Here is a 54487-nt window from a genome sequence, read left to right as displayed (position 1 = left end):
GCCGTTGGTGACGACGCGGCCCTCCTCGGAGGTCGCCGCCACCACCCGGCCGCCGGGGCACATGCAGAAGCTATAGACGGTGCGCCCGTTCGCGCAGTGGTGCGACAGGCTGTAGGCCGCAGCACCCAGGTCGGGGTGACCCGCGCAGGCGCCAAAGCGCGCACGGTCGATCCAGCTTTGCGGATGCTCGATCCGCACGCCGATCGAGAACGGCTTGGCCTCGATATGCACGCCGCGCGCATGGAGCATCTCGAACGTCGGCCGCGCGCTGTGGCCGACCGCGAGCACGACATGCTCCGCCTCAAGGAAGCCGCCGTCGTGCAGGTGCAGCCCGCGCAGCCGCTGCTGGCCGTCGCCGGTGCGCTCCAGTTCGAGATCGTCGACGCGGGTCTGCCAGCGATACTCTCCGCCGAGCGACTCGATCTGCGCGCGCATCGCCTCGACCATCGAGACCAGCCGGAACGTGCCGATATGCGGATGCGCTTCCCACAGGATATCGTCGGGGGCGCCAGCGGCGACGAACTCCTCGAGCACCTTGCGCCCGAGGAAGCGTGGATCCTTCACGCGGCAATAGAGCTTGCCGTCGGAGAAGGTGCCGGCGCCGCCCTCGCCGAACTGGACGTTCGAATCGGGGTCGAGCACGCCGCGCCGCCACAGCCCCCAGGTGTCCTTGGTCCGCTCGCGCACCGCCTTGCCGCGATCGACGATGATCGGGCGGAACCCCATCTGCGCGAGGATCAGCCCCGCGAACAACCCGCACGGCCCCGCGCCGATCACCACCGGCCGCGTGCCGGACCAGCCGGCGGGCGCGGTGACGGGCGGGCGGTAGGTCATGTCGGGGGTAGGGCGGACGTCCTTGTCGCCGGCGAAGCGTGCCAAAACGTCGGCTTCGTTGGCGAGATCGACATCGAACGTATAGACGAGCTGCACCGCGTTCCGCCGCCGCGCATCGTTGCCGCGCCGGTAGAGCGTGTAGCCGCGCAGATCGGCAGGCGCGACGCCGAGCCGCGCGCAGATCGCGGGCGCGATCGCCTCGGGGGGATGATCGAGCGGAAGGTATAGGCCGGAGAGACGGAGCATCGCGGGGCTGTACAGGTTCGCACCGCTCGCGCCAAATCGCGACGATACAAGCGAGCCGAGAAATATGCACAAATCTACTGGTGGAGATTCATAACGTGATATATAACGCGTTATTAAGATCGAGAGGAATGGCTCATGACGGACGTACTGGCACACGAAGGCGCTGTGATGCTCGGCAGCCGCTTGAAGCGGCTGGCCGAACGCCTCCAGGCGGGCGCCGAGCGGATCGCCGCGGATTGCGGCCTGCCGACCCAGCCGAGCCAGATGCCGCTCCTCACCGCTTTATACCGCCGGGGGCCGATGACGGTGGGCGATGCCGTGCAGGTGCTGGGGATCAGCCAGCCCGCCGTCACGCGGATCCTGTCCCGCTTGGTCGAGATGGCGTTGGTCGAAACCAGCCGGGACGTGCGCGATCAGCGCAGCAAGACGATTTCGCTCACCCCCGCTGGTGTCGAGGCGATGGAACTGGCCACGACGATATTGTGGCCGCGTCTGCGCGCCGCGGTGGGGGAGGTTTGCGACGCGCCGGCGCTGCTCGCCATGATCGAGGCGACCGAGCGCGCCCTTGCCGAACAGCCGCTGGACCAGCGGCCCGCCGGTGGTCTCGCGATCCGGCGTTTCACCGACGATCTGGCGGACGCGTTCTATCGCATCAATGCCGAATGGATCGGGGATATGTATCGGCTGGAGCAGACCGATATCGATGTTCTCAAGAACCCGCGCGAACGGATCATCGCGCCGGGCGGCGACATATTGTTCGTCGAAGACCCGAGCCTTGGCATCGTCGGCACCTGCGCGTTGCAGAAGACGGGCGCGCGCCAGTTCGAGCTGACGAAGATGGGCGTGCTGGACAAGGCGCGGGGCAAGAAGGTCGGCGCGTTCCTGCTCGATGCGATCGTCGCGCGCGCGCACGCGCTCGGTTGTGACCGGCTCTATCTGCTCAGCAACACCAAGAGCGCGGCGGCGATCCATCTCTACGAGAAGATCGGCTTCGTCCATGATGCCGGGATCATGGACGCGTTCGGCAGGCGGTACGAGCGATGTAACGTGGCGATGCTCTACCATCCGCCGGGCGCGCGTCAGGACGTTGCGGCCGAGTGACGGGCAGGAGCCTCGGCATCACCGCTCCCCGAACAACTCCCGCTGCGCCTTCTCCAACTCCTCCGCATAGCGCCGCCGCACATAGGTCTCGGAAAGCACGCCGAGCACGGTCCGGTCCGCCGCCAGCACCGCGAGTTCGTCGGCGCCGGTCGCGTCGAAGGCGGTCATCACCTGCTTGATGTCCATGTCGGGCTTGATTGCCGCCTCGGTGTTGACCGCGACGCTCGCCACCCGCGCCGCCGGGTCGAGCGTCTCGGCATAGGCGTCGCTGGTCCGCACGATGCCGGCGTAATGCGCGTCGGTGTCGATCAGCACGACGCGGCTCGCCGAGCCGAGCGGGTAGCGGCGGCGGAATTCGGCGATCGTCGTCTCGGCCGGGGTTTCGCGGGTCTCGCGCCGCATCATCCGCCCGGCGGTGAGCATCTTGACCCAACCGACGTCGCGCGCGCTCTTGATCGTCTCGCCGCGCAAATGCAGCCGCCACGTCGAGAACGAATAGCCGAACAGTTCGCGCACGATCGTCGAGGAGACGAGGCTCGCCGCGATCGCCGCGCCGGTCAATCCAAAATCATGCGTCGCCTCGAGCACCAGCATCGCCATCGTCATCGGGCCGCCGATCACCGCGACGCCGAGCGCCGCCATGCCGACGATCGCGGCATTGTGCGGGTCGATGATCTGGAACCCCGCCACTGCCGTCAATCCGGCGGCGAACAGCGTGCCGGCGAGCGTGCCGAGGAACAGCGAGGCGAAGAACAGCCCGCCGCGAAACCCGAAGCCGAGCGAGACGATCGACGCCAGCGACTTCGCGACCAGGATCAGCGCGATGAAGCCGAGCGGAACGTCCGCCATCAGATCGTTGTGGAGCGCGCCGTGCCCCGCCGACAGCACCTGCGGCGAGATCAGCGCGATCGGCACCAGCAGCGCGCCGCCGATCGCGGGCCGTGCCCAATCGGGGATGCGCAGCCGCCGCACGCCGCGTTCGAGCAAGGCGACCGCGTTCATCAGCACGATGCCGAACCCCGCGCACGCCGCACCGAGCCCGGCATAAGCGATGTAATGATGCGTCTCGGTGACGGCGCCCGAGGCGGTTTCGAGCACATAGGGATGCGCGCCTAGCGTCTGCGATACCAGCACCGCCGACAGCGTCGCGGCGGCGACCGGGGCGATCGCCGACGGTGTGTACGCGCCGATCACGATCTCGAACGCGTAGAAAGCGCCCGCCAGCGGCGCGCCGAATGCCGCCCCGATCGCCGCGCCCGCACCCGCACCGACGAGGTTGCGCAGATCGGGCCGCCGCAGGTTGAGCAGCCCGCCGGTCCACGAGGCGACCGCGCCGCCAAGCTGCGCATAGGCCGCCTCGAGCCCGACCGACGCGCCGAAGCCGTTCGACAGGATCGTCTGCCCCGAGATCACCAGACTGTCGCCGATCGCCATCCGCCCGCCGTGCAGCGCGTTCGCCTCGACGGTATCGACCAGCCGCCGCTTGCGCGCGCGCGTGGCCAGCGTGAACAGCCCGAGCACCACGCCGCCGATCGGCAGCACCAGCAGCGCGCCCAGCGACAGATCCGGCTGTGCGCTCAGCCGCGAGGTGCCGGGCAGCGCGAAGAACCAATGTTGCAGCGTCCGCGCCAGCGCACCCTGCGCGACGCTGAGCGCGCCGGCCGCGCCGCCGATGCCGATCGCGAGCAGGATGAACACCGCCTCGCTCGCGCGCAGGCGGCGCCGCAGCCAGTTCACCGGCCGGACGAGTCGAAGCCGCGCCGACATCGCTCAGCGGTCGCGGTCAGGGTGGGGCGGAACGGTCATTTCGCCCCGTAGCGCCGATTGCATGAAGGGGGAATGCCGCTAGGGTTTCGCGTGCGGTCTAAGGGAGCGGGTAGGCGTGGACGACACCAGTATCGACATGCGGGAAGAGGAGGCGCGTTTCGCGCCCCCCACGGTCGGGCCGTTCCCGCGCTTGCCCGCCGCCGCCGATCCCGACGAGATGATGATGGTGCTGGCGATGCGGCGCGACCGCATCCTCGCCACGCTCACGCTGTTCGCCGGCATCGGCCTCGCGCTGGCGACCCCGTTCGCGCTCAAGGCCGGGGCGGAATTCTTCCTGCCGACCACTGCCGCGCTGGTGATCGCGATCGCGCTGGTGCCGATTCTCGAATGGTTCGAACGGCATCGTGTCCCCTCGGCGCTGGCGGCGCTGGTGTGCATCCTGCTGTTCCTGCTCGCGGCCAATATCGCGCTCGCCGCGATCGTCGTGCCGGCGGTGGAGTTCTTCCGCAAGCTGCCCGAGCGGATCGACCGCATCCAGATGAACATCGCGCCGCTGATCGACCTGTATTCGAGCCTGGAGCGCTATCTCAACCGCGCGGTGCGGCATCTCGCCTCGCCGGGGCCGGTGCGGACGGCACAGACCACCGCGGTCGCGCCCCCCAGTTCGATCCTCGAACTCGCCGCGACGTCCGCGCCGACCGCGATCGTGCAGGTGTTCTTCGGCATTCTCGTCATCTATTTCTTCCTCGCCGGCTGGACGCGGCTGCGGCGGCGCACGATCACCAGCCGCTCCAGCTTCGGCGGCGCGATGGCGACCGCGCGGGTGATCCAGCATGTCGTCGATGATACCGCCGCCTATCTCGGCACGATCACGGTCATCAACCTCGCGCTCGGGCTGCTCGTCTCGGGCGTGCTGTGGACGATGGGCATGCCCTATCCGCTGATGTGGGGCGGCATCGTCGCGCTGCTCAACTACGTCCCCTATTTCGGACCGATCGCGGCGGCGCTGCTGCTCGGGCTGGGCGGCTTGATGACCTTCCGCGATATCTGGGCGGCGCTGTTCCCGGCGTTCCTGATGATCGGCTGCCATCTCGTTGAGGCCAACGCCATCACCCCGCTGATCGTCGGACGGCGGCTGACGATCAACCCGATCCTGATTCTCATCTCGATCAGTTTCTGGAGCTGGGTGTGGGGCACGCCCGGTGCGCTGCTCGCGGTGCCGCTGCTCATCATCCTGCAGACCGTGCTGGGCGCGGTCGGCAAGCCCGACATCGCCGGTTTTCTGTTCGAACATGGCGCGATGGCCAAGGGCGCGCCGCCAAAAAGTGGCGAGGTTGAAGAAAGTCTGGCGAAGTCTGTTGACAGCCATGAACCCCTGACCTAGTTGGCGCGCCTCACGCTTTCCAAGCGGGTGTAGCTCAGTTGGTTAGAGCGCCGGCCTGTCACGCCGGAGGTCGCGGGTTCGAGCCCCGTCACTCGCGCCACCCTTCAAAAAGGGTTGGCGGATCAAGCGGTTACCGAGCATCGATAGTCACCGTTCGCCCTGAGCTTGTCGAAGGGCGTGCCGCAAACGTCGCATTTTTGGCACGTACTTCGACAAGCTCAGCACGAACGGTTTGGGATTGGCCCGGTGCGGCTACCGCCAGCGCCCGGTCTCCATCCACGCCAGCAGCGGCTTGAGCGGCGCGATCCACACCAGCCCCGTCACCACGTAGAACAGCGCCTGGACCAGCGCGGGCCAGCGCCCGACCCAGCCCGAGAAGCTCGCGACGATCGCCACCCACACCAGGATCAGCGCGAGGATGGCGAACATGCCGAAGGGTTTGCGCCAGCTTGGGGTCATCGCGTGATCCATCCTGTCTCGGTCGCGATCGCGTGGAGCGGCATGTCCCACGGGTCGGCGGGCAGGGTATCGACCTGCTGCACGCTCCACGCCACCCCGATTCGCACCGCGTTCGGAAACGCGGCGAACGCGCGGTCGTAATGCCCCGCGCCCTGGCCGAGCCGGTTGAGCGCCGAATCGAACGCGACCAGTGGCGTCAGCACGATATCGGGCGCGAGCGCGGGCGAGGCGTGGTGCGGCTGTTGCAGGCCATAGGGGCCGGGGGCGAGATCGTCCTCGGCATCCCAGGCGAGGAAACGAATCGGGTCCGCGCGGCTGATGACATGCGGGAGCGCGATCGCGCACCCATGGTCGACGGCGGCGCGCGCGAGCCACATCGGGTCCGCCTCGCTGCCGATCGGCACGTAGGACGCGACGGTCGCGGCGTGGGGGAGGAGCGCGGCGAACTCCGCACTCGCGCGGATCGGCGGCGGCGAGGTCGCGAAGAACGCGTCGCGTACGGCGCGCATCCGCGCACGCAAGGCGCGTTTGTCGAGCGTCATGCCGCGCGGCCGCGGAAGCGGGTGGCGGGACCGCCGTGGCCGTTTGCCTGAATATCCTCTGACGCCGTAAGCATCAGGTGGGGATCATGTACGACAGGCCAGGGCCAGCGCAGGGACAACCCCCTAGGAAGTTTAATCGCCTCAGGGATGTTCGGTAAGGCTCGTACCGGGCAGTGCCCGCCACCGGCCAATCTAGGCGTTGATGCTGCGATTCTCAAGGGCATCGGCAAGATCCTCCAGCCACTCGGCGACACGGTCCAGCGCATGCGATTCGGCCAGTTCGGCAGGGCGGCGCTCCGACTCGTCGAGCGAATCGGCGAGCAGCAGCGCGATGAACAGCATCGTGCGCTCCGCACTCATCCCGCCCGACGCGCGCGCCGCATCCGCCCAGCGCGAATCGAGCAGCGCGCCGAGCTTCATCAGCCGCTCTTCCTCACCGTCGCGGCAGGCGACGACGTGGCGCCGATCGCCAATGGTGAGCGTCACGTCGGCCATCAGTCGATCTCCTCCGCCGCCGTCACCGCGTCGAGCGCGATGATCGCCGCCTCGATTCGCGCGCGCAGCGCCTCATGCCTTTTCGCAAGCGCGGCATGGGCATGTTCGCGATCCGAGACCGCTGCTTCGATACGGGCGATGGCGCGTTCGATCCGGTCGATCGCGGCAGGGGACGGTACTTCTGCCATCGCGCAGGCCTAGCATGACAGGGTTGTCTGACAATATTCGAATTGTTTCGCACTGGTTGACGCCAGCCTCCGCCCACCGCAAAGACGCCGCGAACACGAGGGAATCGGCGGGGAAGCCTGCTGCGCTTGCAGCCCGTCTCCGCCATTGGCGACAGGAGCGCATGCGATGACGGTTAAGGTAGCGATCAACGGGTTCGGGCGGATCGGGCGTCTCGTGGCGCGGGCGCTGATGGAACGTGCCGACACCGGCCTCGAACTGGTCGCGATCAACGATCTCGCCGATGCGAAATCGAACGCCTGGCTGTTCAGCCGCGACAGCGTCCACGGCAAATATCCCGGCACCGTCGTCGCCGAGGGCAATGATATCGTCATCGACGGCAAGCATATCCGCGTCACCGCCGAGCGTGATCCCGCCAACCTGCCGCACGCTGAACTCGGCGTCGATATCGTGCTCGAATGCACCGGCTTCTTCACCGACAAGGCGAGCTGCCAGAAGCATCTCGACGCCGGCGCCAAGAAGGTGCTGATCTCGGCGCCGGGCAAGAACGTCGATCTGACCGTCGTGTACGGCGTCAACCACGACAAGATCGAAGCCGGGCACACGATCGTCTCGAACGCGTCGTGCACCACCAATTGCCTCGCGCCGATCGCCAAGGTGCTCAACGATTCGGTCGGCATCGAGCGCGGGCTCATGACGACGATCCACGCTTATACCAACGACCAGAAGATCCTCGACCAGATCCACCCCGATCTGCGCCGTGCGCGCGCCGCCGCGATGAACATCATCCCCACCACCACCGGCGCCGCGCGCGCGGTGGGCGAGGTGCTGCCCGAGCTCAAGGGCCGGCTCGACGGTTCGGCGGTGCGCGTGCCGGTCGCGGACGGCAGCCTCGTCGATCTGACCTTCACCCCCAAGCGCGACACCACCAAGGACGAGATCAACGGCATCCTCAAGGCGGCGTCGGAAAGCGGCCCGCTCGCCGGCATCCTCGCTTTCTCGGACGAACCGCTGGTGTCGATCGACATCGTTCACACGCCCTATTCGTCGACCGTCGACAGCCTCGAGACCGCGGTCATCGACGGCAAGCTGGTCCGCGTGGTGAGCTGGTACGACAACGAATGGGGTTTCTCGAACCGCATGATCGACACCGCCGGTGCGATGGCGAAGTTCCTGTAATCGATAGAGCAAATCGCCCTCACCCTTCCGTCGCTACGCTCCTCCCTCCCTCTCCCGCCGGGAGAGGGAAGGGGCCCGCGAGCCGAAGGCGAGTGGGAAGGGTGAGGGTGATGATAGACGACGGGAGGTGACGATGGCGCGCAACTTCAAGACGCTCGACGACATGGGCGACATCCACGGCAAGCGCGTGCTGGTCCGCGAGGATCTCAACGTGCCGATGGCTGACGGCGCCGTCACCGACGACACCCGGCTGCGTGCCACCGTCGCGACGGTGGGCGAGCTCGCGGACAAGGGCGCGATCGTCCTGGTTCTCGCGCATTTCGGCCGCCCCAAGGGGCAGCGCAACCCCGAGATGTCGCTGGCGATGGTGGTGAAGCCCTATTCGACGGTACTCGGCCGGCCGGTGCGCTTCATCGATTGGGATGGCGCGGCGGAGGCGGTCCCGACGCTCCAGCCCGGCGACATCGCCGTGCTGGAGAACACCCGCTTCTTCGCGGGCGAAGAGAAGAACGATCCCGCGCTGGTCGCGGACATTGCCAAGCTCAGTGATCTCTACGTCAACGACGCTTTCTCTGCCGCGCATCGCGCGCACGCCTCGACCGAGGGACTTGCGCATGTGCTGCCCGCGTTCGCCGGCCGCGCGATGGAAGCGGAACTCGACGCGCTCGACAAGGCGCTCGGCAATCCCGAGCATCCGGTCGCGGCGGTGGTCGGCGGGGCCAAGGTCTCGTCCAAGCTCGATGTGCTCAAGCATCTCGTCACCAAGGTCGATCACCTCATCATCGGCGGCGGCATGGCCAACACCTTCCTCGCCGCGCGCGGGGTCGATGTCGGCAAGTCGCTGTGCGAGCATGATCTGGTCGGCACCGCCGAGGAAATCTTCGCCACGGCCGAGGGCGCGAACTGCACGATTCATTTGCCGTACGATGTGGTCGTGTCGAAGGAATTCGCACCCAACCCGCCGAGCCTGCGGACCTGCAACGTCCACGAGGTCGCCGCCGACGAGATGATCCTCGACATCGGCCCGGCGGCGGTCGAAGCGCTCGCCGACGTGCTCAAGACCTGCAAGACGCTCGTGTGGAACGGCCCGCTCGGTGCGTTCGAGACGCCGCCGTTCGACGCGGCGACCGTCGCGCTCGCCAAGACGGCGGCGGCGCTCACGGTCGGCGGATCGCTCGTTTCGGTGGCGGGCGGCGGCGATACCGTCGCCGCGCTCAATCAGGCGGGGGCGGGTGACGACTTCACCTTCGTCTCGACCGCCGGCGGCGCGTTCCTCGAATGGATGGAAGGCAAGGAACTGCCCGGCGTCGCGGCGCTGGCGCGCTGAGTGATCAGGTCGTCGGGGCGGCTGCTGGCGGCGCCGGCTCCTTGAGCAGCGGGATCAGCAGCGCGTTGAGCGCGTCGAGATCGAACGCGCCGGCGCGCGCATAGCGTAGCCGGCCCGTGCGATCGATCACATAGTTGGTCGGCACGCCGCTCATCGTGGCATATGGCCCCCGAACCTTTCGAACGGGGGCGATGTGCATCGCGGCGAACAGCCGCTTCAACTGGGAGAGCGGCACCGAATCCTCGGTCGTCACCGCGAAGACGCGCAGGCCGTACTTGCTGGTCACCGCATAATAGGCGTCGAGCGTCGGCAGTTCCTGCTTGCACGGAACGCACCACGTCGCCCAGAAATTGAGCACCACCACCTGACCGCGCAGGTCCGCCGAGGACACTTTGGTGCCATCGACCAAAGTCAATTCGAACGGCGGCGCCTGGCCGCCCACCTCGGGCGCTTTCGCGCCAATTGATGCTAGCGCTACCAAGACGAGCGCAAGATGTCGAAAGACCTGCGATGTTCCGGTCATGATGTTATTCCCCCCGAGACGACGTCACGCTGAAACTTTGCGAAGCTTCGGTCAAGCGGCGCGCTTGGCCGTTGCTCGACCCCGACTGTCTCGCTAACACGTCATGACGCAGCGCAGCACGCAAGGAGTGGCACGCCATGAACACCGCCGAGATGACCGCTAAGATCGCCGCCGGAAAAGGCTTCATCGCCGCGCTCGACCAGAGCGGCGGCTCCACGCCCAAGGCGCTCACCGGCTATGGCGTCGCCGAGGGCTCCTGGTCGAACGACGAGGAGATGTACGCGCTCATCCACGAGATGCGCAGCCGTATCATCACCGCGCCGAGCTTCACCGGCGACAAGGTGATCGGCGCGATCCTGTTCGAACGCACGATGGACGGCACGGTCGCCGGCACGAGCGCGCCCGCCGCGCTGATCGACCGCGGCATCGTGCCGTTCATCAAGGTCGATAAGGGGCTTGAGGCCGAAGCGAACGGCGTGCAACTGCTGAAGCCGATCCCCGGGCTCGATGCGCTGCTCGCGCGATCGAAAGCGCTCGAAGTGTTCGGCACCAAGGCGCGATCGTTCATCAACCGCGCCAACCACGAGGGCATCGCCGCTGTCGTGGCGCAGCAGTTCGAAATCGGCGCGCAGGTGATCGCCGGCGGGCTGATGCCGATCCTCGAACCCGAACTCAACATCAAGAGCCCCGAGCGCGCCGAGGCCGAGGTGATCCTGCGCGACGAATTGCTCAAGGCGCTCGACGCGCTGACCGGCGACGACACGGTGATGCTCAAGCTTTCGCTTCCCGAGCAGCCTGGGCTGTACGATCCGCTCGTCGATCATCCGCGCGTGCTGCGCGTCGTCGCGCTGTCGGGCGGCTATTCGCGCAGCGAAGCGTGCGCCGAGCTCGCCAAGAATCGCGGCGTCATCGCCAGCTTCAGCCGCGCATTGCTCTCCGATCTGCGCCACCAGATGAGCGATGCCGAGTTCGACGCGGCTCTGTCGGCGGCGATCGACGAGATCTATGCGGCCTCGGTGGACAAGGTCGCCCAGCCGGTCGCGGCGTGAACCCAGTCATCGTCGCCCCGGCGAAGGCCGGGGCCGCCCAGGAATAAAGCGCGCCGCCCGCCCGACATCGATCCCCGCGCGGCCGGGATGTCGGATGAGTGTTATGGATACGTCCCGGAGAACACTGATGACGACCTTGCTCGAAGCCCCGGTCAAGACCATCGACGGTCAGCACACCAGCCTCGCCCAATATGCGGGCGACGTGTTGCTCGTGGTCAATGTCGCATCCAAATGCGGGCTGACCCCACAATATGAGGGGCTGGAGGCCTTGTACCGCCAGTATCGCGAGCGCGGCTTCAAGGTGCTGGGCTTTCCCGCCAATGACTTCGCCGGGCAGGAGCCGGGTGGCGACGCCGAAATCGCCGATTTCTGCAAGGCGACCTACGATGTCGATTTCCCGATGTTCTCGAAGATCGCCGTCACGGGTCCGGGCAAGCACCCGCTATACGCCGCGCTGATCGCGGCCGCGCCGGATGCGGCGGGGGATGCCGAGGCGTTTCGCGCCCGGCTGCGCGGCTATGGCATGACCCCGAACGACGCGCCTGAACTGCTGTGGAACTTCGAGAAGTTCCTGATCGCCCGCGACGGCACCGTCACGGCGCGCTTCGCGCCATCGACCGCGCCCGACGATCCCGCGCTGGTCGCCGCGATCGAGGCGGAACTGGCGAAGTAAGCGCGCCGCCGCTTTCGTTGCGGCGATCCGCGCGCTAGGGCGGCGGCATGACAGAAGAAGATCCGCTCGGCCCGCTCGATCCCGATTTCGCCGACCAGTTCCGGCGCGACGACCGCCGGCCCCCGTGTCAGCTCTACCTCATCTCGCCGCTCGACGTGACCGGCGGCTTCGCCGACCGGCTGGCGCGCGCGCTTGACGCGGGGCCGGTCGCGGCGTTCCAGTTCCGCGTCAAGGATGTCGATCAGCACGAAGCGGCGCGGCTCGCCGAGCCGCTTCAGCGCATCTGCGCGGAACGCGACGTCGCGTTCCTCGTCAACGACAGCATCGCGCTCGCCAAGCGACTCGGTGCGGACGGCGTCCATCTCGGGCAGGGCGACGGCGATCCCCGCGAGGCGCGCAGCGTGCTCGGCCCCAATGCGCAGATCGGCGTGACCTGCCACGACAGCCGCCACCTCGCGATGGAAGCGGGCGAGGCGGGCGCGGATTACGTCGCGTTCGGTTCTTTCTATCCGACCACCACCAAGGCGGTCGAGCATCGGCCCGAACCGGTGATCCTGAGCTGGTGGGCGACGATGTTCGAACTGCCCTGTGTCGCGATCGGCGGCATCACCCCCGCCAACGCCGCGCCGCTGGTGCGCGCCGGCGCGGATTTCCTCGCGGTGTCGGGCGCGGTCTGGGGCGGCGACGAGGCCGCCGCCGTGAAGGCGTTCGAGGCGGTGCTCGCCCGGTAACGCACCGGCCCGGCCAGCTCACGCCGTTGCGGTGCTCACGCCAGATAGGTCACGTCCCGTGCATCCTCGTGGGGCGTGTCCTTCAGGTTGACGCGAATCTCGCCGCCGCCATGGTCGCGCCGATGCCGGGCCGCTTCATCGATCGCCGCGCGCATCGTCTCGTGCGCCTTGCCCCGCACGGCGACCAAGCCATCGCCACCGATCCTGACCCACGACCAGCGGAACGGCCCCCCGACGAACACGCGGTCGAGCGCGAAGATCACCTCATAATGCGCCGCAGCCTGGTTCATCTCGCCGCTTCGTAACCATTGGCGCGACAGGTTCGTTGCCGCGGCGCGGCACTTGGCGCGTGCCCCCGCGACGATCAAGCGCAACGAAAGTATGAAGAAAGTTAACGGCGCGATTCCCGACGCGCCGAAACCTACCAGTGGCGCACGCGGCCCGTATCGACGTGGACGAAGCCGTCGCGCGGATAGAAGCCGACGCCGCCGCCACCAAGCGCCAGCGCCGCGCTGTGCAGCCGGTCGAGCGACACCCCGGGCACCATGATGTCGGTCGCCTTGCCGAGCATGTGCTGGCTCTGGCTGGCAACGCCCGTATGCGCGCCGCCGCGTGCGCGCAGCGAAGCGTTGGTCTTGGGCGAGCGATAGCCGGAGATCAGATCGATCTTGCGATTGTCACCGACATCGAGCGTGCGGCGCAGGCTGACCAGCAGCGCGAGCAGCTTACGGTCCATCACCGTCGCTTCGCCGGTGCGCCAATCGCGCAGGCCGTGGTTCAGCTCGGCGAGTCCTTCCGGCACGAACTGCCCACCGCGCGCGAACACGGCATCGACGCTCTCGTTGGTGTGGACGTTGCGGATCGCCAGCCGCCACTCGCGGGTGCCGGCAAGCGCGTGCGCCGGCCCCGGCATCGCCGCGATCGCGCCGAGCCCGGCGAGGCCGCCCAGAAGCCCACGGCGCGAGAGAGACCGTTGCGGCGCGGAAACAACCGCCATGTTTGTCGTTGATGGCATGAAGACCTTGTAGGATGTTGAAACGATGAGAAGAATAGCGCTGCTCGCGGCTTGTCTGGCGTCTGCCTCGCTTGGGCCTGTTCCGGTGGGCGCGGCGGGAACCAAAGCCGCTGCGGCTGTCGATCAAGGCGTGCTCCAGACGCAGGTGATCCTCGATCATCTCGGCTTTTCGCCGGGCGTGCTCGACGGGAAATCGGGCATGTCGCTGGCGGCGGCGGTGAAGGGGTTTCAGGAGGCGAACGGCCTCGATGTGAACGGAACGCTCGACAAGCCGACCCAGGCCGCATTGTCGAAATACCAGAACATCCCCGCCACGCAGACGGTGACGCTGACCCCGGAGCTGCTCGCGGGGCCGTACACCAATCCGCTGCCCAAGAGTCCGGCAAAGCAGGCGGACCTGCCCGAACTCGGCTATCGCAACGCGATGGAGAAGTTCGGCGAGATGTTCCATACCACGCCGGCGGTGCTCGTCGCGCTCAACAGCCCGGACACCCGGCTGTCGCCCGGCGTCAAGATCGTCGTGCCCAACGCGATCGCCACCGCGCGCGATTACGATCCCAAGCTGCCCGAGAAATGGCGCCAGACGCTGAGCGGCCTCAACGTCGATTCGAAGCAGCCGCAAGGCGCCAAGATCGTCGTCGACAAGTCGGATTCCGTGCTGCGCGTGCTCGATGCCGACGGCAAGCTGGTCGCGCAATTCCAGGCAACGATGGGCAGCAAGCACGATCCGCTGCCGATCGGCACGTGGAAGATCCTCGGCCCGGCGTACAACCCGCCGTTCCATTACAACCCGAAGCTGTTCTGGGATGCCAAGAAGGGCGAGAAGAAGGCGACGCTGCCGCCGGGGCCGAACGGCCCGGTCGGGGTGGTGTGGCTCGATCTCTCCAAGCCGCATTACGGTATTCACGGCACGCCCGAACCCTCGACGATCGGCCGCGCCGAGAGCCACGGCTGCATCCGCCTGACCAATTGGGACGTCGCGCGGCTGTCGCTGATGGTCAAGCCCGGCACGCCCGCCGTTTTCCAGGAATGACATGCGGCGGCTCGTCCTCATCCTGATCCTGCTGGCCGCGCTGCTGATCGCGGCGTGGCTGGGGTTGCTGAGCCTTCCCGACGCGCCGACGGCGAAGGCGCCCGTATCGGACACGTCCACCGGTTCGGAAGCCGGGCGGCATGGTCCGCCGGCGGACGCGACGCGCACAGGCGTGGCGGCGCTCGCCGTCCCCGTCGCTGGCGTTGCGCGCGGCCAGATCACCGATAGCTGGGGCGATCCGCGCGAAAATGGCGCGCGCCAGCACCACGGCACCGATATCCCCGCCGCGGGCGGAACCTTGGTCACGGCGGCCGCGCCCGGCACGGTCGAAAAGCTGTTCGAGAGCAAGGCCGGGGGCACCACCGTCTATGTCCGTTCGCCCGCGCGCGACTGGACCTATTACTACGCGCACCTCTCCGGCTACGCGCCGGGCCTGCATGAGGGGCAGGCCGTGCGTACCGGCGATCCGCTCGGCTATGTCGGCGACACCGGCGATGCGGGGGCAGGGAATTACCACCTCCATTTCGGCCTCACCCGCACCACGCCCGATCAGCATTGGTACGAAGGCGAGGATGTCGATCCGTTCCCACATCTCACCGGGCGGCGGGTTGCCGGATCGGGCGGCTGAGGCTAAAGCCCGCAGCCTTCGCTCTTTCCACAGGTACATCCAATGAAGATCAGCGGCGTGGACATCCGTCCCGGCAATATCATCGAATATGAAGGCGGCATCTGGAAGGCCGTCAAGATTCAGCACACCCAGCCCGGCAAGGGCGGCGCGTACATGCAGGTCGAGATGAAGAACCTCATCGACGGCCGCAAGAACAACGTCCGCTTCCGTTCGGCCGAGACGGTGGAGCGCATCCGGCTCGACACCAAGGATTTCCAGTTCCTGTTCCGCGACGGCGACGCGCTGACTTTCATGGACAAGGACAATTACGAGCAGATCACGCTCGACGCCGGCATCCTCGGCGATGCCGCCGCCTTTCTGCAGGACGGCATGGATGTCGTGATGGAACTCTACGACGAGCGCCCGATCTCGGTCGAATTGCCCTCGCAGATCGAAGCGACGATCGTCGAGGCCGATGCGGTGGTGAAGGGGCAGACCGCCTCGTCGAGCTACAAGCCGGCGGTGCTCGACAATGGCGTGCGCGTGATGGTGCCGCCGCATATCGGCGCGGGCACGCGCATCGTCGTCGACGTGTACGAACAGACCTATGTGAAGCGCGCGGATTAATTCCCCTTCCCGCTTGCGGGAGGGGCTAGGGGAGGGCGTGTCTCCAGCTTCGCGTGTGTTGACTGGCCCTCCCCCGACCCCTCCCGCCAAGCGGGAGGGGAGGAGAATGAACAATGCCATCCCATTCCGGCCTTCTCACCGTCATGGACCGCGCCGCGCGCAAGGCCGCGCCACGGCTGCGGCGTGATTTCAACGAGGTCCAGCATCTCCAGGTCAGCCGCAAGGGCCCGGCCGATTTCGTTTCGATGGCCGATCAGCGCGCCGAGCAGACGATTTACGAGGAACTGTCCAAGGCGCGGCCGGACTGGGGTTTCCTGATGGAAGAGCGCGGCGAGATCGCCGGCGATCCGTCCAAGCCGCGCTTCATCGTCGATCCGCTCGACGGCACCACCAACTTCCTCCACGGCATCCCGCACTTCTCGATCTCGATCGCGGTCGAGGAGCCGATGGCGAACGGCAAGCGCGAAGTCACCTCGGGCGTGGTCTATCAGCCGCTCACCGACGAGAGCTTCTGGGCCGAGAAGGGGCGGGGCGCCTGGGTGCAGGAGCAGCGTCTGCGCGTCTCGGCGCGCCGCGATCTTGCCGACTCGGTGATCGCGACCGGCATCCCGTTTCTCGGCCACGGCGATTTCGCCCAGTGGAGCCGCATCTTCGGCGCGGTCGCACCCGAAGTGGCCGGCATCCGCCGGCTCGGCTCGGCGGCGCTCGATCTCGCCTGGGTCGCGGCGGGTCGGTTCGACGGCTTCTGGGAATCGAGTCTCAAGCCGTGGGACGTTGCGGCGGGGATGCTGCTCGTCAAGGAAGCCGGCGGGTTCGTCACCGATTTCCGCGGTGGCGACAAGATGATGGAACGCAACGAATTTCTCGCGGCGAACGACGCGCTGCAATCACGCCTTCACAAGCTGATCGCGGGCGCCCTGCGCTGATCGGGCGCGGGGGCCGTCCGCGCCCCCGCGATTGTTGAGAAATGTTAAAGCATACAAGCGCTTAGCGGCGTATGAGCGGGCGTCGACGGCGCGCGTCGGGCGTGTGTCGCTTGTTGCGATTCATTCTCACCGTCCGATGCCCTTGCCCGGCCGAAACCATCGTCCTAAAGCCCCGGTCATCCACTTCGCACCTGCGAGAACCCCATTGTTCGATCCGCTGCAATATCTGCCGATCCTGCTGTTCCTCGGCGTGGCGCTGGCGCTTTCCACCGCCTTTGTCGTCCTGCCGATCATCGTCGGCCGGCTGACGGGAGCGCACAAGCCCAGTCCTGAAAAGCTCAGCGAGTATGAATGCGGTTTCCCCGCGTTCGAAGATCCGCGCAGCCAGTTCGACGTGCGCTTCTATCTCGTCGCGATCCTGTTTATCGTCTTCGATCTCGAGGCGGCCTTCATCTATCCATGGGCGGTCAGCGTCTTCAAGTTCGGCGGCTGGGCGAGCTGGACCGCGTGGATCGCGATGATGGTGTTCATCGGCGAACTGGCGCTCGGCCTCGTCTATGCCTGGAAGAAGGGAGCTCTCGAATGGGAGTAGAACTCACCCGCCCCGCGCGCGGCGACGTAATGCTGCCGCCCGACCAGAGCTTCTTCGACGGGCTCAACGGCGAACTGACCGACAAGGGTTTCCTCGTCACCTCGACCGAGGAGCTGTTCCAGTGGGCGCGCACCGGCTCGCTCTGGTGGATGACCTTCGGCCTCGCGTGCTGCGCGGTCGAGATGATCCACGTCAACATGCCGCGCTATGATCTCGAGCGCTTCGGCGCCGCACCGCGCGCGTCACCGCGCCAGTCGGACGTGATGATCGTCGCGGGCACGCTCTGCAACAAGATGGCGCCGGCGCTGCGCCGCGTGTACGATCAGATGAGCGAGCCCAAATACGTCATCTCGATGGGTTCGTGCGCCAATGGCGGCGGCTATTATCATTACAGTTATTCGGTCGTGCGTGGTTGCGACCGCGTGGTGCCGGTCGACATCTATGTGCCGGGCTGCCCGCCGACCGCGGAAGCGTTGCTCTACGGGATCATGCAGTTGCAGCGGAAGATTCGCCGCTCGGGAACGGTGGAACGGTGAGGGCGCCCGCACCAGCGTACACCGCCAACGACGGTGTGATCGAGGCGGCGACCGCCGCGCTCGGCGCCAGGCTCGATCTCGCGACCGATCTGGTCGGCGAAGTCGCGCTGCATGTCGCGCGTGACAGCCTGGTCGAGACGATGACCGCGCTGCGCGACACGCCCGGCCTCGAATATCAGCAGCTCATGGAAATCGCCGGCGTCGACTATCCCGATCGCGGGGTCGAGCGCTTCGAGGTCGTGTATTGCCTGCTCTCGCTGACGCGCAACCATCGCATTCGCGTGCATGTCCGCACCGACGACACGCTGCCGGTTCCGTCGGTCACCGGGATCTGGCCGGTCGCCGGATGGCTCGAGCGCGAGGTGTACGACATGTACGGCGTGCTGTTCTCGGGCAACGCCGATCTCCGCCGCATCCTCACCGATTACGGCTTCCGCGGCCATCCGCAGCGCAAGGACTTCCCGCTCACGGGCTATGTCGAGGTGCGCTATTCGGAAGAGGCCAAGCGCGTCGTGTACGAGCCGGTCCAGCTCGCGCAGGATTTCCGCAATTTCGATTTCATGAGCCCGTGGGAGGGTGCGGAATATATCCTCCCCGGCGACGAGAAGGCCAAGCTCCCCGAGGAAAAGGGTGCGCCGACCCCGCTCAAGGCCGACGAGATCCAGAAGGCCGACGCCGCGCAATCCGCCAAGGTCGCGCCGACCGAGGCCAAGACCACCGAAACCCCGGCGCAGACCGGCGCGGGCAAGGCCGAGCCCGACGCGACGCCGAAGCCGCAGAACCCCGACGTGACGCCGACGCCGGGCAAGGGGCAGAACCTATGAGCGACTATCTCGAAAAGCTGGAGGGCGTCACCGACGCGGCCGATCCCACGCTCGGCGATATCGACATCCAGAACTACACGATCAACTTCGGCCCGCAGCACCCGGCCGCGCACGGGGTGCTGCGTCTGGTGCTGGAGCTCGACGGCGAGATCATCGAGCGCGTCGATCCGCACGTCGGTCTGCTCCACCGCGGCACCGAGAAGCTGATCGAATACAAGACCTACATGCAGGCGCTGCCGTATTTCGACCGGCTCGATTATTGCTCGCCGCTCTGCATGGAGCACAGCTACGTGCTCGCGGTCGAGAAGCTGCTCGACCTCGAAGTGCCGATCCGCGCACAATATCTTCGCGTGTTCTTCGCCGAGCTGACGCGCATTTCGAACCACATGCTCAACCTCGGCTCGCACGTCATGGACGTCGGCGCGATGACGCCGAACCTGTGGCTGTTCGAGATCCGCGAGGACTGCCTCAATTTCTTCGAGCGCGCTTCGGGTGCGCGCATGCACTCGGCCTATTTCCGTCCCGGCGGCGTGCATCAGGACGTACCGCTCAAGCTGCTCACCGATATCGGCGAATGGCTCGACACGCGGCTGCCCCGGCTGTTCGAGGATGCGATCAGCCTCGTCGCCGACAACCGCATCTTCAAGCAGCGCAACGTCGATATCGCGACGGTGAGCCGCGAGGACGCGATCAAATGGGGCTTCTCCGGCCCGATGATCCGTGGCTCGGGCATCCCCTGGGATATCCGCAAGGCGCAGCCGTACGACGTGTACGGCAAGATGGACTTCGAGGTGCCGGTCGGCACGCGCGGCGACTGCTACGATCGCTTCATGGTGCGCGTCGAGGAGGTCCGCCAGTCGGCGCGGATCATGCGCCAGTGCCTCAACGAGATGCCCGAAGGGCCGATCGCGAGCCTTGACCGCAAGGTGGTGCCGCCCAAGCGCGGCGAGATGAAGCGCTCGATGGAAGCGCTGATCCACCACTTCAAGCTGTACACCGAGGGCTTCCACGTCCCCGCCGGCGACGTCTATGTCGCCACCGAAAGCCCGAAGGGCGAGTTCGGCGTGTATCTGGTCGCCGATGGTTCGAACAAGCCGTACCGCTGCAAGATCCGCCCGACGGCCTTCTCGCACCTCCAGGCGGCGGATTTCATGTCGAAGGGTCACATGCTCGCCGACACCACCGCGATCCTCGGCGCGATGGACATCGTGTTCGGCGAGTGCGACCGGTGAGCGGCGCGGTGTTCCCGACGTGGGTGTTCGTCGCCGTGGCGTTGGCGATCGCCGCCGCCGCGTTCGCGGTCGGGCAGCTTCACGCGGGCGCCGGCATGATCGTCGCCGGTCTCGGTTCGGCGCTGTGGACCGCCTATGTCGCGCAGCGCGGCGCGCGCATGCGAGCGCGCCATGACTGACCCGCGGCTTGAGACCACCCACCGCATGATCGCGCTCTACAACGCGCAGGATGCGGACGGCTATGTCGAGCATATGACCGACACCGCCTGCGAAGCCATGTATCGCGGCGCGGTCTTGCGCGAGGGCAAGGAGGGCGTCCGCGCGGGCCTCAAGGCGATGTTCGCGCAATTCCCCGAGAATCGCGCGGAGATCCTCAAATCCTACGTCCTCGGCGATACCGTCGTGCTGCACGAGGACGTCTCGCGCGCGCCCGGCGGCGAGACGTTTGAAGTCATGTCCATCTATTCGTTCGTCGGCGACAAGGTCGACCGCGTGGAGTTCATCCGGTAATGGCCGACGCCCCAAAGATCCCAGACGAGGCAGAGACCCGCGCGCGCTGGGGCGCGTTCGCGTGGACGCCCGAGAACCAGGCCAAGGCCGACGAGATCCTCGCCCGCTACCCGAAGGGCCGCGAGCAATCGGCGTCGATCCCGTTCCTCGATCTCGCGCAGCGTCAGGTCGGCGCGGAGACGCAGACGCAGGGTTGGCTGCCGGTGCCGGTGATCGAATATGTCGCGCGCCAGATCGGCGTGCCGTACATGCGCGTGTTCGAGGTCGCGACCTTCTACACGATGTTCAATCTCGCGCCGGTCGGCAAATATCACGTCCAGGTCTGCGGGACGACGCCGTGCCTGCTCGGCGGCTCGGACGATGTGCTCGCGGCGTGCAAGAACAAGGGGCTCTCGAAGGGCCACACCACGCCGGACGGCCTGTTCACGCTGACCGAGGTCGAGTGTCTCGGCGCCTGCGCGAACGCTCCGATGGTCCAGATCAACGACGACAATTTCGAGGATCTCGATTACGACAAGACCACCGCGCTGCTCGAGGCGCTGGCCGAGGGCAGGGCGGTGACGCCGGGATCGCAGACCGGGCGTCGCGATTCGTGCCCCGCCGGCGGCCCGACCAGCCTCAAGCAGATGGTCGACGAGAACCACGATTATCGCGGGGAGTGGGCGTCGTGAGCCAGCGCGATAAGAACCTCATCGTCACCATCCTGGCGATCATCGGCGGGATCGTCGTGCTCGGCTGGCTGCTCAAGCTGACCTTCGCGCTGCTTGGCCCGGTCATCGTGATCGCGATCGGCGTGGTCATCTATCTCGCGCTTACGAAGAACAAGGGGGGGCGCTTCTGATGCTCGCCGACAAGGACCGGATCTTCACCAACGTCTACGGTTTCCAGCCGTGGAACCTTGACGCGGCGATCATGCGCGGCGACTGGGACAATACCAAGGATCTGATGGCGCTGGGGCAGGATGCCATCATCGACATCATCAAGGCGTCGGGTCTGCGCGGGCGCGGCGGCGCGGGCTTCCCGACCGGCATGAAGTGGAGCTTCATGCCCAAGGAATCGAAGGACGGCCGCCCGAGCTTTCTCGTCATCAACGCCGACGAATCCGAGCCGGGTTCGTGCAAGGATCGCGAGATCATCCGCCACGATCCGCACAAGCTGATCGAGGGCGCGCTGATCGCGGGATATGCGATGCGCGCGCGCGCCGCGTACATCTACATTCGCGGCGAATATATCCGCGAGGCCGAGGTGCTGTTCGCGGCCGTGGCGGAGGCCTATGACAAGGGGCTGATCGGCAAGAACGCCAGCGGCTCGGGCTATGATTTCGACGTGTTCGTCCATCGCGGCGCCGGCGCGTACATCTGCGGCGAAGAGACCGCGATGCTCGAAAGCCTCGAGGGCAAGAAGGGCCAGCCGCGTCTCAAGCCGCCGTTCCCGGCCGGCGCGGGCCTCTACGGCTGCCCGACCACGGTCAACAACGTCGAATCGATCGCGGTTGCGCCGACGATCCTGCGGCGCGGCGCGGCCTGGTTCTCCAGCTTCGGCGCGGAGGGCAACAAGGGCACCAAGCTGTTCCAGATCAGCGGGCATGTGAACAAACCCTGCGTGGTCGAGGAGGCGATGAGCATCCCGTTCCGCCAGCTCATCGAAGAGCATTGCGGCGGCATTCGCGGCGGGTGGGACAATCTGCTCGCGGTGATCCCCGGCGGTTCGTCGGTGCCGCTCGTGCCCGCCGCCGAGATCATGGACTGCCCGATGGACTTCGACGGGCTCAAGAAGGTCGGGTCGGGCCTCGGCACCGCCGCGATCATCGTGATGGACAAGTCCACTGACATCGTCCGCGCGATCAGCCGCTTGTCCTACTTCTACAAGCATGAGAGCTGCGGCCAGTGCACGCCGTGCCGCGAGGGCACCGGCTGGATGTGGCGCGTGATGGAGCGGATGCGCACCGGCGACGCCGACATTTCCGAGATCGATACGCTGTATCAGGTCACCAAGCAGGTCGAGGGTCATACGATCTGCGCGCTCGGCGACGCCGCCGCGTGGCCGATCCAGGGCCTCATCAAGCATTTCCGCCCCGAGATGGAGCGTCGCATCCTCGCCCGGAACGGCGGCGGCGACGCGCCGATGATGGAAGCTGCCGAATAATGCCGATAGTCAAAGTCGATGGCGTCGAAGTCGAGGTGCCGCAGGGCGCGACCGTGCTTCAGGCGTGCGAGCTCGCGGGCAAGGAAATCCCGCGTTTCTGTTATCACGAGCGCCTCAGCATCGCCGGCAATTGTCGGATGTGCCTGGTCGAGGTGAAGCCGGGGCCGCCCAAGCCGCAGGCATCGTGCGCGCTGCCGGCCGCCGACAAGCAGGAAATCTTCACCAACTCACCGATGGTGAAGAACGCGCGCGAAGGCGTGATGGAGTTCCTGCTCATCAACCATCCGCTCGATTGCCCGATCTGCGATCAGGGCGGCGAGTGCGACCTGCAGGACCAGAGCCTCGCTTACGGTCGCGGCCATTCGCGCTATGACGAGAACAAGCGCGCGGTCACCGAGAAATATATGGGGCCGATCGTCAAGACGGTGATGACGCGCTGCATCCAGTGCACGCGCTGCATCCGCTTCGCCGAGGAAGTCGCCGGGGTCGAGGAGATCGGCGCGGTCTATCGCGGCGAGAACATGCAGATCACCTCGTATCTCGAACATGCGGTGACGAGCGAGCTGTCGGGCAATGTCGTCGATCTGTGCCCGGTCGGTGCGCTCACCTCGAAGCCCTATGCGTTCGAGGCGCGCCCGTGGGAGCTGCGCAAGACGCTGACGATCGACGTGATGGACGCGGTCGGCACCAACATCCGGCTCGACTCGCGCGGGCGGCAGGTGCTGCGCGCGCTCCCGGTCATCAACGACGACGTCAACGAGGAATGGGCCTCGGACAAGACCCGCCACGCGGTCGATGGTCTGGTCCGCCGGCGGCTCGACCGGCCGTACGTCCGTAAGGACGGCAAGCTCGTCGCGGCGAGCTGGGATGAGGCATTCGCGGCGATCAAGGCGGTTGACGCCGGTAGCAGCGTCGCGGCGATCCACGGCGATCTGGTCGACTGCGAGACGCTGTACGCCGCCAAGGCGCTGCTCGCGTCGATGGGCTCGAGCCTGCTCGAAGGCCGCCAGACCGGCATGGATTACGACACGTCGAGCCTGGCCGCGGTCAATTTCAACACCACCATCGCCGGCACCGAAACGGCGGACGCGATCCTGCTCGTCGGCACCAACCTTCGCTGGGAAGCGCCGCTGGTGAACACGCGGATCCGCAAGGCGATCAAGAAGGGCGCGAAGGTCTTCGCGATCGGCCCGGAAGTCGACCTGACCTATCGGGCGACGTGGCTCGGAAACGATCTGTCGCTGCTCGGCAAGCTGCCCGAAGAGGTCGCGCAGGCGTTCGATTCCGCGAAACGGCCGATGGTGATCGTCGGTGGCGCCGCGCTCAAGGGCGGCCACGGCGCGACGCTGGCGCTGGCCAAGACGCTCAATCTCGTCCGCGACGGCTGGAACGGATATAACGTGCTGCACGCGGCGGCGGCGCGCAACGGCGGGCTGATGCTCGGCTTCGCGCAGAAGGGCGGCATCGCCGATGTGGCGGCGGCGAACCCCAAGCTCGCGTTCTTCCTCGGCGCGGACGAAGTCGATTTCTCGAAGTTCGCCGGCAGCTTCAAGGTTTACATCGGGCATCACGGCGACAAGGGCGCGGCGGCGGCCGATGTGGTGCTGCCCGGTGCGAGCTACGCCGAGAAGTCGGGCACCTACGTCAACCTCGAAGGGCGCGTGCAGCGCGGTGATCGCGCGGTGTTCCCGCCGGGCGATGCGCGCGAGGACTGGACGATTCTGCGCGCGCTGTCGGCGGTGCTCGGCCACACGCTGCCGTTCGACACGCTCGACGAGCTGCGCGCGGCGATGGGCGTCGATACGCCCGATCTCGCCACGCTCGGCCTCAAGACCTTCGCCTGGAACCCGCCGTCGCTCGACGCAGCCGGCTCGGGTGAGGTCAGCTATCCGATCAAGGACTTCTATCTGACCAACGCGATCTGCCGGGCCAGCCCGACGATGCAGCGCTGCTCGGCCGAAATTCTCCACGGCCAGGATTTCGCGGAGGCGGCCGAATGACCAGTTGGTTCACCTATCTCGGCCTGCCGTTCGGCTGGGCGTGGTTCGTCGCGACGCTGATCGACATTCTCGTCATCGCGCTGCCGCTGATGCTCGCCGTCGCGATGATCATCTACGTCGATCGCAAGATCTGGGCGTCGATGGCGCTGCGGCGCGGGCCCAATGTGGTCGGTCCGTTCGGGCTGCTGCAATCGTTCGCGGACGGTCTCAAGGTCTTCCTGCAAGAGACGATCATCCCGATCGCCGCGAACAAGACGTTGTTCCTGCTCGCGCCGATCATCACCTTCACGGTCGCGCTGATCGTGTGGGCGGTGGTGCCGTTCGCGCGCGATGCCTCGGTCGCCAATATCAACGTGGCGCTGCTCTACGTGCTCGCCGCCTCGTCGCTCGGCGTGTACGGCATCATCCTGGCGGGCTGGTCGTCGAACTCGAAATATCCCTTCTACTCGGCGATCCGCGCGGCGGCGCAGATGGTCAGCTATGAAGTCGCGATCGGCTTCGTGCTGATCTCGGTGGTGCTCTATTCGGGCAGCTTCAATCTCGGCGCGATCGTCGAAAACCAGAAGGGCTATTACGGCTTCCTCAACGGGCATTGGGCGAACCCGCTGCTGTTCCCGATGGCGGTGGTGTTCTTCATCTCGTCGCTCGCCGAAACGCAGCGCGCGCCGTTCGATCTGACCGAGGCGGAGAGCGAGCTCGTCGCCGGCTATCAGACCGAATATTCGTCGATGAGCTTCGCGCTGTTCTGGCTCGGTGAATATGCCAACGTCATCCTGATGTGCGCGCTCAACGCGACGTTGTTCTGGGGCGGCTATCTGCCGCCGCTCGACATCGGCTTCCTGTACGTCGTGCCGGGCATCATCTGGCTGCTGCTCAAGATGGCGGCGTTCTTCTTCCTCTTCAGTTGGGTCAAGGCGACCGTCCCGCGCTATCGCTACGACCAGCTTATGCGGCTGGGCTGGAAAATCTTCCTGCCGATGTCGCTGATCTTCGTTTTCCTCGTGTCGGGCTATCTCATGCTCGTGCGGGTTGGAGTACCGGCATGAGCATCGGCCATCTGATCAAGACCTACACACTCTGGGAGTTCGTGAAGGCGCACGCGCTGACCCTGAAGTATTTCTTCAAGGCCAAGGCGACGATCAACTATCCGTTCGAGAAGAACCCGCTCAGCCCGCGCTTCCGTGGCGAACATGCGCTGCGGCGCTATCCGAGCGGCGAGGAACGGTGCATCGCGTGCAAGCTGTGCGAGGCGATCTGCCCCGCGCAGGCGATCACGATCGAGGCCGAGCCGCGTGACGACGGCTCGCGTCGCACCACGCGCTACGACATCGACATGACCAAGTGCATCTATTGCGGCTTCTGCCAGGAGGCGTGCCCGGTCGATGCGATCGTCGAAGGCCCGAACTTCGAGTTCGCGACCGAGACGCGCGAGGAACTGATCTACGACAAGAACAAGCTGCTCGATAACGGTGACCGTTGGGAGAGCGCGATCGCGGCGAACCTTGCCGCAGACGCGCCGTACCGGTAATGCGCAGCCACATCGATTCCATGCCGTCGGCGCACGCGCTGCCATCGCCAACGGGCGAGGCGACGGCGATCTCACAGTCTCGGGCGAACGGGGGTTCGAAGTAACATCGTGATCCAGGCCTTCGCCTTCTATCTCTTCGCGATCATCGTGATCGCGTCAGCCGTGCTGACGATCACCGCCCGCAACCCGGTTCATGCCGTGTTGTGGCTGATCCTCGCCTTCTTCAACGCCGCCGGTCTGATGGTGCTGGTCGGCGCCGAGTTCATCGCGATGCTGCTCGTCATCGTCTATGTCGGCGCGGTCGCGGTGCTGTTCCTGTTCGTCGTGATGATGCTCAACATCGATTTTGCCGAACTGCGCGCGGGCTTCGTCCGCTACGCGCTGATCGGGCTCGCTTTCGCGGTCGCGCTCGCCGCCGAGATCATGATCGCCTTCGGCGCGTGGAGTGCGGGCGCGATCGAACTCGGCCGCCGCGCTGCGCCGACGCCCGATACGGTGCCCAACATCGAGGCGCTCGGGCTGCTGCTCTATTCGCGCTACCTCTTCGTGTTCGAGGGCGCCGGGCTGGTGCTGCTCGTCGCGATGATCGGCGCGATCGTGCTGACGCACCGGGAGCGTAGCGGGGTTCGCCCGCAGAACATCAATCGCCAGGTCAAGCGCCGTCCGCAGGACGCGACGCGCAACGCCCGGCCGACCGTCGGACAGGGAATCGAACTGTGAGCCTGCATCGTCATCCCGGCGCAGGCCGGGATCGCCGCGTTGCCGCGCGCAACGTTCAACAACACAGCGGCCCCGGCCTGCGCCGGGGCGACGGGGTGACCGCATGATCGGCCTCACGCATTATCTCGTCGTCGCGGCGATCCTGTTCGCGCTCGGCGTGCTCGGGCTCATCGCCAACCGCAAGAACCTCATCGTCATGCTGATGGCGATCGAGCTGATCCTGCTCGCGGTGAACCTCAACCTCGTCGCCTTCTCGGCGTTCCTCCACGACCTCGTCGGCCAGGTGTTCGCGATGTTCGTGCTGACGGTCGCGGCGGGCGAAGCGGCGATCGGGCTCGCGATCCTCGTGATCTACTTCCGCGGTCGCGGCACGATCGCGGTCGACGACGTCAACCGGATGAAGGGGTGATACCGGCGTGACTTCGATCCTCTTCATTGTCTTCCTGCCGCTCGCGGCGTCGATCCTCGCGGGCTTCTCGAACAAAGCGTTCGGCACCGCCTTCCCGAAGATCGTGACGACGCTCGCGCTGTTCATCGCCTGCGCGCTGTCCTGGCCGGTGTTCATCCATTATCTCGGCGGCGGCGAGAAGATCGTCACCCCGGTGCTGAGCTTCATCAACTCGGGCACGATGCATGTGTCGTGGTCGCTTCGCGTCGATGCGCTGACCGCGGTGATGCTGGTGGTGGTGACGAGCGTCTCCGCGCTCGTCCACCTCTATAGCTGGGGCTATATGTCGGACGATCCCGACCAGCCGCGCTTCTTCGCCTATCTGTCACTGTTCACCTTCGCGATGCTGATGCTGGTGACGGCGGACAACCTCGTCCAGATGTTCTTCGGCTGGGAAGGTGTCGGTCTCGCCTCGTATCTGCTGATCGGCTTCTGGTTCCGCAAGCCGAGTGCCAATGCCGCCGCGATCAAGGCGTTCGTCGTCAATCGCGTCGGCGATCTCGGCTTCATGCTCGGCATCTTCGGCACCTTCCTGGTGTTCAAGACGGTGTCGATCGACGAGATCCTGACCGCGGCACCGCATATGGCGGGTTCGACGATCGGCTTCTTCGGCGCGCGCTTCGATACGATGACGGTGCTCTGCCTGCTGCTGTTCGTCGGCGCGTGCGGCAAGTCCGCGCAGCTCGGCCTGCACACCTGGTTGCCCGACGCGATGGAAGGCCCGACCCCGGTGTCGGCGCTGATCCACGCCGCGACGATGGTCACCGCCGGCGTGTTCATGGTGTGTCGCCTGTCGCCGATGTTCGAAACCTCGCCGTTCGCGATGCACGTCGTGATGACGATCGGCGCCGCGACCTGCTTCTTCGCCGCGACCTGCGGTCTGGTGCAGACGGACATCAAGCGTGTGATCGCCTATTCGACCTGCTCGCAGCTCGGCTATATGTTCTTCGCGGCCGGTTGCGGGGCCTATGGCGCGGCGATGTTCCACCTGTTCACGCACGCCTTCTTCAAGGCGCTGCTGTTCCTCGGCGCGGGTTCGGTGATCCACGCGATGCACCATGAGCAGGACATGCGGTACTATGGTGGCCTGCGTAAGAGCATCCCGGTGACGTTCTGGGCGATGATGGCGGGTACGCTCGCGATCACCGGCGTCGGCATCGAGGGCGTGTTCGGCTTCGCTGGCTTCTATTCGAAGGATGCGATCATCCTCTCGGCCTGGGCTGCGAACCAGCAGGGCGCGTCGATCGTCGGCATCCTCGTCGCGTTGCTCACCAGCTTCTATTCGTGGCGGCTGATGTTCCTCACCTTCTGGGGCAAGCCGCGCTGGGCGCAGTCCGAGCACATCCAGCATGCGGTGCACGACGCGCACGGCCACGGCCACGACGATCATGCGCACGACGATCATGGCCATGCGGCACACGCGTCGCACGACCACGGTCACCATGCGCACGACGACGGCACCGCCGGCTATCATCCGCACGAAGGCCCGCTGCCGATCCTCATTCCGCTGATCGTGCTGTCGATCGGTGCGGTGTTCGCCGGCTTCGGCTTCCACCGCTTCTTCATCGATCCGACCGCCGGTGAAGCCTATTGGCGCGGCGCGCTCGCGTTCCATGAGCATCTGTCGGAAGCGGTCGAGGAACTGCCGATGCTGGTGAAGCTGGCCGCGACGATCGCGATGCTGCTCGGCCTTGTCAGCGCCTGGTACGCCTATATCGCCAAGCCCGGCGTGCCGGCGGCGGTCGCGAAGCAGTTCAGCGTGCTGTACGACTTCCTGCTCCACAAATGGTATTTCGACGAGCTGTACGACCTGATCTTCGTCAAGCCCGCCTTCGCGCTCGGCCGGTTCTTCTGGCACCGCGGCGACGAGAAGACGATCAACCGGTTCGGGCCCGACGGTTCCGCTTGGATGGTCTCGCTGGGCAGCCGAGTGGCTGGCCGCCTGCAGACCGGATATCTCTACACCTATGCGTTCGTCATGCTTATCGGGCTGACCGCAGCGATGACCTGGGCGATCACACGATGAGCGGTTTCCCCATTCTTTCCCTGATGCTGGCGATCCCCACGGTGGCGGCCGTCGGCTGTCTGTTCCTCAGCCCCGCTGGCGCACGCTGGCTGGCGCTGATCGCAACCTTGGTCGATTTCGTGCTTGGCATCGGCCTGTGGGCGAATTTCGACATCGGTGGCGCGCAGTGGCAGTTCGTCGAGAATGCCGGCAGCGTCGGTGTGTTCGACTGGAAGCTTGGTATCGACGGCTTTGCGTTGATGCTCATCATGCTGAGCGTGTTCCTGATGCCGATCTGCATCGGCGCGAGCTGGGTGGCGATCGAGAAGCGCGTGCAGGAATATATGGCGTGCTTCCTCATCACCGAAGTGCTGATGATCGGCACGTTCGCGGCGCAGGATCTGCTGCTGTTCTACATCTTCTTCGAAGCCGGCCTGATCCCGATGTACCTCATCATCGGCATCTGGGGTGGCGCGAACCGTATCTACGCGTCGTACAAGTTCTTCCTGTACACGCTGCTCGGCTCGCTGCTGATGCTCGTCGCGATGCTTTGGATGATCCACTACACCGGCACCACCGACATTCCGACCCTGCTCAAGACCGATTTCCCGCGTCAGGTGCAGACGTGGCTGTGGCTGGCCTTCTTCGCGTCGTTCGCGGTGAAGATGCCGATGTGGCCGGTTCACACGTGGTTGCCCGACGCGCACGTGCAGGCGCCGACCGCCGGGTCGGTGATCCTGGCCGGCGTGTTGCTCAAGCTCGGCGGCTACGGCTTCCTGCGCTTCTCGGTGCCGATGTTCCCCGAAGCGTCGTCGCAACTGACGTGGCTGATCCTCGCGCTGTCGGCGGTCGCGGTGGTGTACACCTCGCTCGTCGCGCTGGTGCAGTCCGACATGAAGAAGCTGATCGCTTATTCGTCGGTCGCGCACATGGCGATCGTCACGATCGGCCTGTTCGCCTTCAACCAGCAGGGCATCGAAGGCGCGATGGTGATGATGCTCAGCCACGGCCTCGTCTCGGGCGCGCTGTTCCTGTGCGTCGGTGTGATCTACGATCGGCTCCACACCCGCGAGATCGACCGCTACGGCGGCCTTGCGATCAACATGCCGCGCTACGCCGTGCTGTTCCTGTTCTTCACGATGGCCTCGATCGGCCTGCCGGGGACGAGCGGGTTCGTCGCCGAGTTTCTGAGCCTGATGGGCACCTATCAGGTCTCGACCGTGGCGACCGCGATCTGCACGACCGGCATCATTCTCGGCGCCGCCTATATGCTCTACCTCTATCGTCGCGTCGTGTTCGGCGATCTGACCAAGGATGATGTGCGGGTGATGCCCGATCTTTCGCTGCGTGAAATCGCGCTGCTCGCGCCGGTCGCGGCGGTGGTGTTGTGGATGGGCGTGTACCCGGAGAGCTTCCTCGCGCCGATGCGCGGCGATGTCGCGACGCTCGTCGCGCGCGTCGATCGCGCCAAGCCTGCCGGTGACTCGCTGCCGACGGCCGGACATGCGGTGATCCCCGCCGCCCATGGGGAGGCACGCTGATGACCGATTCGCTGATGATGGTGCTCCCCGAGGAGATCCTCTCGATCGGATCGATCGTGCTGATGCTGATCGCCGCCTGGGGCGGGCAGGCCTCAACGCGGATGATCTCCTGGGTCGCCGTGGCGGTGCTCGCGGGCGCGACGATCGCGCTGCTCGGACCGGCATCGAGCGGCGGCGTCGCCTTCGACGGGCTGTTCCGCGCCGACGCGTTCGCGGCCTTCTCCAAGGTGTTGATCTACGGTGCGACCGCGGTGGCGATCCTGCTCGCGCCGCGCTTCTTCAAGCAGACCAGCGGTGACGATCTCCGTCCCGAATATCCGGTGCTGCTGCTGCTCTCGGCATGCGGCATGGGGATGATGGTGTCGGCGGGCGATCTGCTCGTGCTCTACGTCGGGCTCGAACTGCAGAGCCTCGCCGCCTATGTGCTGGCGAGCTTCATGCGCCGCGACACGCGTTCGGCCGAGGCGGGACTCAAGTATTTCGTGCTCGGCGCGCTGGCGAGCGGCATCCTGCTCTACGGCATCAGCCTGGTGTACGGGTTCAGCGGCTCGACGGTGTTCCCGCAGATCGCGACCGCTTATGGCGCTGGCCATTCGCTCGGCCTCGTCTTCGGGCTGGTGTTCGTGTTCGCCGGCCTCGCCTTCAAGATCAGCGCGGTGCCGTTCCATATGTGGACGCCCGACGTGTATGAAGGCGCGCCGACCCCGGTGACCGCGTTCTTCGCCTCGGCCCCCAAGGTCGCGGCGATGGGCCTCGCGGTGCGCGTCGCGGTCGAGGCGATGGGTCCGGCGGTCGATCAATGGCGCCAGATCGTGATCTTCGCGAGCCTCGCCTCGATCATCTTCGGCGCGGTCGCGGCGATCGGGCAGACCAACGTCAAGCGGCTGCTCGCCTATTCGTCCATCAACAACGTCGGCTTCGTGCTGGTCGGCCTCGCCGCCGGCACGCAGGCGGGCGTCGCGGCGGTGTTGTTCTATCTCACCGTCTATGTCGTGATGACGCTCGGCAGCTTCCTCGTCGTACTCCAGATGCGCGATGCCGAGGGGCAGCCGGTCGAGACGATCGCCAGCCTGTCGGGCATGTCGCGCACGCGGCCTGGTCTGGCGCTGGCGATGGCGATCTTCATGTTCAGCCTCGCCGGCATCCCGCCGTTGCTCGGCTTCAACGCGAAGCTCGCGGTGTTCGACGCGGCGACCGCCGCCGGCCTCTATCCGCTCGCGGTGGTCGGTTTCGTCGCCTCGGTGATCGGCGCCTATTATTATCTGCGCGTCGTCAAGGTGATGTATTTCGACGAGCCGGTCGACGCGGGCTTCCCGAAGAGCGGCGATATCGTCGAGGGCGGCCTCATCACCGCAGCGGCGGTGTTCGTGTCGCCGATCGGCTGGCTGCTGCTCGCCCCGCTGGGGCTGGCGACGATGGCGGCGGCCAGGTCGCTGTTCTGACCGCCGAGCGTCCATGGGGTGCGGCGCGATGATCCGCACCCTCGCCGAGACCGGCTCGACCAACGCCGACATGCTCGATCTCGCCCACAGCGGCGCGTCCGAGGGGTTGTGGCTGCGCGCCGAGCGCCAGACCGGCGGGCGCGGCCGACAGGGGCGGGCATGGGCGTCGCCCGCCGGCAATCTCTACGCCAGCACGCTCGTCCGCCTGCGCCCGACCGATCCGCACGCCGCGTCGCTCGCGCTGGTCGCGGCGGTCGCGCTCGAGGAGGCGGTGCGCGCGCACCTCGGCGGCGCCGCGACACCGACGCTCAAATGGCCCAATGATCTGTTGCTGGATGGCGCCAAAGTGTCCGGCATCCTGCTCGAACGCGCCGGTGACGCGGTCGTGATCGGCATCGGCGCGAACCTCGCGCATCATCCCCGCGATCTCGATCGCGCGGCCACCAGCCTCGCCGCGCATGGCGCAGCCGTCGATCCCGCAACCTTTCAGGAGACGCTCGCCGACGCATTCGCGCGCTGGCTCGGCGTATGGCGCGGGCAGGGGCTCGCGCCGGTCCGCGCGCGCTGGCTGGAGCGCGCGCACCCGCCCGGCACGCCGCTCACCGCGCGGCTGCCCGACGGCAGCGCGGTCGACGGGCTGTTCGACGGACTGGACGCGACCGGCGCGCTCGTCTTGCGCTTGGCGGATGGTGGGCGGCGTGTCATTCATGCCGCCGACATATTCCTGCTGTGACCGCGTCCTGACGCGGCTGCGGGAACGGGGAGGATAAGCCATGCAACTCGCGATCGACGCCGGCAACACCAATGTCGTCTTCGCCCTGCTCGACCGGGGCATCATCCGCGCGCGCTGGCGCATTGCCACCGATGCGCGCCGCACCGCGGACGAATATGCGGTGTGGCTCAATCAGTTGCTCGCGCTCGAAGGCTATGATCGCAAGGCGGTGACCGGCGTCATCATCGCGACCGTCGTGCCGCGCGCGCTCCACAACCTGCAGACGCTGTCGCGCAAATATTTCAGCTTCGAGCCGCTGATCGCGGGGCAGGGCGTGGCCGAATGGGGCATCGCGCTCGATGTCGAGGAGCCGCAATCGGTCGGCGCCGACCGCGCCGTCAACGTCATCGCCGCCCACGCGCTGCACGGCGGCGATCTCATCATCATCGATTTCGGCACCGCCACCACCTTCGACGTCGCCGATTATCGCGGCGCGTACAAAGGCGGCATCATCGCGCCCGGCATCAACCTGTCGCTGGACGCGCTCGTCACCGCCGCCGCCAAGCTGCCGCGCATCGCGATCGAGGCGCCCGCCTCGACCAGCGTGATCGGGCGCGACACGGTCAGCCAGATGCACATCGGCATCTATTGGGGCTATATCGCGATGATCGAGGGGCTGGTCGCGCGCATGAAGGTCGAGATCGGCCGCCCCGTGAAGGTGATCGCGACCGGCGGCCTCGCCACCTTGTTCGAGCGCAATACGCCGGTTTTCGACGCGATCGAACCCGATCTGACCATTCAGGGGCTGGCGATGCTGTGGGATCGCGCCCATATGGTGCGGTGAAGCATGTCGGCCAGCGTCGATATCGCGCTCACGTCATCCTGACGCACGTCAGGCTCCATCGCCCATAGGCTGCTGCCCAGCGCCCGGCGGGACGGGATGCCGGTTCCCCGGCGATGACCACGAAATTCCCCGGCCAAAAGCCGTCATTTGAAAGAACAGAAACTTAGTGACTACCCCAAAGAACGAACTGCTTTTCGTCGCGCTCGGCGGATCCGGCGAAATCGGCATGAACGTCAATCTGTACGGATGCCAGGGCAAATGGCTGATGGTCGATTGCGGCATCACCTTCGCCGATCCGAACTATCCGGGCATCGAGCTGATCCTGCCCGATCTCCAGTTCATCGAGGAGCGGATCGACGATCTGCTCGGCATCGTGCTGACCCACGGGCATGAGGACCATATCGGCGCCTTGCCGTACCTCGCCGAGGATCTCGGCGTGCCGCTCTACGCGAGCCCCTTCACCGCGGGGCTGATCCGCGGCAAGCTGGAGGAGGAAGGCAACGTCAAGCGGATCGAGCTCAATGTCGTCGATCCGGCCAAGACGCTCAAGCTCGGGCCGTTCGGCATCGATTTCATCCCGCTGTCGCACTCGATTCCCGAGATGAACGCGCTGTCGATCGCGACGCCCTATGGCCGCGTGTTCCACACCGGCGACTGGAAGCTCGATACCGCGCCGGTGATCGGCAAGCCCGCCGCGCCCGATGCGCTCACCGCCATCGGCGATGCGGGCGTGCTCGCGCTGGTGTGTGATTCGACCAACGTGTTCAACCCCGAGCCGTCGGGCTCGGAGGCGGACGTGCGCGTCGGCCTCACCGAGGTGATCGCCAAGGCGCGCGGGCGCGTGCTGGTGACGACCTTCGCGTCGAACGCGGCGCGGCTGCACACGCTCGGCCAGGTCGCGCAGGAGACCGGCCGCGCGCTGTGCGTGGCGGGCCGCTCGCTCGACCGGATCATCAAGGTCGCCAAGGCGACCGGCTATCTGCGCGATCTGCCCGCGACGATCGATCCCGAGGCGGCGATGCGCTTGCCGCGTGACAAGGTGATGATCGTGGCGACCGGCGGGCAGGGCGAGGATCGTGCCGCGCTGTCGCGTGTCGCATTCGGCAATCACCCGATCAAGCTCGACGCGGGCGACACGGTGGTGTTCTCCTCGAAGCAGATCCCCGGCAACGAGGTCGCGATCGGGCGCATCCAGAACCAGCTCGCCGCCAAGGGCATCGAGATGGTCACCGATCGTCAGGCGCATGTCCACGTCTCCGGGCATCCCGGCCGCCCCGAGCTGGCGCAGATGTACGGCTGGCTGCGCCCGGACATTTTGATGCCCGTCCACGGCGAGATGCGGCACCTGATGGAACAGGCGCGCTTCGGCCTTTCGCAAGGCGTGCCGCAGGCGATGGTGCAGACGAACGGCGAGATCGTCCGGCTTGCGCCCGGCGCGCCCACGAAGATCGGCCACGCGCCGGTCGGCCGGCTGGTGCTCGATGGCGACGTCATCCTGCCGGGCGACGGGGGAACGATCAACGAGCGGCGCAAGCTCGCCGTCAACGGCCAGATGGCGGTCGCGGTGGCGGTCGGCGCGCGCGGGCTGATCGGCACGCCGCAGGTCCGCTATAGCGGCATCCCGGTCGAGGAGGATCGGGTGCCGTTCATCGAGGAAACCGTCGAGGCGATCGCCGCCGTCGCCAAACAGCCGCCCAAGGACCGTGAGAAGCTGCGCGAGGCGATCCGCCTCGCCGCACGCCGCGTCGCGACGCGCTGGACCGGCAAGAAGCCGATCGTCGACGTGCTGGTGATCGAGGCGTAACATACTCCCGCCGTTCGTCCCGACCGAAGCCGAGGGGCTGCCCAGCGCAGGCGCCTCGACCTCGCCCGGCGCGAACGGCTAGCGAGCAGATGGGACTTGGCTATGCGGTGGACCTCGGCGCTCGCGATCTGGTTCCTGTTCTGCGCGCTGTCGGTGTTCTTCGTGCTGCCGTTCGGCGTCCGCACCGCCGAGGAGGCGGGCGCCGAGCGCGTCCCCGGTCAGGCGGAAAGCGCGCCGCATGATTTCCGCCCCGGCCGCACCGCGCTGCGCGTGGTGATCGTCGGCTCGATCCTGTGGGGGCTGTTCATGCTCAACTATCGCTATGGCTGGATCACGCCGCAGATGCTCGATGTGCTCGATACGTGGAACGACGCGGCGACGGCGTAGCGAGGCGCGCCGCGCGTTCCTGATTGCGGTCGCCGAAGGCCGCCGGCGCGCTTACTCCTGCTCGTCGGCGGGCTTGCTCTGCAACTGGATGTAATTCTCCAGCCCCATCCGCGCGATCATGTCGAACTGGCGTTCCAGCGTGTCGACATGGTCCTCCTCGCTGGCGAGGATCTTCTTGAACAGGTCGCGGCTGATGAAGTCGTGGACGGCCTCGCAATGCGCGATCGCTTCGCGCAGCACCGGCAGCGCGTCCATTTCGAGCGCGAGATCGGCCTTGAGCACTTCCTCGACCGTTTCACCGATGCGCAGCCGGCCGAGCAACTGGAAATTGGGCAGCCCGTCGAGGAACAGGATGCGTTCCGAAAGCCAGTCGGCGTGCTTCATCTCGTCGATCGACTCGTGGCGCTCGAACTCGGCGAGGCGACCGACGCCCCAATGGTCGAGCATCCGATAGTGCAGCCAATATTGGTTGATCGCGGTGAGTTCGTTCTTGAGCACCTCGTTGAGGAACTCGATAACCTTGTCGTCGCCGCGCATATGTCGCTCCCGTTCAGAAAGCGGGCTGTTTAAGCGACCGCGCGTTCTTCGTCGATGATGGTGCGCGCGAAGGCGGCACATTTCCCGCACTTGGGCGGGCGGCCGAGCGCCTGATGAACCTGGCACGGCGTCGCGCAGCCTTGGCGCGCCGCCGCCCGGACGTCACTTTCCCGAATCGCATTACAGATACACACGACCATCCGAAGGATCCTCCGCTGGCGCTCAAGTAGCGATAATGCGAATCCGTCGCAAGTCTATTGCGGCGCGCTCGCAATAAGAATCACCCGCGCCAGCCGTTCGCCCGCCGGAGCAGCGCCGCGCTCGGCAGCCCGAGCAGCAAGATATGGAGCAGAATCTGCACGCCCGCCTCGCGGGAGGTGAGAGCGAGGAACGCCGGCGGCCAGTCGCGCGGCGATGCGATCACGGCCAGCACCATCCAGGCGAGCGCGCCGAACACCACGCCGCCGAGCCGCCAACGCCGGCTCAGCGCGGGCACCCGAACAACGGCGATCACATACAGATTCACGATCACGCCGATCAGCACGAAATGGACCAGCAGCCCGAGCAGCGGCCCGATGACGGGGCCACGCCACGCGGCGTCGCCGATCACGCCGCTCGCGATATGGGTGAGCATTGCCAGCGGGCTGCCGCCCGACCAGATCGCGCCCGCGAACCCTGCGAGCAGCAGCAACGTGCCCGAGACCGCCGTCGCCAGCACCAGCCCGCGCCACGTGCCCGATTGGGTATAAGGTGTCATGCCGTGGCCCTGATCGTTCAATGCGGGCGCGAGGATAGGCGAGCGCGCGGCGGCGGTAAACGTCGCGCCCGCCCGCGCCCGGCCAGCGTCGGCCGTGGATACCATCCAGCGGCGACGGAACGCTCAGGCGATCGTGTCGCCCATCAGCGCCGGGAAGAAACCCTCATGCGCGGTGCGCAACTCGGCGAGCGTAACGACATGATCGTCATCGGGCAGCTCGAAGATGATCCGGTCGGCGATCGTCCGCCCGATCCGCTCGATCTCCACTCCGGCCGCATAGCCGCGCTTCAGCGTCTCCATCAGCAGGTGGTCGGCCACGGTCGCGACGTACAGCCCCTGGTCCTCGCCGAACAGCGCGCACGCCACGCCGCACGGCAGCGGCGCGTTGAGCATCGCGCCATAGCCGCCGGCCAGCGCCATTTCCGCGATCGTCACGGCGACGCCGCCGTCGGACACGTCATGCACCGCCGTCAGCGCGCCGGCGTGGATCGCTTCGCGCACGAACGTGCCCGCCGCGCGCTCGGCGTCGAGGTCGACCGGGGGTGGCGTGCCGTCCTCGCGGCCATGAAGCTCACGCAGCCACAGCGACTGGCCGAGATGGCCGGTGCGGCTGCCGATCAGCACGATCACGTCGCCGGTGCCCTTGAAGCCGATCGTCGCGGATTTCGACCAGTCCTTGAGCAGCCCGATCCCGCCGATCGCCGGGGTCGGCAGGATCGCCGATCCGCCGCCGGTCGCCTTGGATTCGTTGTACAGCGAGACGTTGCCGCTCACGATCGGGAAGTCGAGCGCGCGGCAGGCGTCGCTCATGCCGTCGAGACAGCCGGTGATCTGCGCCATGATCTCGGGGCGCTGCGGATTGGCGAAGTTGAGGCAGTTGGTCACCGCCAGCGGCAGCGCGCCGACCGCCGAGAGATTGCGATAGCATTCGGCGATCGCCTGCTTGCCGCCCTCATAGGGATCGGCATAGCAATAGCGCGGGGTGCAATCGGTGCTGATCGCGATGCCCTTCTGCGTGCCGTGGACGCGCACCACCGCCGCGTCGCCGCCCGGCCGCTGCACGGTGTCGCCACCGACCTGCGTGTCATATTGCTCCCAGATCCAGCGGCGCGAAGCGATGTCGGGCGAAGCCATCAGCTTGAGCAGATCGGCGCGGAGATCGGTCGTCGTGGGCGTGTCGTCGAGCGGCTTCACGCCCGCCCAGGCCTTGTATTCCTCGCGGCTCACCGAAGGCCGGTCGTACAGCGGCGCCTCGTCGGCGAGCGGCGCGAGCGGGATGTCGCACACGGTCTCGCCGTTGAAGGTCAGCACCATCCGCCCGGTGTCGGTGACATGGCCGATCACCGCGAAATCCAGCTCCCACTTGCGGAAGATCGCCTCGGCGAAATCCTCGCGGCCGGGCTTGAGCACCATGAGCATCCGCTCCTGGCTCTCGCTCAGCATCATCTCATAGGGCGTCATGCCGGTTTCGCGCTGCGGCACCGCGTTCATGTTGAGTTCGATGCCGACGCCGCCCTTGGACGCCATCTCGACCGAGGAGGAGGTGAGGCCCGCCGCCCCCATGTCCTGAATCGCGACGATCGCATCCGAGGCCATCAGTTCGAGACACGCCTCGATCAGCAGCTTCTCGGTGAAAGGATCGCCGACCTGCACGGTCGGGCGCTTGGCGTCGGCATCCTCGCCGAAGTCGGCCGAGGCCATGGTCGCGCCGTGGATGCCGTCGCGCCCGGTCTTCGATCCGACATAGACGATCGGATTGCCGACCCCGCTCGCGGCGGAATAGAAGATCTTGTCGGTATCGGCGATGCCGACCGTCATCGCGTTGACGAGGATGTTGCCGTCATACGCCTTGTGGAAGTTGACCTCGCCGCCGACCGTCGGCACGCCGACGCAATTGCCATAGCCGCCGATGCCGTGGACCACGCCCGCGATCAGATGGCGCGTCTTGGGGTGGTCGGGCGAGCCGAAGCGCAGCGCGTTGAGATTGGCGATCGGCCGCGCGCCCATCGTGAACACATCGCGCAGGATGCCGCCGACTCCGGTCGCTGCGCCCTGATACGGCTCGATGTACGAGGGATGGTTGTGCGACTCCATCTTGAAGATGGCGGCCTGGCCGTCGCCGATATCGACCACGCCGGCATTCTCGCCGGGGCCGCAGATCACCTGCGGGCCGGTGGTGGGCAGCTTCTTGAGATGGATCCGGCTCGATTTGTAGCTGCAATGCTCCGACCACATCACCGAGAAGATGCCGAGTTCGGTCAGGTTCGGTTCCCGCCCGAGCGCCTTCAGCACGCGCGCATATTCATCTTCGGACAGCCCGTGCTGGGCGACGATCTCGGGGGTGATCTGGCTCATGCGCGTGCCCATAGCGGCACGCGGCGGGTTCGTCACCATCATCGGACATTCCGTTCGTGCTGAGCGATACATGGCCGGCGTGGGCAGGTATAAACTTCCGACCCGTTCGTCCCGAGCGAAGTCGAGGGATGGCACCAAGCGCAGGTGTCTCGACTACGCTCGACACGAACGGGGAGGGGTTGGTCGTGGTCGAGGCTTACCCCCGCCGCCCCGCCGCCACCGCCGCGTCGCTCGCCAGCCGGTCGGCGCGTTCGTTCTCGGGGTGGCCGGCGTGGCCCTTCACCCATTTCCACTCGATCCGGTGCGGCTTGGCGGCGGCGAGCAGATCCTGCCAGAGTTCGGCGTTCTTGACCGGCTTCTTGTCGGCCGTCTTCCAGCCGTTCCTCTGCCAGCCCTTGATCCACTTGGTCAGGCCATCCATCACATAGCGGCTATCGGTCGACAGCACGACCTGACACGGCCGGGTGAGCGCCTTGAGGCCCTCGATCGCGGCGGTCATCTCCATGCGGTTGTTGGTGGTGAGCGGCGCGCCGCCCGAAAGCTCCTTCTCGGCCGCGCCCATGCGCAGCACCACGCCCCAGCCGCCGGGGCCGGGATTGCCCTTGCACGCGCCGTCGGTGAAGATTTCAACCTTGTCGAGTTCGCTCATCGTACGTGTGTCACCAGCGAGGGGTCATAATGGGCGAGCCGGCGCAGATAGGCGAGCGGATCCTTGCGCGTGACGAGCGCGTCGGCCGGCGTGTTGAGCCAGTCCCACGCCCGCGACAGCGCGAAGCGGATGCACGCGCCGCTCGCCAGCGTGTCGAACGCGGCGCGCTCGAGCGGCTGGAGCGCGAAGCGGCTCTCATACCCGCGAATCAGCGCCTCGCCGGTCGCGGCGTGATACGTCTCGCCGCTCGCATCGAAGCTCCATGCGGTGTGCATGATCGCGAGATCGTAGAGACGGAGATCGGTGCAGGCGAAATAGAAGTCGATCAGCCCGGAGACCGTATCGCCGAGCATCAGCACGTTGTCGGGGAACAGGTCGGCGTGGATCGCGATCCGGTCGAACCCCGCATCGGGCCAGGCGGCGGTGACCACGTCGAGCGCGCGGCCGAGATCGTCGTACAGCCCCGGCGCGATTTCATCGAGACTGCGCCCGCACCGCTCGAACAGCGGGCGCCAGCTCGCCACGCCCATCGAATTGTCGCGCGTGCCGGTGAAATCCCCCACTGCGACGTGCATCTCAGCCATCGCCCGGCCCGCCGCCTCGGCCTGCGCCGGCGTGGGATGTGACACCGACACGCCCGACAGGAATTTGATGAGGCACGCGGGCCGCCCCGCGAGCTCTTGTATCTCGCGCCCGGAACGATCCTTGATCGCTGGCGGCACGTTCAGCCCCTTCGCGGCGAGATGATCGAGCAGCGCCATGAAGAACGGCAAATCGTCCGCCGCGACGCGCTTCTCGTAGAGCGTCAGGATGAAGCGCCCGCTGGTGGTATCGACGAGGTAGTTGGTGTTCTCCACCCCCTCGGCGATGCCCTTGGCGGAGATCAGCGCGCCGCAATCATAGCGCGACAGGAAAGCGGCCAGCGCCTCGGCTGACACCTGTGTATAGACGGCCATGGGAAATTACCGGTGTGTGCTAAGGCGCGTCACGCGACGGCTTCGAGGCCGCGCGGCAGCTTGAAGGCGATCGTCTCGCGCGTCGTCTCGACCTCGCGTTCGACGATGTCGAACCGCTCGGCCAGCTTGGCGACGAGATCGCGCACCAGTATCTCGGGCGCCGACGCGCCCGCGCTGATCCCGAGCGTCTTCACCCCGTCGAGGAACGCGAAGTCGAGTTCGTCCGCGCATGGGATCAGTTGCGCCGGCGTGCCTTCGCGCCGCGAGACCTCGACCAGCCGCACCGAGTTGGAGGAATTGTGCGCGCCGATCACCAGCATCGCGTCGCAATCCTGCGCGATCGCCTTGACCGCTTCCTGCCGGTTCGACGTGGCGTAGCAGATGTCCTCGCCGCGCGGCCCCTGGATGTTCGGGAACTTCGCCTTCAGCGCCGCGACGATCTCGGCCGTGTCGTCGACCGACAGCGTCGTCTGCGTGAGGAAGGCGAGATTGTCGGGGTCGGCGGGTTCGAACGCCGCCACGTCCGCGCAGGTCTCGAGCAGCGACATCGCCCCCTCGGGCACCTGGCCGAGCGTACCGATCACCTCGGGGTGGCCGGCATGGCCGATGAAGACGATGTGGCGGCCGTTGGCGACATGCCGCTCGGCCTGACGGTGGACCTTGGACACCAGCGGGCAGGTCGCGTCGAGCCACGACAGCCCCCGCACGGTCGCCTCCACCGGCACCGATTTGGGCACGCCGTGCGCCGAGAACACCACCGGCGCCGCATCGGGCACCTCGTCGAGCTCCTCGACGAACACCGCGCCCTTGGCCTTCAGCGCATCGACGACATGCTTGTTGTGGACGATCTCGTGGCGGACATAGACCGGCGCGCCATGCTTCTCGATCGCGAGCTCGACGATCTGGATGGCACGGTCGACACCCGCGCAGAAACCACGCGGGGCGGCGATGACGAGTTCGAGCCGGGGCTTGCCGGGCGCTTGGAAGGGTGAGGGGGTCATTAGCGAACCTTCTACGCGATTGCTTGCACGGGCGGAAGCCGCTTCCTATGGTGCCATGCCATCGGGGCCGGGCGATCACAAGCCGCGGCCCCTTCCTTCGTGACTAAGGTGCGTATGTTCCTGACAGGCCGCAAATTCGCCGCTTCCGCCCTCCTGACGCTGCTCGCGGGGTGCTCCTCGGTCGGCGAGTTCGACGAGACCGGCGGCATCTCCGCGATCCGCTCGGCCTGCCCCACGGTAGGCGTCCCGGCGGCGACGGGCGACATCACGCTCTTCAACCCGCCGCAGAGCCGCGACGCCAAGGCGATCGACGTCACGGCGACGCTCACCAACGTCCGCTCGACCTGCAACGACCAGAGCGACGATATCGCCACCACCGTCACCTTCGAGGTGCGCGCGCGCCGCGCCAGTGCGGAGGGCGCGCGCGACGTGACGCTGCCGTTCTTCGTGGTGGTGATGCAGGGCGGCACCGCCGTCGTCGCCAAGCGCATCGGCCATGTCACGCTCCACTTCGATGCCGGCAGCCTGCGCGCGAGCGCGACCGGAACCGGCGGCGCCAGCGTCGATCGTTCGGCGGCGACCCTGCCCAAGGAGGTCCGCGCCAAGCTGACCGAGAAGCGCAAGGCCGGCGATCAGGACGCCGCCACCGACCCGCTGACCCGCCCGGAGATCCGCCAGGCCGTCGCCCGCGCCACCTTCGAGGCGCTGGTCGGCTTCCAGCTCACCGACGACCAGCTCAAGTATAACGCGACCCGGTAACATGGGGCCGGGATCGGGGCTAAGGTGAGGGATCGGACCTCACCAAAACCCGTCCGCCCCGAGCGAAGTCGAGGTACCGGGCGGAATCGATCACGGGGCGGCAGGCGTCACTCCCGCCCCGAACCGTCCATGCGTCGGCAAGGGCCACTCCCACACCGTCCGCCCCGAGCGAAGTCGAGGGACGCGCCCGGAGCGCCGCGTGTGTGTCTCGACGTCGCTCGACACGAACGGCTTGGGTGGGAACGCAACGGCGTCGGCAATTTCACACCACCCGCGCCAACGCCGATTGACACCGTTGCCGCGCCGCGCCACACCGGCGCGGTCGATGCCGGGTGACCGGCATGGGCAGGCACGGGAGAGTGCGGGGCGACCCGCCGCCGAAGGAGCAACCGCCCCGGAATCTCTCAGGCAAAGCGGACCGTGCCGGCCGAATCGACACTCTGGAAAGCGGCCCAGCGCGTTTCGCGCGGCCCACCGAAGGGGTAAACCATCCGGTCGTGCGGTTGGTGAAAGCTCTCAGGTTCCGTGACAGAGGGGGCGGTGAATCGTGGCGGGCATGCGTGCGCGCCATGTTCGCCGTCAGACCTACGCATGGAGACCGGGATGAGCGAAGCGGATTTGATCGACGATACCGGCCCGGACGACGGTGGCGAACCCGCCATCCTGCCGCTGCCGCTCGATGCGTGGCACCGCGCGCGCGGCGGCCGCATGGTCGAGTTCGCCGGCTATCACATGCCCGTCCAGTATGAAGGCGTGATGCCCGAGCATCTGTGGGTGCGCGAGTCGGCGGGGCTGTTCGATGTCAGCCACATGGGCCAGCTCCTGTTCCGCATCGAGGAACCCGCCGAAGCGGGAGCCGATCTCGACGGCGCGCTCGAATCGGTTCTGCCGGGCGACATCGCCGGGTTGAAGCAGGGCCGCCAGCGCTATTCGCTGCTGCTCGCCGAAGACGGCGGCATTCTCGACGATCTCATGGTCACGCGCCTGCCCGACGAGAATCCGTTCGACGTGCGCGGCCTCTACATGGTCGTCAACGGCGCGACCAAGTTCGACGATATCGCCTATTTCCTCGATCAACTGCCCGAGGACGTGCTCATCAACCATATGGAGGATCAGGCGCTGCTCGCCCTGCAGGGGCCGAAGGCGGTCGATGCGCTCGCGCGGCTGGTGTCGGGCGTGCGCGATCTCGTCTTCATGACGGCGGCGGCGTTCGAATGGGACGGCAAGCCGCTGTGGATCGCGCGCTCGGGCTATACCGGCGAGGATGGTTTCGAGATTTCGGTCGATGGCGAGCATGCCGAGGCGCTCGCGGATGCGCTGTGCGAACAGCCCGAGGTCAAGCCGATCGGTCTCGGCGCGCGCGATTCGCTCCGGCTGGAGGCGGGGCTGCCGCTCTACGGCCATGATCTCGACGAGACGATCACGCCGGTGGTCGCCGATCTCGGCTTCGCGCTGTCCAAGCGCCGCCGGGAAGCCGCCGATTTCCCCGGTGCCGAGCGCATCCTCGCCGAGCGCGAGAACGGCCCGGCGGTGAAGCGCGTCGGCCTGCTGGTCGAGGGTCGCCAGCCGGTGCGCGAGGGCGCGGCCGTGCTCGGCGCCGATGGCGGCGAGCACGGCCGCGTCACCTCGGGCGGCTTCGCGCCGAGCCTCGGTGCGCCGATCGCAATGGCCTATGTGCCCGCCGCGCTCGCCGCCGCCGGCACCCGCATCCAGCTTTCGCAGCGCGGCAAGGTCCATCACGCGACCGTCACCGCGATGCCCTTCGTTCCCCACCGCTACGTCCGCTAACAGGAGGCCCGTGCCATGAGCCGCTATTTCACCGAAGATCATGAGTGGGTCGATGTCGAGGGCGATACCGGCACGGTCGGCATCACCGAATTCGCGCAGGGCCAGCTCGGCGACATCGTGTTCGTCGAGGTGCCCGAGGCGGGCAAGGCGCTGACCAAGGGCGGCGACGCCGCCGTGGTCGAAAGCGTCAAGGCCGCGTCGGACGTGTACGCGCCGGTCTCCGGCACGGTGACCGAGGGCAACCCCGCGCTCGCCGACAATCCCGCGCTCGTCAACGAGGATGCCGAAGGGCAGGGCTGGTTCTTCAAGCTGACGCTCTCCGATCCTTCGGAACTGTCGAGCCTGATGGACGAAGCGGCCTACGCCGACTTCGTGGCGAAGCAGTAAACCTTTCTCCCCTCCCGCTTGCGGGAGGGGTCGGGGGAGGGCCTGTCCACCCCTCCGGCCGATTGTTTGCGGACAAGCCCTCCCCCAGCCCCTCCCGCAAGCGGGAGGGGAGGAGATTCGAATGCGCTATCTGCCCCTCACCGACACCGATCGCCAGGCGATGCTCAGCGTGGTCGGCGCCGCCACGATCGACGATCTGTTCGTCGATGTGCCCGAGGCCGCGCGCCTCTCGGGTCCGATCGCCGGCCTGCCGATGCACGCGAGCGAAATGGCGGTCGAACGCCACATGAGCGCGCTCGCCGCGCGCAACACGGTCGCCGGGCAGGTGCCGTTCTTCCTCGGCTGCGGCGCCTACCGGCATCACGTGCCGGCGAGCGTCGATCACATCATCCAGCGTGGCGAGTTCCTCACCGCCTATACGCCGTACCAGCCCGAGATCGCGCAGGGCACGTTGCAGGTGATGTTCGAGTTCCAGACGCAGGTCGCGCGGCTGCTCGGCACCGACGTCGCCAACGCCTCGATGTACGACGGCTCGACTGCGTGCTGGGAAGCGATCGGCATGGCGCGGCGGATCACCAAGCGCGCCAAGGCGATCCTCTCGCCGGGGCTTCACCCGCATTACGTTTCCGTCGCGAAGACGATGGCGAAATACACCGGCGACGCGCTCGATACCGCGCTGCCGACGCTCGACGACGATTTCGGCATCGACGCGCTGATCGCCAAGATCGACGGCGAAACCTCGTGCGTGGTCGTGCAATATCCGGACATCCTCGGCCGCATCGCCGATCTCTCCGCGCTTGCCGACGCGTGCCATGCCAACAAGGCGCTGCTCGTCGCGGTCGTCACCGAGCCGGTCGCGCTCGGCGCGATCCGCTCGCCCGGCGAGATGGACGCCGATATCGTGGTGGGTGAAGGCCAGTCGCTCGGCGTGGGCCTCCAGTTCGGCGGCCCATACGTGGGCCTTTTCGGCTGCAAGGACAAATATGTCCGCCAGATGCCGGGCCGGCTCTGCGGCGAGACCGTCGATGCGGAGGGCAAGCGCGGCTTCGTGCTGACGCTCTCCACGCGCGAGCAGCACATCCGCCGCGAGAAGGCGACCTCGAACATCTGCACCTCCTCGGTGCTGTGTGCGCTGGCGATGTCCGCGCACATGACGCTGCTCGGCGAGGCGGGGCTGCGCCGGCTCGCCGATCTCAATCACCTGGGCGCGGTTTCGGCCGCCGACCGGCTTGCTGAAGTGCCCGGCGTCGAACTGGTGAACGGTGCGTTCTTCAACGAGTTCACGCTCAAGCTGACCAAGGAAGCCCGCCCGGTCGTCCGCGCGCTCGCCGATCGCGGCATTCTCGCCGGCGTGTCGCTGGGGCGGCTCTATCCGGGCGCGGCGGCGCTGGCGAACGGCCTTGTCGTCGCCGTCACCGAAACCACCACCGAAGACGATGTCGAAGCGCTGGCGCAGGCGCTCGCGGAGGAACTGGCATGAGCATCAATCCCGCCGGCTGGCGCCCCGAGCGCCCCGAGACCGCCGCCAACGCGGCGCCCGCCACCGTCACCGGCAACCGCGCGCTGATGCTCGAGGAGCCGCTGATCTTCGAGGTCGGCTCGACCTTGACCACCGGCGTCGATCTCGCCGAGCCGCCGGCGGGCAAGCCGCGCCTCGGCACTCTCGAACGCACCACCACGATCGGCCTGCCCGGCCTGTCCGAACCCGAGGCGATGCGGCATTACACGCGCCTCAGCCGCCAGAATTACGCGATCGACCTCGGGCTGTTCCCGCTCGGCTCGTGCACGATGAAGCACAATCCGCGCCTCAACGAGAAGATGGCGCGGCTGCCCGGTTTCGCCGACGTCCACCCGCTCCAGCCGGTCGATACCGTGCAGGGCGCCCTCGGCGTGATTCAGGAACTCGCGGTGTGGCTCATCACGCTCACCGGCATGCACGGCGTTGCGATGAGCCCCAAGGCGGGCGCGCACGGCGAGCTGTGCGGCATCCTCGCGATCAAGGCCGCTTTGGAAGCCAAGGGCGAGGGGCACCGCAAGGTCATCCTGGTGCCGGAGAGCGCGCACGGCACCAACCCCGCGACGGCGGCGTTCGCGGGCTATACGGTCGAGAACATCCCCGCCACCGACGAAGGCCGTGTCGACAGCGCCGCGCTGATCGCCCGGCTCGGACCGGATGTGGCGGCGGTGATGATCACCAACCCGAACACCTGCGGGCTGTTCGAACGCGACATGAAGACGATCTCGGACGCGGTCCACGCCGTTGGCGGTTTCGTCTATTGCGACGGCGCGAACTTCAACGCGATCGTCGGCAAGGTGCGTCCGGGCGATCTCGGCATCGACGCGATGCACATCAACCTGCACAAGACCTTCTCGACCCCGCATGGCGGCGGCGGTCCTGGCTCGGGGCCGGTCGTGCTGTCCGAAGCCTTGTCGCCGTTCGGCCCGCTGCCGTTCGTCGCCAAGCACGCCGACGGCCATTTCGCGTTGGTCGAGGAAGAGACCGCGGGCGACGATCATCCGCAGAGCTTCGGCCGGATGGTCGCGTTCCACGGCCAGATGGGCATGTTCACGCGCGCGCTCACCTACATCCTCAGCCACGGCGCGGACGGGCTGAAGCAGGTCGCCGAGGATGCGGTGCTCAACGCCAATTACATCCTGCGCAGCCTCGAGGGCACGCTCTCCGCGCCGTACGCGGCATCGGGACCGTGCATGCACGAGGCTCTGTTCTCCGACGACGGCTTCCCCGAGGGCTTCTCGACGCTCGACGTGGCGAAGGGGCTGATCGACGAGGGCTTCCACCCGATGACGGTCTATTTCCCGCTCGTCGTCCACGGCGCGATGCTGGTCGAGCCGACCGAGACCGAGAGCAAGGCCGGCATCGATCAGTTCGTCGCCGCCTTGCGCAGCGTGGCGGAGCGCGCGCGCGCGGGCGACGCCACGCTCAAGACCGCCCCGCATTTCGCGCCGCGCAGCCGCCTCGACGAGACGCAGGCGGCGCGCAAGCCGGTGCTGGTGTGGAAGGACGCGCCGCTCGCGCAGGCGGCGGAGTAACCCTCAACCCCGTTCGGGCTGAGCGAAGTCGAAGCCCGTACCGCGAGCACGGCGCTTGCGGCACGCCCTTCGACTTCGCTCAGTGCGAACGGTTCGTCTCGAAACCGTTCGTCGGATCCCGCGCCCGGCTCGCTACAGCCCGCTCAGCCGGCTGAACCGCTCGCGCGTGGTCTGCGCCGCGCGCCGCGCTTCGGCGACGGCGGCTTCCTCGGTCGCGAACAGCAGATGGTCGAGCACCGCCGCGATATGCGCGCGCATCGCCCCGCGCGCGCGCTGCGGGTCGCGCGAGCGTAGCGCCTCGGCGATCACGCGATGTTCCTCGACCACCGGCTTCACCTTGGCCGCCCGCGCCTTGGCGAGCAGCAGCGCGATGTCGGGTGAACTCGCCCGCAGATGCCACATATGCTCGACCGTATTGACCATCGCCGCGTTGCGCGTCGCGCGCGCGATCACCTGATGGAACTCGCGGTCGGTATTGTCCGCGTCGTCGGGGTTGGCGCTCATCCGGTTCTGTCGGTCGATCCGTTCGACCAGCTCGTCGAGCAGATCGAGTTCGGCATCGGTGATCTGCACCGCCGCCAGCGCCGCCGCCTCGCCTTCGATCGCGATCCGCGCCTCCATCAGCTCGAAACCGGTGACGTGGAAACCGGGCGTCTCGGCGGTGCCCGGAATGCGCCGCACATAGGCGCCCGCACCGATCCGCACCTCGACGAAGCCCTGCACCTCGAGCGCGATGATCGCCTCGCGCACAGTCGGCCGGCTGACGCCATGCTCGATCGCGAGATCGCGTTCGGCGGGCAACCGGTCGCCGATCGCATAGCGGCCCGAGGCCAGCTCCTCGAACAATTTGCGCGCGAGCTGCTGGTACAGCCGGTCGCGGCCTTCGCCGGAGCCCTCAGCCTGTGTTTCGCCTTCGGCCTTCATGCCCCCCTCCGATGCCGTGGCCGCCCGCGCCCCTTGCGATTTCGCGGCCCACCGCGTCTTCTGCCATAATCGAAGCGGGTCTGTCTCGGGTTCTTTCCAATCGCGCGATCATCGTCTTGATCGGATTGACCAATTCAGACCGAGGCCGCCGCCGGCATCTGCATCGCCGCGGCGATATGCAGCGCGAGGTCGGCCTGGCGGAAGGGCTTCTCCAGCCGCGGCAGGTCGGGCGACAGGCCGCCGGCGTCGGAATAGCCCGAAACCACCAGCACGCGCAGGCCGGGGCGCCGCGCCGTCGCCGCGCGCGCCAGCTCGGCCCCGGTCATGTGCGGCATGACATGGTCGGTGACGAGGATGTCGATGTCGGGGTTCGCGTCGAGCAGCGCGAGCGCCTCCTCGCCCGAGCGCGCCTCGATCACCGTGAAGCCGAGATCGGTCAGCATGTCGGCGGTGGTGGCGCGGACCAGATTCTCGTCATCGACCAGCAGCGCCGTGCCCGAGTGCCGGTGCGGCGCCGCTTCGGCCGGCACCGCCGCGACGGCGAGCACGGCGACATTCGAGACCGGCAGCCACAATTCGATCAGCGTTCCCGCGCCGACCGCGCTGTCGAGCGCGAGCGCGCCGCCGAGCTGCAGCGCGAGGCCGTGCGCCATCGACAGGCCAAGCCCCGTGCCGCGCCCGACGCCCTTGGTCGAGAAGAACGGTTCGATCGCGCGCGCGCGCGTCGTCTCGTCCATGCCGGTTCCCGTGTCCGCCACGGACAGCAGGATATATTGCCCTTCGCTCAGGCCGGCGCGGTGGTCGCGGCCGGCGCTGTCGAGCTTTGCCGCGATCGTCAGCGTGCCCCCCTCGGGCATCGCGTCGCGCGCGTTCACCGCCAGATTGAGAATCGCCATCTCGACCTGGTTCGCATCGGCGTGGGCGAGCGGCAGATCCTCGGCGATATCGAGGCGGAGCGATATCTGCGGACCGATCGTGGTGCCGATCAGCGTGCTCATCTCGATCAGCAACGTCGCGACGTCGATCGCGCCGGGGTTGAGCGGCTGGCGGCGCGCGAAGGCGAGCAGCCGCTGGACGAGCGTCTTGGCGCGATCCGCCGATTCGATCGCGCCCGAGATCAGCCGTTGCTCGCGCGCGCCGCCGACCGCGCGGCGCTGCAGCAGATCGAGGCTGCCGATGATCGGGGTGAGCAGATTGTTGAAATCGTGCGCGACGCCGCCGGTGAGCTGGCCCATCGCCTCCAGCTTTTGCGATTGGCGCAGCGCCTCCTGCGTCTTGATCAGTTCGCGCGTGCGCTCGGCGACGAGATGTTCGAGCGTCGCGGCGGAGTCGCGCAGCGCCTCCTCCATCCGCTGGCGCGCGGTGATGTCGACCGATACGCCGGCGAGCATCAGCGGCGTTCCGTCCGCCGCATAGGTCGGCTGCGCGCGGATCGCGACCCAGCACGTCTCGCCCGCCGCCGTCACCACGCGATGTTCGAGATCGCAGTCGTTGGCGTTGGCGATGCTTTCCCAGATCGTCGCGAACACGCGCTCACGGTCATCGGGGTGGATCGCCGCGCGCAATTCGGCGAAGGAGAAATCCTGGTCGGGATCGCGCCCGAAGGTGATCCGGCACATCGCCGAGGTCTTGAGCGCGCGGCTCGGCAGATCGAGCGACCACACCCCCATGCGCCCGGCGGCGAGCGCCATCTCGCGCTGACGGTCGCTCTCGCGGATCGAGGCGAGCAGTCGCGCATTCTCGATCGCGATCGCGGCGGACCGGGCGAGCGCCTCGAGCCGCGCGACCACCGCCGGATCGGGCTCGCCCGTCCGCGACCAATAGGCGCCGATCGCGGCGATCGGCTCGGGCCGGCCGATCGCCGCCATGGCGAGGCTGCGCACGAATGTCGGGCTATAGGCATCCCGTGGGATGCGGTCGTCGGTACGGATGTCGGGGATGACCACGGTTTCCTGGTGCAGCATCGCCCAGCCGGAAACGCAGCTTTCGATCGGGAAGCGCTTCCCCGCCCATAGCGGGCCGACCGCATCCTCGGCGGCGTAGAAGCAGGTGCCGGCCTCACGGACCACGACCGCGATGCCCTCCGCGCCGACGATCGCGCGCGCCGTCTCGCGCAGTACCGCCACGACCTCGCCGAGCGAGCGCGTCGTGGCGAGCCGCTCGCTCGCCGCTGCCAGTCGCGACCAACCCGCCTCCGGGTCGGATGGCTCGATAATGGTATCGATCATGACGACCTTGTCCTCAACGCGCGCCTCATATCACGTTGGCGGCACGGAAATACCGGAAAAGCGACGATTCATGCCCTGATGCGGCACGCGCTGCCGCGCGCGGCGTCCAAAGCGGAGGGCGGGTACCCGCGGACTCGGTGGTTTGATGCCGAGCCGATTTCTGCCAAAGCGCGGGCATGACGACGATCCGCCCTGTAACCGAAGCCGATGCCGACGCGATCACCGCGATCTACGCGCACCACGTTCTGCACGGCACCGGCACGTTCGATATCGATCCCCCCGGCGTCGCGCACTGGCGGCACAGGATCGCCGAGATTCGCGCGCGCTGCTGGCCGTTCCTCGTCGCCGAGCGCGCGGGCAGGGTGCTCGGCTATGCCTATGCCGCGCAGTTCCGGGATCGCGCGGCGTACCGCGCCTCGTGCGAGGACAGCATCTACATCGCCGAGGAAGCGCGGGGCGGCGGCGTCGGCACCGTCCTGCTCGGCGCGCTGATCGCCGCCGCGCCGGCGGCGGGGTTCCGCGAGATGGTGGCGGTGGTCGGCGGCCCCGAACCCGCCTCGGTCGCGCTTCACGGGAAGCTCGGCTTCCGCGAAGTCGGCCGGCTCCACGACATCGGCGAGAAATTCGGCCGCTCGCTCGACGTCCTCTTCCTCCAACGCACGCTCTGATCCTCCCCGGAACGGGGAGGGGGACCATTTTGCCTCTTCGGCAAAATGGTGGGGGGATTCCCCAAGCGACACCGCCCGAGCAGTCCCCCGAAACCGATCCCCCGCTCGATCCCGAGCGGGAGGAGCACATCAGATCCGGTGTTCGCCCTTCACCCAGCGCACCGTGCCCGAGGACGCGCGCATCACCACGCTCTCGGTGGTCATCACGCCCTTCTTGCGCTTCACGCCGGCGAGCAGCGAGCCGTCGGTCACGCCGGTCGCCGCGAAGATGCAGTCGCCCTTGGCCAGTTCGGTCAGGTCATATTGCTTGTCGAGATCGGTGACGCCCCATTTCGCGGCACGCGCGCGCTCGTCATCGTTGCGGAACAGCAGCCGGCCCTTGAACTGGCCGCCGACGCAGCGGAGCGCCGCTGCCGCCAGCACGCCCTCCGGCGCGCCGCCCGAGCCCATGTAGATGTCGATCGTCGTTTCCGGGTTGGTCGTCGCGATCACGCCTGCCACGTCGCCGTCGCCGATCAGCATCACGCCGCAGCCGAGCGCGCGCAATTCGGCGATCAGCGCCTCGTGGCGCGGGCGGTTGAGCACGCAGCACATGATTTTCGACGGCTCGACGCCCTTCGCCGCCGCCACCGCCTTGACGTTCTCGCTCGGCGATTTGTCGAGATCGATGATGTTGTCGGGATAGCCGGGGCCGACCGCGATCTTGTCCATGTACACGTCCGGCGCGTTGAGCAGCCCGCCTTCCTCGGCGATCGCCAGCACCGCGAGGCTGTTCGGGCCGGCGGTGGCGCAGATCGTCGTGCCTTCGAGCGGATCGAGCGCGATGTCGATCTTCGGCCCCTTGCCGATCGCCGAGCCGACCTTCTCGCCGATATAGAGCATCGGCGCCTCGTCGCGCTCGCCCTCGCCGATCACCACGGTGCCGTCCATGTAGAGTCCGTTGAGCGCGGTGCGCATCGCATCGACCGCCGCCGCGTCCGCCGCTTTCTCGTCGCCGTGGCCGATCAGGGGAGAGCAGGCGATCGCCGCCGCTTCGGTCACGCGGACCATTTCAAGGACTAGGACGCGGTCCAGAACATTGCTGACGGTCGACATGAACGATTTCCCCTGCTGCGTGTGACCTGCGGATAGGCAGCGGATGTGACGTTGTCGAGGCGTGGCGGGAGTCTTCTTGTCCGGCTCGGGCGGAAAGCTTCCGTGCGGCGTTTTACTCTTCGCCGCGTGTCGGCAAGACTTTGCTGCGGCCGAGAAAGACGGTAGCGTTACCAATCATGTGTCAGGCGCCGATTACCGCGTGTGCGGCGGCGCGATTTCGAATAGCAGCGGCCAGTTCTTGCCGGTCACGAACAGCCGGCGCGTCTTGGCGTCCCAGGCGATGCCGTTCGCGACCGAATCGCCGCCGCCGGCGTCGGCCTGCTTGGTCAGCGCGCTCACGTCGATCCAGCCGAGCACATGCCCGCTCGCCGGGTCGATCCGCGCGATCAGGTCGGTCATCCAGATGTTGGCGAGGATCTCGCCATCGACATATTCGAGCTCGTTGATGTTCTCGACCGGATTGCCGTCCGCCGTCACCCTGACGCGCTTGACGATCCGCAACGTCTTGGGATCGAGGAAGCGCAGCACCGGCGTCCCGTCCGACATGATGATGTGGTGCGCGTCCTTGGTCAGCGCCCAGCCTTCGCCGGGATAGCGGAAGCTGCCGATGCGCTTGAACCCGCCCAGCGTCCAGCGGTAGCCGTGGCCGCCCTTCCAGGTGAGGCTGACGATCTGGTCGCCCCAGTCGACGATCCCCTCACCGAAATCGGACGGCGGGATCGAGACCTTGCGCCGCACCACGCCGGTCTTGATGTCGACCTGGCGGATCGTCGAGCGGCCCTCGAAGCCGGTGCTCTCGTAGAGATCGCCGTCGCGGTAGAACAGTCCCTCGGTATAGGCACTGGTATCGTGCGGGAAGCTGGCGATCACCTTGGCCGGTTCGAGCGGCAATGGGTCGGCCGCCGCCGGGGCGGCAAGCCCCAGCAGCGCGAGCAGCCCGAGGAGGCGACCGGCCCCACGCATCAGTCGCGCAGCAGTTCGTTGATGCTGGTCTTCGACCGGGTCTGCGCATCGACGCGCTTGACGATCACCGCGCAGTACAGCGCCGGCTTGCCCTCGCCGCCGCCGATCGAGCCGGGAACCACCACCGCATAGGGCGGCACCGATCCGACATGCACCTCGCCGGTCGCGCGATCGATGATCTTGGTCGATGCGCCGAGATAGACACCCATCGACAGCACCGCGCCTTCGCCGACGCGCACACCCTCCGCCACTTCCGCGCGCGCGCCGATGAACGCGCCGTCGCCGATGATGACCGGATCGGCCTGGAGCGGTTCGAGCACCCCGCCGATCCCCGCCCCGCCCGAGAGATGGACGTTCTTGCCGATCTGCGCGCACGACCCCACCGTCGCCCAGGT

Annotated in this window: 59 protein-coding genes, 1 tRNA gene and 1 riboswitch (2 of these 61 running past the window's edge); of the genes, 39 read left to right on the top strand and 21 right to left on the bottom strand. The window is 67.1% G+C overall.

Translation table 11 applies throughout. The features are described 5' to 3' along the window. Positions 1-1080, bottom strand: partial view of an NAD(P)/FAD-dependent oxidoreductase gene (locus tag BLS81_RS04020; protein WP_093220974.1) — the 5' portion only. Its footprint begins 543 nt before the window's first position; only the first 1080 of its 1623 coding nucleotides appear in the window; it begins with the start codon at positions 1078-1080; the stop codon falls past the left edge of the window. Positions 1081-1215: 135 nt separating this feature from the next. On the opposite strand from BLS81_RS04020, the gene BLS81_RS04015 reads away from it, so the two are divergent. Further along, complete coding sequence (locus tag BLS81_RS04015; protein WP_093220972.1) at positions 1216-2181, top strand: bifunctional helix-turn-helix transcriptional regulator/GNAT family N-acetyltransferase; 966 nt, start codon at positions 1216-1218, stop codon at positions 2179-2181. A gap of 18 nt (positions 2182-2199) precedes the next feature. Here BLS81_RS04015 and BLS81_RS04010 read toward each other — a convergent pair whose 3' ends face one another. Then, on the bottom strand, positions 2200-3948 hold the full coding sequence (locus BLS81_RS04010; protein WP_093220968.1) for a chloride channel protein: 1749 nt from the start codon (positions 3946-3948) through the stop codon (positions 2200-2202). Positions 3949-4165: 217 nt separating this feature from the next. Between BLS81_RS04010 and BLS81_RS04005 the strand changes: the two genes are divergently transcribed. Together BLS81_RS04005 and BLS81_RS04000 are read left to right on the top strand one after the other, a co-directional pair. Then, on the top strand, positions 4166-5332 hold the full coding sequence (locus BLS81_RS04005) for an AI-2E family transporter (RefSeq protein ID WP_093221809.1): 1167 nt from the start codon (positions 4166-4168) through the stop codon (positions 5330-5332). A gap of 23 nt (positions 5333-5355) precedes the next feature. Next, positions 5356-5432: transfer RNA gene (locus BLS81_RS04000), tRNA-Asp, on the top strand. A gap of 152 nt (positions 5433-5584) precedes the next feature. Here BLS81_RS04000 and BLS81_RS03995 read toward each other — a convergent pair. The 4 genes from BLS81_RS03995 to BLS81_RS03980 form a co-directional block, all read right to left on the bottom strand. Next, positions 5585-5791: a DUF2842 domain-containing protein gene (locus tag BLS81_RS03995; RefSeq protein WP_093221806.1), complete on the bottom strand. Its 207-nt coding sequence runs from the start codon at positions 5789-5791 to the stop codon at positions 5585-5587. After that, a complete protein-coding gene (locus BLS81_RS03990; protein WP_093220966.1) occupies positions 5788-6333 on the bottom strand; it encodes a 5-formyltetrahydrofolate cyclo-ligase in 546 nt (181 codons plus the stop codon). Before BLS81_RS03990 ends, BLS81_RS03995 begins: the two co-directional genes overlap by 4 nt. Before the next feature lie 192 nt (positions 6334-6525). Beyond that, a complete protein-coding gene (locus tag BLS81_RS03985) occupies positions 6526-6828 on the bottom strand; it encodes a cell division protein ZapA (RefSeq protein ID WP_093220963.1) in 303 nt (100 codons plus the stop codon). Then, positions 6828-7016: a hypothetical protein gene (locus tag BLS81_RS03980; RefSeq protein WP_093220959.1), complete on the bottom strand. Its 189-nt coding sequence runs from the start codon at positions 7014-7016 to the stop codon at positions 6828-6830. Before BLS81_RS03980 ends, BLS81_RS03985 begins: the two co-directional genes overlap by 1 nt. 166 nt (positions 7017-7182) lie before the next feature. Here BLS81_RS03980 and gap point away from each other — a divergent pair, with 166 nt between their 5' ends. Together gap and pgk are read left to right on the top strand one after the other, a co-directional pair. After that, positions 7183-8193: a type I glyceraldehyde-3-phosphate dehydrogenase gene (gene gap / locus BLS81_RS03975; protein WP_093220957.1), complete on the top strand. Its 1011-nt coding sequence runs from the start codon at positions 7183-7185 to the stop codon at positions 8191-8193. 133 nt (positions 8194-8326) lie between these two features. Further along, positions 8327-9520, top strand: a complete 1194-nt coding sequence (gene pgk, locus BLS81_RS03970; protein ID WP_093220954.1) for a phosphoglycerate kinase — start codon at positions 8327-8329, stop codon at positions 9518-9520. Positions 9521-9524: 4 nt separating this feature from the next. Here the strand turns inward: pgk and BLS81_RS03965 are convergent, their stop codons facing one another. Continuing rightward, positions 9525-10043: a TlpA family protein disulfide reductase gene (locus BLS81_RS03965; protein ID WP_093220951.1), complete on the bottom strand. Its 519-nt coding sequence runs from the start codon at positions 10041-10043 to the stop codon at positions 9525-9527. A 137-nt stretch (positions 10044-10180) separates the two neighbouring features. Here BLS81_RS03965 and BLS81_RS03960 point away from each other — a divergent pair, with 137 nt between their 5' ends. The 3 genes from BLS81_RS03960 (at position 10181) to thiE (ending at position 12496) form a co-directional block, all read left to right on the top strand. Then, positions 10181-11092: a fructose bisphosphate aldolase gene (locus tag BLS81_RS03960; protein ID WP_093220948.1), complete on the top strand. Its 912-nt coding sequence runs from the start codon at positions 10181-10183 to the stop codon at positions 11090-11092. Between the two features lie 127 nt (positions 11093-11219). Then, entirely contained in the window at positions 11220-11765 is a 546-nt protein-coding gene (locus BLS81_RS03955) for a glutathione peroxidase (RefSeq protein ID WP_093220946.1), read from the top strand. Positions 11766-11812: 47 nt separating this feature from the next. Further along, positions 11813-12496: a thiamine phosphate synthase gene (gene thiE, locus BLS81_RS03950; protein ID WP_093220943.1), complete on the top strand. Its 684-nt coding sequence runs from the start codon at positions 11813-11815 to the stop codon at positions 12494-12496. Positions 12497-12531: 35 nt separating this feature from the next. Here the strand turns inward: thiE and BLS81_RS03945 are convergent, their stop codons facing one another. Next, the gene (locus BLS81_RS03945) at positions 12532-12786 is read right to left on the bottom strand and encodes a hypothetical protein (RefSeq protein WP_143023298.1); all 255 of its coding nucleotides are present in this window, start codon (positions 12784-12786) and stop codon (positions 12532-12534) included. Between the two features lie 131 nt (positions 12787-12917). Then, positions 12918-13493, bottom strand: coding sequence for a peptidoglycan L,D-endopeptidase MepK (locus BLS81_RS03940; protein ID WP_093220939.1), 576 nt, complete (start codon positions 13491-13493; stop codon positions 12918-12920). Between the two features lie 43 nt (positions 13494-13536). Here BLS81_RS03940 and BLS81_RS03935 point away from each other — a divergent pair, with 43 nt between their 5' ends. From BLS81_RS03935 to BLS81_RS03815, 25 genes are all read left to right on the top strand, one after another. Further along, positions 13537-14544 (top strand): L,D-transpeptidase family protein, encoded by a 1008-nt coding sequence (locus tag BLS81_RS03935; protein WP_093220936.1) that lies wholly within the window; start codon positions 13537-13539, stop codon positions 14542-14544. 1 nt (position 14545) lies between these two features. Beyond that, entirely contained in the window at positions 14546-15172 is a 627-nt protein-coding gene (locus tag BLS81_RS03930; RefSeq protein ID WP_093220934.1) for a M23 family metallopeptidase, read from the top strand. Between the two features lie 42 nt (positions 15173-15214). Further along, positions 15215-15778, top strand: a complete 564-nt coding sequence (efp, locus tag BLS81_RS03925; protein ID WP_093220932.1) for an elongation factor P — start codon at positions 15215-15217, stop codon at positions 15776-15778. Between the two features lie 113 nt (positions 15779-15891). Further along, positions 15892-16704 (top strand): inositol monophosphatase family protein, encoded by an 813-nt coding sequence (locus BLS81_RS03920; protein ID WP_093220930.1) that lies wholly within the window; start codon positions 15892-15894, stop codon positions 16702-16704. 205 nt (positions 16705-16909) lie between these two features. Further along, positions 16910-17296 carry an NADH-quinone oxidoreductase subunit A gene (ndhC, locus tag BLS81_RS03915; RefSeq protein ID WP_069206701.1) on the top strand — a complete coding sequence of 129 codons (387 nt, stop codon included), beginning with the start codon at positions 16910-16912 and terminating at the stop codon, positions 17294-17296. Continuing rightward, positions 17287-17832: a NuoB/complex I 20 kDa subunit family protein gene (locus BLS81_RS03910; RefSeq protein ID WP_093220928.1), complete on the top strand. Its 546-nt coding sequence runs from the start codon at positions 17287-17289 to the stop codon at positions 17830-17832. The genes ndhC and BLS81_RS03910 overlap by 10 nt, the downstream gene beginning before the upstream one ends. Next, on the top strand, positions 17829-18656 hold the full coding sequence (locus BLS81_RS03905) for an NADH-quinone oxidoreductase subunit C (RefSeq protein WP_093220925.1): 828 nt from the start codon (positions 17829-17831) through the stop codon (positions 18654-18656). The genes BLS81_RS03910 and BLS81_RS03905 overlap by 4 nt, the downstream gene beginning before the upstream one ends. Beyond that, the gene (locus BLS81_RS03900; protein WP_093220923.1) at positions 18653-19888 is read left to right on the top strand and encodes an NADH-quinone oxidoreductase subunit D; all 1236 of its coding nucleotides are present in this window, start codon (positions 18653-18655) and stop codon (positions 19886-19888) included. The genes BLS81_RS03905 and BLS81_RS03900 overlap by 4 nt, the downstream gene beginning before the upstream one ends. After that, positions 19885-20067, top strand: coding sequence for a hypothetical protein (locus BLS81_RS03895; RefSeq protein ID WP_143023297.1), 183 nt, complete (start codon positions 19885-19887; stop codon positions 20065-20067). Before BLS81_RS03900 ends, BLS81_RS03895 begins: the two co-directional genes overlap by 4 nt. Next, the gene (locus tag BLS81_RS03890) at positions 20060-20398 is read left to right on the top strand and encodes a nuclear transport factor 2 family protein (RefSeq protein ID WP_093221804.1); all 339 of its coding nucleotides are present in this window, start codon (positions 20060-20062) and stop codon (positions 20396-20398) included. The genes BLS81_RS03895 and BLS81_RS03890 overlap by 8 nt, the downstream gene beginning before the upstream one ends. Continuing rightward, entirely contained in the window at positions 20398-21069 is a 672-nt protein-coding gene (locus BLS81_RS03885; protein ID WP_093220918.1) for a complex I 24 kDa subunit family protein, read from the top strand. Before BLS81_RS03890 ends, BLS81_RS03885 begins: the two co-directional genes overlap by 1 nt. Beyond that, a complete protein-coding gene (locus BLS81_RS20670) occupies positions 21066-21239 on the top strand; it encodes a hypothetical protein (RefSeq protein WP_176787017.1) in 174 nt (57 codons plus the stop codon). Before BLS81_RS03885 ends, BLS81_RS20670 begins: the two co-directional genes overlap by 4 nt. Then, positions 21239-22543: an NADH-quinone oxidoreductase subunit NuoF gene (gene nuoF, locus BLS81_RS03875; protein WP_093220913.1), complete on the top strand. Its 1305-nt coding sequence runs from the start codon at positions 21239-21241 to the stop codon at positions 22541-22543. Before BLS81_RS20670 ends, nuoF begins: the two co-directional genes overlap by 1 nt. Next, on the top strand, positions 22543-24543 hold the full coding sequence (nuoG, locus tag BLS81_RS03870) for an NADH-quinone oxidoreductase subunit NuoG (RefSeq protein WP_093220912.1): 2001 nt from the start codon (positions 22543-22545) through the stop codon (positions 24541-24543). Before nuoF ends, nuoG begins: the two co-directional genes overlap by 1 nt. Continuing rightward, positions 24540-25589, top strand: a complete 1050-nt coding sequence (nuoH, locus tag BLS81_RS03865) for an NADH-quinone oxidoreductase subunit NuoH (protein ID WP_093220910.1) — start codon at positions 24540-24542, stop codon at positions 25587-25589. Before nuoG ends, nuoH begins: the two co-directional genes overlap by 4 nt. Further along, complete coding sequence (gene nuoI / locus BLS81_RS03860; protein ID WP_093220908.1) at positions 25586-26071, top strand: NADH-quinone oxidoreductase subunit NuoI; 486 nt, start codon at positions 25586-25588, stop codon at positions 26069-26071. The genes nuoH and nuoI overlap by 4 nt, the downstream gene beginning before the upstream one ends. A gap of 108 nt (positions 26072-26179) precedes the next feature. Next, on the top strand, positions 26180-26791 hold the full coding sequence (locus BLS81_RS03855; protein WP_093220905.1) for an NADH-quinone oxidoreductase subunit J: 612 nt from the start codon (positions 26180-26182) through the stop codon (positions 26789-26791). A 103-nt stretch (positions 26792-26894) separates the two neighbouring features. Then, complete coding sequence (nuoK, locus tag BLS81_RS03850; RefSeq protein ID WP_093220903.1) at positions 26895-27200, top strand: NADH-quinone oxidoreductase subunit NuoK; 306 nt, start codon at positions 26895-26897, stop codon at positions 27198-27200. Positions 27201-27207: 7 nt separating this feature from the next. Continuing rightward, entirely contained in the window at positions 27208-29265 is a 2058-nt protein-coding gene (nuoL, locus tag BLS81_RS03845; RefSeq protein WP_093220900.1) for an NADH-quinone oxidoreductase subunit L, read from the top strand. Further along, entirely contained in the window at positions 29262-30785 is a 1524-nt protein-coding gene (locus BLS81_RS03840; protein ID WP_093220898.1) for an NADH-quinone oxidoreductase subunit M, read from the top strand. The genes nuoL and BLS81_RS03840 overlap by 4 nt, the downstream gene beginning before the upstream one ends. Further along, on the top strand, positions 30785-32227 hold the full coding sequence (gene nuoN / locus BLS81_RS03835) for an NADH-quinone oxidoreductase subunit NuoN (RefSeq protein ID WP_093220895.1): 1443 nt from the start codon (positions 30785-30787) through the stop codon (positions 32225-32227). Before BLS81_RS03840 ends, nuoN begins: the two co-directional genes overlap by 1 nt. A 28-nt stretch (positions 32228-32255) precedes the next feature. Continuing rightward, the gene (locus BLS81_RS03830; RefSeq protein WP_093221801.1) at positions 32256-32960 is read left to right on the top strand and encodes a biotin--[acetyl-CoA-carboxylase] ligase; all 705 of its coding nucleotides are present in this window, start codon (positions 32256-32258) and stop codon (positions 32958-32960) included. A 40-nt stretch (positions 32961-33000) separates the two neighbouring features. Next, the gene (locus tag BLS81_RS03825) at positions 33001-33783 is read left to right on the top strand and encodes a type III pantothenate kinase (RefSeq protein ID WP_093220894.1); all 783 of its coding nucleotides are present in this window, start codon (positions 33001-33003) and stop codon (positions 33781-33783) included. A gap of 226 nt (positions 33784-34009) precedes the next feature. After that, on the top strand, positions 34010-35587 hold the full coding sequence (locus BLS81_RS03820) for a ribonuclease J (RefSeq protein ID WP_176787046.1): 1578 nt from the start codon (positions 34010-34012) through the stop codon (positions 35585-35587). Positions 35588-35689: 102 nt separating this feature from the next. After that, positions 35690-35974: a DUF1467 family protein gene (locus tag BLS81_RS03815; RefSeq protein ID WP_093220888.1), complete on the top strand. Its 285-nt coding sequence runs from the start codon at positions 35690-35692 to the stop codon at positions 35972-35974. 51 nt (positions 35975-36025) lie between these two features. Here BLS81_RS03815 and bfr read toward each other — a convergent pair whose 3' ends face one another. The 7 genes from bfr to ispH form a co-directional block, all read right to left on the bottom strand. After that, positions 36026-36511 carry a bacterioferritin gene (bfr, locus tag BLS81_RS03810; protein ID WP_093220886.1) on the bottom strand — a complete coding sequence of 162 codons (486 nt, stop codon included), beginning with the start codon at positions 36509-36511 and terminating at the stop codon, positions 36026-36028. Positions 36512-36540: 29 nt separating this feature from the next. Beyond that, entirely contained in the window at positions 36541-36711 is a 171-nt protein-coding gene (locus BLS81_RS03805) for a (2Fe-2S)-binding protein (RefSeq protein ID WP_093220883.1), read from the bottom strand. An 80-nt stretch (positions 36712-36791) separates the two neighbouring features. Continuing rightward, positions 36792-37373, bottom strand: coding sequence for a hypothetical protein (locus BLS81_RS03800; RefSeq protein WP_093220881.1), 582 nt, complete (start codon positions 37371-37373; stop codon positions 36792-36794). 18 nt (positions 37374-37391) lie between these two features. Next, a complete protein-coding gene (gene purL, locus BLS81_RS03795) occupies positions 37392-39623 on the bottom strand; it encodes a phosphoribosylformylglycinamidine synthase subunit PurL (protein WP_093221798.1) in 2232 nt (743 codons plus the stop codon). A 196-nt stretch (positions 39624-39819) separates the two neighbouring features. After that, the gene (gene rnhA, locus BLS81_RS03790) at positions 39820-40272 is read right to left on the bottom strand and encodes a ribonuclease HI (RefSeq protein WP_093220878.1); all 453 of its coding nucleotides are present in this window, start codon (positions 40270-40272) and stop codon (positions 39820-39822) included. Beyond that, complete coding sequence (thrB, locus tag BLS81_RS03785) at positions 40269-41228, bottom strand: homoserine kinase (protein ID WP_093220876.1); 960 nt, start codon at positions 41226-41228, stop codon at positions 40269-40271. The genes rnhA and thrB overlap by 4 nt, the downstream gene beginning before the upstream one ends. 29 nt (positions 41229-41257) lie before the next feature. After that, complete coding sequence (gene ispH / locus BLS81_RS03780) at positions 41258-42229, bottom strand: 4-hydroxy-3-methylbut-2-enyl diphosphate reductase (RefSeq protein ID WP_093220874.1); 972 nt, start codon at positions 42227-42229, stop codon at positions 41258-41260. 114 nt (positions 42230-42343) lie between these two features. Between ispH and BLS81_RS03775 the strand changes: the two genes are divergently transcribed. The 5 genes from BLS81_RS03775 to gcvPB all read left to right on the top strand — a co-directional run bounded on the left by BLS81_RS03775 (position 42344) and on the right by gcvPB (position 48214). Then, positions 42344-42988: a hypothetical protein gene (locus BLS81_RS03775; RefSeq protein ID WP_093220872.1), complete on the top strand. Its 645-nt coding sequence runs from the start codon at positions 42344-42346 to the stop codon at positions 42986-42988. 342 nt (positions 42989-43330) lie between these two features. Next, a riboswitch (glycine riboswitch) is annotated at positions 43331-43419 on the top strand. Between the two features lie 172 nt (positions 43420-43591). Next, entirely contained in the window at positions 43592-44776 is a 1185-nt protein-coding gene (gene gcvT / locus BLS81_RS03770) for a glycine cleavage system aminomethyltransferase GcvT (protein ID WP_093221796.1), read from the top strand. Positions 44777-44791: 15 nt separating this feature from the next. Beyond that, positions 44792-45163 (top strand): glycine cleavage system protein GcvH, encoded by a 372-nt coding sequence (gene gcvH, locus BLS81_RS03765; protein WP_093220869.1) that lies wholly within the window; start codon positions 44792-44794, stop codon positions 45161-45163. Between the two features lie 121 nt (positions 45164-45284). Beyond that, complete coding sequence (gene gcvPA / locus BLS81_RS03760; protein WP_093220867.1) at positions 45285-46643, top strand: aminomethyl-transferring glycine dehydrogenase subunit GcvPA; 1359 nt, start codon at positions 45285-45287, stop codon at positions 46641-46643. Next, entirely contained in the window at positions 46640-48214 is a 1575-nt protein-coding gene (gene gcvPB / locus BLS81_RS03755) for an aminomethyl-transferring glycine dehydrogenase subunit GcvPB (protein ID WP_093220864.1), read from the top strand. The genes gcvPA and gcvPB overlap by 4 nt, the downstream gene beginning before the upstream one ends. 132 nt (positions 48215-48346) lie before the next feature. Here gcvPB and BLS81_RS03750 read toward each other — a convergent pair whose 3' ends face one another. Together BLS81_RS03750 and BLS81_RS03745 are read right to left on the bottom strand one after the other, a co-directional pair. Continuing rightward, complete coding sequence (locus tag BLS81_RS03750; protein ID WP_093220862.1) at positions 48347-49138, bottom strand: FadR/GntR family transcriptional regulator; 792 nt, start codon at positions 49136-49138, stop codon at positions 48347-48349. Between the two features lie 134 nt (positions 49139-49272). After that, a complete protein-coding gene (locus BLS81_RS03745) occupies positions 49273-51366 on the bottom strand; it encodes an ATP-binding protein (protein WP_218123086.1) in 2094 nt (697 codons plus the stop codon). A 176-nt stretch (positions 51367-51542) separates the two neighbouring features. Between BLS81_RS03745 and BLS81_RS03740 the strand changes: the two genes are divergently transcribed. Continuing rightward, complete coding sequence (locus tag BLS81_RS03740) at positions 51543-52034, top strand: GNAT family N-acetyltransferase (protein ID WP_093220859.1); 492 nt, start codon at positions 51543-51545, stop codon at positions 52032-52034. A gap of 129 nt (positions 52035-52163) precedes the next feature. Here BLS81_RS03740 and glpX read toward each other — a convergent pair whose 3' ends face one another. The 3 genes from glpX to dapD all read right to left on the bottom strand — a co-directional run. Beyond that, the gene (gene glpX, locus BLS81_RS03735) at positions 52164-53129 is read right to left on the bottom strand and encodes a class II fructose-bisphosphatase (protein ID WP_093220856.1); all 966 of its coding nucleotides are present in this window, start codon (positions 53127-53129) and stop codon (positions 52164-52166) included. 192 nt (positions 53130-53321) lie between these two features. Next, positions 53322-54092 carry a glutaminyl-peptide cyclotransferase gene (locus BLS81_RS03730; protein ID WP_093220853.1) on the bottom strand — a complete coding sequence of 257 codons (771 nt, stop codon included), beginning with the start codon at positions 54090-54092 and terminating at the stop codon, positions 53322-53324. Continuing rightward, positions 54092-54487: the 3' portion of a 2,3,4,5-tetrahydropyridine-2,6-dicarboxylate N-succinyltransferase gene (gene dapD / locus BLS81_RS03725; RefSeq protein ID WP_093220850.1), read on the bottom strand. The gene runs 429 nt beyond the window's last position; 396 of the gene's 825 nt are visible here — the last part of the coding sequence; the start codon falls outside the window, past its right edge; it ends in the stop codon at positions 54092-54094. Before dapD ends, BLS81_RS03730 begins: the two co-directional genes overlap by 1 nt.

The sequence above is a fragment of the Sphingomonas sp. NFR15 genome, from assembly GCF_900103265.1.
Classification (GTDB): domain Bacteria; phylum Pseudomonadota; class Alphaproteobacteria; order Sphingomonadales; family Sphingomonadaceae; genus Sphingomonas; species Sphingomonas pollutisoli.
The sequence above is the reverse complement of the archived record's forward strand: the minus strand, read 5'-3'. Positions and strand labels throughout refer to the sequence as shown.

Excerpts from the sequence above, each read along its gene's own strand:
- BLS81_RS03730 (WP_093220853.1), bottom strand. The coding sequence starts at position 54,092 with ATGCGTGGGGCCGGTCGCCTCCTCGGGCTGCTCGCGCTGCTGGGGCTT.
- BLS81_RS04010 (WP_093220968.1), bottom strand. The coding sequence starts at position 3,948 with ATGTCGGCGCGGCTTCGACTCGTCCGGCCGGTGAACTGGCTGCGGCGC.
- BLS81_RS03920 (WP_093220930.1), top strand. The coding sequence starts at position 15,892 with ATGCCATCCCATTCCGGCCTTCTCACCGTCATGGACCGCGCCGCGCGC.
- BLS81_RS03805 (WP_093220883.1), bottom strand. The coding sequence starts at position 36,711 with ATGGTCGTGTGTATCTGTAATGCGATTCGGGAAAGTGACGTCCGGGCG.
- bfr (WP_093220886.1), bottom strand. The coding sequence starts at position 36,511 with ATGCGCGGCGACGACAAGGTTATCGAGTTCCTCAACGAGGTGCTCAAG.
- BLS81_RS03935 (WP_093220936.1), top strand. The coding sequence starts at position 13,537 with ATGAGAAGAATAGCGCTGCTCGCGGCTTGTCTGGCGTCTGCCTCGCTT.
- BLS81_RS04015 (WP_093220972.1), top strand. The coding sequence starts at position 1,216 with ATGACGGACGTACTGGCACACGAAGGCGCTGTGATGCTCGGCAGCCGC.
- BLS81_RS03830 (WP_093221801.1), top strand. The coding sequence starts at position 32,256 with ATGATCCGCACCCTCGCCGAGACCGGCTCGACCAACGCCGACATGCTC.
- BLS81_RS03745 (WP_218123086.1), bottom strand. The coding sequence starts at position 51,366 with ATGATCGATACCATTATCGAGCCATCCGACCCGGAGGCGGGTTGGTCG.
- BLS81_RS03945 (WP_143023298.1), bottom strand. The coding sequence starts at position 12,786 with ATGAACCAGGCTGCGGCGCATTATGAGGTGATCTTCGCGCTCGACCGC.
- gcvH (WP_093220869.1), top strand. The coding sequence starts at position 44,792 with ATGAGCCGCTATTTCACCGAAGATCATGAGTGGGTCGATGTCGAGGGC.
- gap (WP_093220957.1), top strand. The coding sequence starts at position 7,183 with ATGACGGTTAAGGTAGCGATCAACGGGTTCGGGCGGATCGGGCGTCTC.
- BLS81_RS03990 (WP_093220966.1), bottom strand. The coding sequence starts at position 6,333 with ATGACGCTCGACAAACGCGCCTTGCGTGCGCGGATGCGCGCCGTACGC.
- BLS81_RS03960 (WP_093220948.1), top strand. The coding sequence starts at position 10,181 with ATGAACACCGCCGAGATGACCGCTAAGATCGCCGCCGGAAAAGGCTTC.
- BLS81_RS03930 (WP_093220934.1), top strand. The coding sequence starts at position 14,546 with ATGCGGCGGCTCGTCCTCATCCTGATCCTGCTGGCCGCGCTGCTGATC.
- BLS81_RS03825 (WP_093220894.1), top strand. The coding sequence starts at position 33,001 with ATGCAACTCGCGATCGACGCCGGCAACACCAATGTCGTCTTCGCCCTG.
- BLS81_RS03980 (WP_093220959.1), bottom strand. The coding sequence starts at position 7,016 with ATGGCAGAAGTACCGTCCCCTGCCGCGATCGACCGGATCGAACGCGCC.
- gcvPA (WP_093220867.1), top strand. The coding sequence starts at position 45,285 with ATGCGCTATCTGCCCCTCACCGACACCGATCGCCAGGCGATGCTCAGC.
- gcvT (WP_093221796.1), top strand. The coding sequence starts at position 43,592 with ATGAGCGAAGCGGATTTGATCGACGATACCGGCCCGGACGACGGTGGC.
- BLS81_RS03900 (WP_093220923.1), top strand. The coding sequence starts at position 18,653 with ATGAGCGACTATCTCGAAAAGCTGGAGGGCGTCACCGACGCGGCCGAT.
- BLS81_RS03985 (WP_093220963.1), bottom strand. The coding sequence starts at position 6,828 with ATGGCCGACGTGACGCTCACCATTGGCGATCGGCGCCACGTCGTCGCC.
- rnhA (WP_093220878.1), bottom strand. The coding sequence starts at position 40,272 with ATGAGCGAACTCGACAAGGTTGAAATCTTCACCGACGGCGCGTGCAAG.
- efp (WP_093220932.1), top strand. The coding sequence starts at position 15,215 with ATGAAGATCAGCGGCGTGGACATCCGTCCCGGCAATATCATCGAATAT.
- BLS81_RS03885 (WP_093220918.1), top strand. The coding sequence starts at position 20,398 with ATGGCCGACGCCCCAAAGATCCCAGACGAGGCAGAGACCCGCGCGCGC.
- nuoK (WP_093220903.1), top strand. The coding sequence starts at position 26,895 with ATGATCGGCCTCACGCATTATCTCGTCGTCGCGGCGATCCTGTTCGCG.
- BLS81_RS03995 (WP_093221806.1), bottom strand. The coding sequence starts at position 5,791 with ATGACCCCAAGCTGGCGCAAACCCTTCGGCATGTTCGCCATCCTCGCG.
- BLS81_RS03955 (WP_093220946.1), top strand. The coding sequence starts at position 11,220 with ATGACGACCTTGCTCGAAGCCCCGGTCAAGACCATCGACGGTCAGCAC.
- BLS81_RS04005 (WP_093221809.1), top strand. The coding sequence starts at position 4,166 with ATGATGATGGTGCTGGCGATGCGGCGCGACCGCATCCTCGCCACGCTC.
- BLS81_RS03800 (WP_093220881.1), bottom strand. The coding sequence starts at position 37,373 with ATGGTATCCACGGCCGACGCTGGCCGGGCGCGGGCGGGCGCGACGTTT.
- glpX (WP_093220856.1), bottom strand. The coding sequence starts at position 53,129 with ATGTCGACCGTCAGCAATGTTCTGGACCGCGTCCTAGTCCTTGAAATG.
- purL (WP_093221798.1), bottom strand. The coding sequence starts at position 39,623 with ATGAGCCAGATCACCCCCGAGATCGTCGCCCAGCACGGGCTGTCCGAA.
- thiE (WP_093220943.1), top strand. The coding sequence starts at position 11,813 with ATGACAGAAGAAGATCCGCTCGGCCCGCTCGATCCCGATTTCGCCGAC.
- BLS81_RS03890 (WP_093221804.1), top strand. The coding sequence starts at position 20,060 with ATGACTGACCCGCGGCTTGAGACCACCCACCGCATGATCGCGCTCTAC.
- nuoH (WP_093220910.1), top strand. The coding sequence starts at position 24,540 with ATGACCAGTTGGTTCACCTATCTCGGCCTGCCGTTCGGCTGGGCGTGG.
- BLS81_RS03750 (WP_093220862.1), bottom strand. The coding sequence starts at position 49,138 with ATGAAGGCCGAAGGCGAAACACAGGCTGAGGGCTCCGGCGAAGGCCGC.
- BLS81_RS03815 (WP_093220888.1), top strand. The coding sequence starts at position 35,690 with ATGCGGTGGACCTCGGCGCTCGCGATCTGGTTCCTGTTCTGCGCGCTG.
- BLS81_RS03910 (WP_093220928.1), top strand. The coding sequence starts at position 17,287 with ATGGGAGTAGAACTCACCCGCCCCGCGCGCGGCGACGTAATGCTGCCG.
- nuoN (WP_093220895.1), top strand. The coding sequence starts at position 30,785 with ATGACCGATTCGCTGATGATGGTGCTCCCCGAGGAGATCCTCTCGATC.
- ispH (WP_093220874.1), bottom strand. The coding sequence starts at position 42,229 with ATGACCCCCTCACCCTTCCAAGCGCCCGGCAAGCCCCGGCTCGAACTC.
- BLS81_RS03820 (WP_176787046.1), top strand. The coding sequence starts at position 34,010 with ATGAACGTCAATCTGTACGGATGCCAGGGCAAATGGCTGATGGTCGAT.
- BLS81_RS03840 (WP_093220898.1), top strand. The coding sequence starts at position 29,262 with ATGAGCGGTTTCCCCATTCTTTCCCTGATGCTGGCGATCCCCACGGTG.
- BLS81_RS03965 (WP_093220951.1), bottom strand. The coding sequence starts at position 10,043 with ATGACCGGAACATCGCAGGTCTTTCGACATCTTGCGCTCGTCTTGGTA.
- thrB (WP_093220876.1), bottom strand. The coding sequence starts at position 41,228 with ATGGCCGTCTATACACAGGTGTCAGCCGAGGCGCTGGCCGCTTTCCTG.
- nuoG (WP_093220912.1), top strand. The coding sequence starts at position 22,543 with ATGCCGATAGTCAAAGTCGATGGCGTCGAAGTCGAGGTGCCGCAGGGC.
- BLS81_RS03740 (WP_093220859.1), top strand. The coding sequence starts at position 51,543 with ATGACGACGATCCGCCCTGTAACCGAAGCCGATGCCGACGCGATCACC.
- nuoF (WP_093220913.1), top strand. The coding sequence starts at position 21,239 with ATGCTCGCCGACAAGGACCGGATCTTCACCAACGTCTACGGTTTCCAG.
- gcvPB (WP_093220864.1), top strand. The coding sequence starts at position 46,640 with ATGAGCATCAATCCCGCCGGCTGGCGCCCCGAGCGCCCCGAGACCGCC.
- BLS81_RS03775 (WP_093220872.1), top strand. The coding sequence starts at position 42,344 with ATGTTCCTGACAGGCCGCAAATTCGCCGCTTCCGCCCTCCTGACGCTG.
- pgk (WP_093220954.1), top strand. The coding sequence starts at position 8,327 with ATGGCGCGCAACTTCAAGACGCTCGACGACATGGGCGACATCCACGGC.
- BLS81_RS03940 (WP_093220939.1), bottom strand. The coding sequence starts at position 13,493 with ATGGCGGTTGTTTCCGCGCCGCAACGGTCTCTCTCGCGCCGTGGGCTT.
- nuoI (WP_093220908.1), top strand. The coding sequence starts at position 25,586 with ATGAGCATCGGCCATCTGATCAAGACCTACACACTCTGGGAGTTCGTG.